This is a genomic window from Bacteroidales bacterium (assembly GCA_012519055.1).
Lineage (GTDB): Bacteria > Bacteroidota > Bacteroidia > Bacteroidales > Salinivirgaceae > JAAYQU01.
Map to the genome: position 1 here is coordinate 1 of JAAYQU010000013.1, position 57671 is coordinate 57671.

Sequence of the window (57671 nt, forward strand, 5' to 3'; positions counted from 1 at the left end):
AAAGGTTCGTCAAAAATTATTGCATATTTGGGAATTTCACTAATAGTGATTTTCGGGACTCTCTCGTTTTTAGGTTATTTAATTACACCCGACTCATCTCCAAATGCTAATAGCCAACTCTCCACTATCTCATTACAAAATCCAGGTACAACCGTTAATGCATTGAAAGTCAGAAACAATAACATTACACAAAAAAAGGGTGTTTTTTACAAATGGTTGAGAGGTGAGGATAATGATTATAGATTAATCCCTTACGATTCGTTAAAATGGGACAATATTTCAGTCACTATATATGAGAAAAGCGATGGTAACTCTAGCCATGTTTTTGAACTAACACTATTTTACCATGATATTTTATTTCAAGTTTTAGAACCTGAAAGTTACACTATAAATGGCGACACGATTGTTTTTACAGATATCGTAGGAAACAAAATTGAGGAAAACATTATCGATATGCGTAAAACAATTAATGAACAAAACTTGATTAAAAAACGCTATATCCTGGGTACAGACCGTTTTGGTAGAGATATGTTAAGTCGTTTGATAATTGGCGGAAGAGTATCGTTATCGGTTGGTCTTGTAGCAGTGCTTGTTTCGTTAGTAATAGGGATTTTATTAGGCTTAATATCAGGATACTATGGTGGAATTATTGACAAACTAATTGTTTGGATAATTAATGTTTTCTGGTCTGTTCCTACCCTTTTATTAGTTATTGCTGTTTGTATGGCTCTTGGAAAAGGATTTTGGCAAATTTTTCTTGCAATCGGGCTTACCATGTGGGTTGAAGTAGCACGTGTTGTAAGAGGAAAGGTTTTACAACTTAAAAATATGGAGTACATCGAAGCTGCAAGAGTTTTAGGATTCTCAGATTTTAGAATTATGTTAAAACATTTACTACCAAACATTATAGGTCCTATTATGGTAATTTCAGCATCGAATTTTGCATCGGCAATATTAATCGAAAGTGGTTTAAGTTTTTTGGGAATTGGAATTGAACCACCTGCACCAACCTGGGGCGCTATGATTCGCGATCATTATGGTTACATAATAGTCGGTAAAGCCTGGCTTGCTATGACTCCTGGAATTGCAGTAATGGCAATGGTGTGGGCTTTTACAGTATCGGGGGATTACTTGAGAAAGGTTTTTAAAGTTGATTAGTCAAAAAAAAATAATAACATATACTTAATTTATTAATTTTGTCGTTATATAATCAATATTTATTAATAGTTAAACAAAAAACTTAAGGTTATGAACAAATTAGCAAACATTTTAGTTTTACTGACCATATTCGCAATTTCTGCTACCGCACAAGAAAACAGATTAAGCAAAATGGATGATAAACCAGAACAAAAACCTACTTCAGAACAACAAGAGGGCACAATATTGGGTGCTAAATTAAATATATTGTTAAAAGCTGATAATACGTGGGTAGTTAACAATGAGAAATATATTACTTTGACTGCTGATGACGGAGAAAAATACGTACTGTTCGCAAATGGCAACTGGAGTGATATAATAACAATAAAAGATATTGACGGAAATTCATACGATGCAGCTAAAATTGGCAAATACTATTGGACTTTACAGAACTTACGAACAACCAAGTATAACGATGGTAAAACAATCACTTTTGCCCCAACAAATCATGATGCTTGGAGAAATAGTGCAGGTGCATATACTAACGTTGAGGACAAACCCGAAAACAAAAACAAACAGGGATTGCTATATAGTTGGCATGCTGCAGATAAGCCTAATTTGTGTCCGGAAGGATGGAGGGTTCCAACTGAAGCAGAATGGCTTGATCTGATAGATAATGTAGGTGGTTCTGCTACTGCTGGTAAGGAACTAAAATCAGAAAATGGATGGAAAGCTTTTGAAGGAAGTGATAAAAAAACAGCTGGTGAAGACAACTACATGTTTAACGCAATGCCAACAGGTTACAGACAACTACATGCCGATAAGAGAAATTTCTACCAGGTTGGTGGCGAGGCTACATTTTGGAGTAAGACTTCAAAAACAAAATCACAAGCAGTCTCTATAACATTTACCCTTAACGAAAATGTACTAAGAGGTCATTGGCCCAAAGAGTTTGGCAGATCTATCAGATGTATTAAAAATGATTAACCCCGTAAATAAAATTACAATAAAAAAGTCAGTGTTCCACTGACTTTTTTATTAACTTTTCCCTTGCTCCTTGCACCTTGTCCCTTTTAATGACATCCACCACTACTACAATCTCCACCTCCACAGCCACTACAACCACCTGTGTTAAACATCATTAAGTCCTCTTCCGATGGTTCTGTAACTGATATAACCTTTCCTGTGAAATGCAACTGTTTTCCCGCCATCACATGGTTAAAATCCATTGTTACGAAATCTTTTTCGATCTTTAAAACCACGCCTGTTAAACGGTTTCCTGCAGAATCCATCATTGGTATAGAATTCCCAACTTTTACAAGGCTTTTGTTTTCTGGTTTATCTAATTCAAAAACAGATGAAGGTATTTCAATTATGTTATCTTCGGAGTATTCACCATACGCATCTGTTGAATCTAATATAAACTCAAAGCTTTCCCCTACTTTTCTACCCAGTATATTCTCTTCAAATTTTGGCAACATCATTCCTTGTCCATAAATAAAAGTTAATGGATTATCTTCTGTAACTGTCTCGATTACCTCTCCATTAGCATTGTCTGATTTCAGTTGATATGTCAGCGAAACCAATTTGTCATTTTCAATAATCATAAAATAAAGTTTGTTATTTGTTAGAAATAAAAAAATCTGTCTTCAAAGTAATTCGTTAGTATGATTTTAGCTAATTTCTTTACTGAAAGTTAACATGATTTTTGTTTAATCATACTGCTGAAATTAATCTTTTCTGACAGATTTTAAATTGTTTTTTGTTATCCTAGATAAGCTTTAAGAAGTTTACTGCGTGATGTATGACGCAATCTCCTAATAGCTTTCTCTTTAATTTGACGAACTCGTTCGCGTGTTAATCCAAAACGTTCTCCAACTTCTTCTAAGGTCATCTCTTGACATGAAATTCCGAAATGCAATTTAATAATATCACGCTCTCTTTCGGTAAGAGTTGACAAAGCACGCTCTATCTCCTTGCTCAACGATTCTTTCATTAGAATTCCGTCAGCATCCGGGCTGTGGCTATTTTCAAGCACGTCAAGCAGACTGTTATCTTCGCCTTCTACGAACGGTGCATCAACCGAGATATGACGACCTGAAACACGAAGTGTATCGGCGACCTTCTCTTTTGGTATCTCGAGAATTTCAGCTAACTCTTCTGTAGTCGGGGTACGCTCGTTCTCTTGTTCAAACTTTGCATAAGCTTTGTTTATCTTATTTAACGAACCCACTTGGTTTAATGGCAAACGAACAATACGAGACTGCTCGGCTAAAGCTTGTAAAATTGATTGACGAATCCACCAAACGGCATAAGAGATAAATTTAAAACCTCGTGTTTCGTCAAACTTTTCTGCCGCTTTTATTAAACCTAAATTTCCCTCGTTAATAAGGTCCGGCAAGCTAAGACCCTGGTTTTGATACTGCTTGGCAACCGATACCACAAATCTTAAATTTGCTCTTGTAAGTTTCTCAAGAGCTTCACGGTCTCCTTTGTGAATACGCTGTGCTAATTCAACTTCTTCTTCAACTGTAATTAGATCTTCTTTACCAATTTCCTGCAAATACTTATCAAGCGAAGCACTCTCACGATTGGTAATGGATTTTGTAATTTTTAATTGTCTCATACTAATATTTAAGATATTATCCGAAAAAACTATGCAAATCTACAACATTAGATCTTTAAAGTCAATAGCAACAAAAAAAAGAACGCATCAATTTAAACTTTACTCGAAAGATTTATTAAAAATCTGCGTAATTTCCATACGATTTTAAACTTAAAAAACTTTCAACATACGGAACTGTTAACACTCTCGTTTTATTATGTTACTATTGATTATTTCTCCTTACATAACAAGACAAACCTAATAATTGTTTATAAAAACAGTACACTTTGATTATTGACACTAAAAAATCAGGCTGTCGAATAGATTATGTTTGCGTTTTACAACTTGTAATCGCCATTCATATAATGTATTATTCGTAAGGCATTTTACAATTTGATATTTTTTATATCAAATTATATATATAAATGTCGTTATTATTTAATTTTACGTCAATTATTGCAACAAAAACTATACCACGTTATTACGTTTAAACTCTCATTAATACATATTTTGAGAGCAATATCACAATTATGATAAAAGTACTTAAAATAGGTAATAATCTTAAAATATTGCTGTTATTGACTTTTTATTTATCTCTACTTCAAAACGTGTATCAATAACATAAGGACTTCCATCAATATGCGAAGCTACAGGTGTTTTGGTGATTATAGAAACCTTTTTAGTCCGAATAATTTCTAAATGCTTACTTTTATGCATCCTTTTGGTAAACAATCTTGCAGCAACCACAATAACACTTTTAAAAAAAGAAAATGGTTTTAATATGCAAACCTCCATAGCACCATCGCTAACATCGGATATTGGAGAAATTGTAGCATTATAGCCAAATTGCGATGAATTAGCAAATGTAACAAGCAAGGCTTTTCTTTCAAAAGTCTGATTTTCAATGGTAATAGTGACTTCTATCGGCTTAAAACCAAAATAAACACGAATTGTATTTTTGAAATATGACCATATTCCTCGTCTTGCACTTTCTGCAAATTTATGCGCCACCAGGGCGTCAAAGCCTATTCCCGATACATTTATAAATGGCTTTCCGTTAAACATAATAGTATTAATACTATGCTCTTGCCCGTTTTTAATGGCTTTTAAAGCTCTAGCACTATTTAAGGAGATTTTTAGATGCCTTGCTAAACCGTTTCCACTTCCACACGGGACAATTCCAAGCTTTGTATCAGTATTTAAAATACCTCTGACAACTTCATTTAAAGTCCCATCGCCACCAACAGCTACAACGATGTCATGATTTTTTGACATTTCTGAAGCTAAATCGATTGCATGTCCCTCATATTCAGTTTCAACAATCGTATATTTAAAATTGCCGTCACCAAAGATCTTCGGGATTTGTCTTCTGATTTTTTTCTTCTGACTTATTCCTGAAATTGGATTAATAATAAAAGCAATATTTACCTCTGATGATTCGATCGCCATGAAAAGGTTTTTGATATTTTTTCTTATTTACACTCTAGGGTTGCAAAAATAGCACATAATTCTAAACTTCGTAACATAAAAGTCAACACAAAAATCTAATTTATTAATTTTCGGATTTTGATAAAGAAATATAAAACATAGTTTCATCAATACTTCCGTCCTCTCCTATTACTGTAAGCTCATGTTGTCCTTGTGGTAGCAAGACCTGCAATTTATGTTCATATTGCGTTGTTGCGACTAATTCACTGTCAATATACCAAAAAACTGATACTGCATTGTCGGTGTGTGCTACCTCAAACAGCACTTTCCCCTGTTTTCCGTCTATCTCGGTAGGAATGTGTATTTTAGAGTTCCTGTCGGGATATATAATCTTCAAGTTCTGCTTATTTAAGGTAACTGTTATTTTGGGGTCAAATTTAGGCAACGGTTGGTACAGTAAATTTCGTCTTTTATAGTAGCGCGAAATAATTGGCGGAAGCGAAAACCACACTGTATCAACTCTTTGATTGCTATATTCGGGTGTTGTTCTGTATTTTCTATCGGCAGTGAGGTAAACCGGTTTGTGATAAGGACACTTTCCTGTAACAAACTCAACGTCTGATGTGTAAATTGTATCTATCTCGGGGCAATATTCAGAGGGTAAAAAACCTGATTTACTGCATACTGCAACCTCAGTTAAATGGTCATGCGGTTGCGGAAACCACGACTCTGCTTTTGGCAATATTGCAAAAACCTCGAACAAAACAGGTGCAGCTTTTGAAATTCCTAATAATCCCGAGGCTGAAACTCCGCTTGAGTTTCCAACCCAAACTCCTACTGTGTATTCGGGATCGGTGCCTATTGCCCACGCATCGCGAAATCCAAAACTTGTTCCTGTCTTCCAAGCTACGCGCCTTGATGATGGAAAATACTCCCAACCTCTCTCAATATCAGGACGTTCAGGTTTTTGCAAAGCCTCAAACGCTGCCCATATTCCAGATGGTGAAATTGGATAATCTTCTGTTTCTGAATAGATTGGATAAGTCTCTGTACTATATAATAGTGGTGCATGTATATCTAACTTGTCGTAACGACCAGAGTTTTCGCTATAGTTTAGCAAAATCCGCCCGAGTGACGCGTAAACACCTGTCGTTTCCCAAAGTGTCGTCTCTGCTCCGCCCAAAATTATTGACAATCCGTAATGACCAGGACTTTTGGTCAAAGTAGTTATCCCCATCTTTTTTAGGGTTGTATTGAACTGTGCTATACCGTGTTGCTGTAGCAGTCTTACGAACGGAACATTAACGGAACGACATAAAGCGTCATCTGCTGGGAGTGCGCCATTCCAGAGCCCGTCGAAATTGCGTGGCAGGTATCCGTCAATATTTGTGGGATAGTCGGGCACTAACATTTTGGGCAAAAGCTCGCCACGACCAACCATAGAGGCATACAAAATTGGTTTCAAGGTACTTCCTGGACTTCGCAGTGCAGAAATATTATCAACCCACTGATTTTCTGCACCTTTCAGTGTCGAGTTGCCTATATATGCCAAAACATTACCACTTTTTGTTTCCATTACCAAAACAGCAATATTATGGATATTAGTTTGCTTATACTGAGCTGAATAGCTTCTAACAATTGTCGATACTCGCTCCTGCAAATAGGAGTCAATGGTTGTATTCACTTTTTTGTAAGGATTTTGTCCTGTAAGTTTTGAATGAGACTGCAAAAGCCATCTGCCTGTTTCAGGAAATGTATATATTGATTGCGGAACGGGCTCATCGAACGACAATTCGGCGGTTGTTTCGTCAATTATTCCAAGCTTTGCGAGTTTGACAAGTAGTCTGTCGCGTTTTTCTTTAAGTTTTTCACTGTTTTTACCCGGTATAATCAAAGCAGGAGCATTTGGTAAAACAGCCAAAGTTGCAGCTTCAGCCCAGCTTAAATTGTCGGCAGACCGCCCAAAATAACGCCATGCAGCTGCCTCATATCCAACCACATTGCCTCCGAAAGGGGCATGAGTCGCCCAAAGGGTCAAGATACTGTCTTTACTTAAATGCAAATCCAAACGGACAGCTTCATACAACTCCTTAAACTTAACCCAAACCGTTCTTTTACCCACTCCTTTAGATATTCTCACAACCTGCATGGTAATAGTGCTTGCGCCACTTACAACTTTGCGATTGCTGATATTTTGATACAATGCCCGACCTAAAGCCCTTATATCTACACCAATATGACTACGAAACCGTTTATCCTCAAACACTTCAATACATGTTTTAAGTTTCTCGGGAACTGAGTCTGAAGGGAAAAATCGAAACTGATTATCTTCCGCAAGTGCGGCTGATATTAGGTTCCCCTTTGAATCATATAAGACTGGAGACCAAGGCGACGAGAAACGTATAGAGTTGAAAAACAGCGATATAACAAACAATAAAAGCAAAACTATTCCCAAAAGGAGTAGTTTTTTTCTTACACTCAACTCCTTATAGTTTGCCAAGCCACGCTTTAACGTATCAAGAAATCGTTTCATTCAGCCAGTAAAAAGTTAAATATTGTGTTAATATTCTGAATTAATCTAAGTTTGACTATTTTTGTGTTTCAATATAATGCAAATGTAGTTTATAACGTAAAAACAACCAACAAATAAATGATACACACAAAATTAAATTCACTTTTTTACAACTCTGCGACCATCGCGATATTTTTATTTTTTGCAATTATTTTAAACGCTTGCAATTCCCAACCCACAAGCAGAACCGATGAGGTAAAAACAACGCAACCAAAATATAGCGTATCTATTACCAAGCCATCGAGAAATGATGTTTTTCGCATTGAAGACGAAATAAGTTTTAATTTTCGAGTATCGGATTCTATAAAATTCGACAGTATTAAAATAATAATCAACAACTTAGATATAATTTCATTTAATGATATTAATGCTGTAAAATGGAACTCTACAAATGCTAAAACCGGCTCAAACCACGTAAGATTTGTTTTCCATGTCGATACTTTACAGATAAGCTCATCGACATCGTTACGTTTTTTGGCTGCGAATAAGCCTATAGAATACGGATACAAAATAGTTAACACCTACCCTCACGATACAAAAGCATACACCCAAGGGTTGATGTTCGAAGATGGTTACTTGTACGAAAGCACTGGGCAATACAACGAATCATCATTAAGGAAGATTGATTTAAAAACTGGCAAAGTGTTGAAACAATACGACTTACCTGATGAGGATTTTGGCGAGGGAATAGCCCGCTATGAAGACAAAATTTATCTTCTGACTTGGGAGTCGAAAAAGGGATATGTATTTAATTTACAAACCTTTGACCTTGTTCTTGAGTTTCCAATTTCAACCGAAGGTTGGGGACTTACATACGATGACAAGCATCTAATTCGCAGTGATGGAACTCACATTCTGCACTTTATTAGCCCTGAGCAATTTTCGGAAGTCGGGACAATTGAAGTTTACGACCATGAACGCAAAATAACAAGGCTTAACGAACTTGAATATTACGACAATAAAATTTGGGCTAACGTTTACGGCGAAGATTATATAGTTACAATCGATCCAAAAAGTGGACAAGTATTAGAAAAAATCGACCTGCAAGGACTTCTTAGCGAGCAAGATAGAAGAAATTACCGCGTAGATGTTCTAAACGGAATTGCATGGGACAGGAAAAACAGACGACTGTTTGTAACGGGAAAATTATGGCCCAAATTGTTTGAAATTGAACTTGTAAAAAAATAGAATTATGATACAAATAAAGAGCTTTGCAAAATTATTAGTTGCCTTAGTATTAGTATTCACAACTGTTTCATGCCAGAGTCAAGGCATTCAAGATAGAACTGTTACCGTTTACTTACGTGGGGTTTCAATGGCTCGTGTGTCATTCTCTCCTCTTACAGGATCAAATGCATATAAGCCAATAAAAGTTTTTGAGCAGGTGCAAAACGGACAAAACGTTACCTTTACAATAAAAAAAGAGCTGATACCCAGCGACTTTCAATTGCGTTTTGATTATTTTGATGTTAACTCTGGCAAACCCTCAGCTTCCGAGCAACGTATTTTTGTGAACAAGCAAAACGTTAATCTAAACATTAATCCAATTTATGCCACAATTGCCGATAGCGTTATTTTTTCTGATAACGACAAAGAAAACAAAATATATCAGCAGTTTAGTATTCAAAATCAATCAATTAAGGAAAATATTGGTTTAATTCAAATGGTTTTATCCAAATATGATGACAAAAACAGCAGTTTCTATAAAGAGGGGTTAAAAGAGTACAAACAGAGAATCAAACAACACGCTGATTGGCTAAAACAACAGGCAAAAGAACATAAAGACCTTTTTGTAAGCCATACTTTTGTACTTCAGGAGGTTCCGGAAATTGATTTTTCACTTGATGAAAAGGCTCGAAAGAACGCAATGCTCGAAAACTATATCAACATAATTGATTTTAAAGATACTCTACTTACACACTCTTTCGATTATCGAAAATGGTTAGATAATTTTGTTAGCATGCACTTTGACAGGAGTTACACGGCTGTTCAAACCGACTCAGCTTTAGTATCGGCAGGCAGAAAACTGATTGAAAGGGCAAAAACAGGCGACCCTGTTGTTTGTGGAAAAATGTTGGACTATTTTTTCGAGGGATACGAAAGTATGGGAATGGAATCGGGCATTCAAATGCTTGCAGAACATCTTAATAATCCTAAGTGTCCGGCAACAAAAAAAGAAGCTATCATCAAGCGCATTGAGGGAATAAGTAATCTTAAAATTGGTACAACTGCACCCGATTTTGATATTACCGACACAGAAAACAGTTCCATAAATTTCCACAATTTTGGAAAATCAAAACCATATAAACTGCTTATGATATGGAGTGCCGATTGTGAACATTGTCAAGAGGTTACGCAGCAGCTATATATGTTTTACACAAATTCACATGTTAGTTCAAAATTCGATGTCTTGGCTGTAAGCATTGATGAAACTGAGACAGAAATTCCTAAATGGGAAAGCAATATAAAAGACCTTCCGAAATGGACACATGCACTAAGCAAAGGTGGGCTTTTAAGTCAGGTTGCGAAAATGTATTATGTTGTATCAACGCCGGTTTTGGTAATTGTTGATACAGAAAGCAATAAGATTGTTGGACTGCCTAAGACGGCAAGGGATGTTGCTATGTTTTTTAGCGAAAATTAGATTAGAAGGTAAAAGGAGCAAGATAAAAGTGTATTGTCCGTTGGACAATATGTGATTTACTCCTAACTCCGCTCAGTTGAGGAAATTTTTTCTAATATCTTTAAAATAAACAATTTACAGCTGATTACCAATACGTTACAACATGGTTTTTACACTTGAATTAATTTTAATAGTTGGATTTACAACAGTAATATTCCTTTATTTTCTATCTGTCTGTGTTCTATCTATTAAGCTAAACAAAACAGAAAGCAACACCAACTTAAAACCAGAAACTTGTGTTGACATCGTAATAGCTTTTCGCAACGAAGAACAGACAATAGTCGCCCTAATTGATTCATTAATTAGACAATCGTACCATAATTGCAAATTTATTTTGGTTGACGACCACTCCACCGACAACAGCCTCTCTATAGCTATTGCGAAAACGAAAAACGAACAACGTTTTCAAATTCTTCAACTACCCGACAATTTGGTAGGAAAAAAAGATGCTTTAAAGTACGGCATAAAACAGTGCAAAGGAGAGTTTATTCTATTTACCGATGCCGATTGCGAGATAAGTCCAAACTGGGTTGAAACAATAACAAAAGAAATGACACACAACAACTTAGAGTTTTGCTCTGGAGCGTTGCTAATACACGATTGCAAAAACATTTTGCAAAAACTCCAAGCAGTTGAAACTCTGTTTTTAACAGCAGTTGGGCACTCTTTAATTTCATGTAAAAAACCTGTTTTGTGCAATGGAGCAAACATAGCCATAAAACGAGAAACTAACGATACTACGCTACTAAACCACGTTTCCTCCGGAGACGATATCTTTAGACTTCAACAGGCTGTTAAAGCAAAAAGAAGAATTGGATACACAACTACAAAAGAGGCACAAATATTCTCAAAAGCCGAACCTACTTTATTGAAAATGATACAGCAAAAGGTGCGTTGGATAGGAAAATCAAAACATTACATAGAGACATTTTCATTAATATTCACGGCTTTTATTGGTCTTTCCCAAGTTGTTGCAGCTGTTTCGATATTTATCTTGCCTGTAAAAATATGGATAACGCTTTTGGCTACAAAAATTCTTTCGGAAACAATCTTAACCGTTAAGGCTATGAGCGTTTACGATCATAAGGTCTCGCCGTTTAATATTTTTGCTGTTGGAATTTTATACCCGTTTTATAGTGTTGCTATTGCTATTATTTCGCTTTTTTATAAACCACAATGGAAAGGGCGAAAGGTAAAGGGTTAATTATCTTGGTAGTAATTTGAACACAGAACACACGGATTAAACAAATTTTCACAAATTAAGGTCAAAAAATCTGTGAAAATCCATTAAATCTGTGTCATCTGTGTTCCTGAAACAAACTCAATATTTATACCGCTTCGCCCACCAACGCTTTAACCGTTCAAGTATATTTTTCTCCATAGGGTTGTCACAGGGCTCGTAAAAGACTGTGCCATCAAGCTGGTCAGGTAAAAATTGCTGTTCTATGAAATGTCCTGCTCCTTCGTGTGAGTATTTGTAGTTTTTGCCGTAATCTAAGTTTTTCATAAGCTTTGTTGGGGCATTTCTAAGATGCAGAGGTACAGGTGCATTGCTTGTTTTTAAGGCGCTCTCTATAGCATTGTCAATTGCCAAGTATGCCGAGTTGCTTTTTGGCGATGTTGCCAAATAGATAGTCGTTTCTGACAAAATAATTCGCGCTTCGGGCATTCCAATTTTATGCACAGTGTCGAAACAGGTATTTGCCAAAAGCAGTGCGTTGGGATTTGCCAGCCCAATATCTTCGGCAGCCAAAATTATTAATCTTCGTGCAATAAATTTTACATCTTCTCCCCCATTTATCATGCGAGCCAGCCAATACAAAGCCCCATTTGGGTCTGACCCACGCACAGATTTTATAAATGCTGAGATAATATCGTAGTGCAACTCGCCATCTTTATCGTAAACAGCGATATTGTCTTGCAAAACGTTTACAACTATCTCGTCATTTATTACAACCGTTTTATCTTCGGGGGTTTGATTTACAACTATTTCCAAGATATTCAGCAACTTACGGGCATCACCACCTGAATATTGAAAAATGGCATCGGTTGATTGTACGTCGAATGTTCGTTTTTTAAGCTCCGTATCAGTGCTTAACGCTCTATCTAACAGGGTTTGCAGATGATGTTTCTCTAAATGCTTAAGCGTATAAACCTGACAACGTGAGAGTAGTGGTCCAATTACCTCGAAAGAGGGATTTTCGGTTGTTGCGCCAATAAGAACTATTACACCTTGCTCGACTGCTGCTAATAGCGAATCCTGCTGCGATTTGCTAAATCGATGTATCTCATCAATAAACAATATCGGTGCCTGTGGGTTAAAAAAACGTGCTTTTTCGGCTTTAGCAATTGTTTCGCGAACATCTTTAACGCCAGACGACACTGCACTCAGCACATAAAATGGTCGTTCAATTTTATTGGCAATAATTTTTGCCAACGTTGTTTTCCCTACTCCTGGCGGACCCCACAGTATCATATTGGGAATGAAGCCTTTATCAAACGCTTTACGCAGCGGAGCGTTGGGTGAAACGAGATGCTCCTGACCGATATAATCGTCAATAGATGTAGGTCTTAAACGTTCTGCTAAAGGTCTGAAAGACATATTGATAAATATTTGATATTGAACCCAAAAATAGGGTTATTTATTTGAAACTACTCTTTTATTTCGAGTAAGTAACACTATTTCGGCTAAAAAACAACAGAGTGCCAAAAGAGCAAATAGTTGCCACGGTTGAAACCACGAATCTGTTTGATTTGAGTCAAAAGGCATATCGATTTTTGAAAAGTTTTGCATACTTTTGAGGTTCTCATCTTGCACCAAATAGTTTGGAACCGATTCCGTTCTACTGTAGTTCAAGGCTACTTTCGCTTTTATTTCTCCATCAGTTTTTAAATCCCAAATACCAGAGCTATGTGCCTGATTATTAAGACATAGCTTTAAATTAAGATTACTGATTTGAAAACGCGGAATAAATTCAAACTGCTGCTTAGTGCTCACAAAAAGAGGAACTTTATTGTTATCCCACTCATCTACAGGGATATCGAAACAGAGATTACTTTCAATGGTATAAACCGGCTCTAATGAACCTGCAATAAATTGTGCCATATTAATAAATAGCGGTACAAATATTGGATGTTGCGAAAACTGTTGATTTCCAATAATATCCACATTAATTACATAAACCACTCCTTTCCCGATATTCTTTGAAATTACGACAGGATCTTCCAAATCAGTTGACATAATTGTGTTTGATAACGCAAACGGAGGTCTGAATTTTCTAATACGCTCTATATTAGGCATTTTGGTATCTTTATCGATACTCAATATCGCTTTGTTAAAAATATAGTGGTTTAGATTGATATTGTTTACAATTGCTTTTATGTTTGACACTGTTGCTGGTTGCTGAATATCAAAGCGTTGCAAGAATTGTTTTTCAGCTTCAACATTGTTAACGGTATCGACCAAAAGCACCAAGCTTTTTCCCTCTGTAACACTATTGTAGAGGTGTTCGGCAAATCCTGCTGACAATTTTTCGGAATTTCTAACAAATATGCACGATACGGAATCGACCATTGCAGGAGTAACAAACTGGTGTTGAGAAACTTCAGAATGAATATATTGTGACACGACGTAAAGTTTTTCAAGAGGTTTGAAATAATCCTCATCGCCAATCAGAAGCACTTTTCGTTCATTCTGCAAGAAGTATGTAAAATAGTAACTGTTGTCGAAAACAATCGGATAATCGTGGATTCCGACACACCCCTCAATCCAGCTCGAACGGCTTGTGGTATATGAGAATTTCAGAGTTATCGACTCACCTTTCTGTATATCAAACGATTGCACGGATGTCAGTGTGTCGTTCAGAAGCAGTCGCAACGGGATATTTGTACGTGTCTCGGAACCCCTGTTTGTCACTCTGACATTAAGATTTTGTTCTAGGTTTACGTTTCTAAAAGGTGTATCGAACCAAACCGTGTCGATTGATATATTCTGCGGCTCGTAGGGGTCAATCTGCACGGGGATTATGTTGAGGGTTGTATCGGCGAGTTCAAAAAAGGTACGCCAGTAGTTTTCCTGCATATCGGATATAATCCAAAATTGAGAATTGTCGCGGTTTTCGACAGCCGAAAAGAGCTGCAAAAGCGACTGTGGCGAGATTGTCGTAGCCGAATAATCAATATTTTTAACCGTTTCGTTTACTAACTTTGGACTGATTTTGTCGGCAACCAATCCGGCGTGCGACAAAACCATAACTCGCGTGGTTTCGGACATGGTCACTATCCGCTTAATCGCATACTGTCGAGCCTGCTCTAACAGATTCCCATTTCTGTTCTCTGCCTGCATGCTTAGCGAGTTGTCAATAAATATCACAACAGACGATGTCGCTTTATTGATATGTTCCGTATCGCTATCGAAACTTGGTTTTGCAAAAGCAAACACTAACAGTCCGATGGCTAACATTCTGAATATCAACAACAAGATATTATTAACTTTTCTTGTCCTTCGGCTCTCTTTTTCAACTTTTTTCAGAAACGAGGTTTGACTGAAATATATTACCTTATGTCGATGAAGGTTAATTAGGTGGATAATCAACGGTATCGCCATTGCCCATAATGTCCACAAAATAGACGGATTTGAAAAACTAATCATGGATATCTGTTTCTTAAGGTGCAAAGAAACAAAATTTTAACTGAAATATTTGTGTTATTGCAAATTCAATTTGCTTCACAGTATGATACAAAAAATAAAACTTATGGTTATTTTTGTATCTATATTATTAGTAATTCGACATGACTAAAGCTCTCCGAATAGGTTTATTATCAGACACCCACGGTTGGTTGAATCCCAAAATCATAAAACATTTTGCCAATGTTGACCAAATTTGGCATGCAGGAGATATTGGTAGTTTAGAGGTTATCGAGGAGTTAGAGGAGATTGCCCCTGTTAAAGCGGTTTATGGCAATGTTGATGATTTTGATGTTCGCAGAACTTTTCCGGAAATATTAGAGTTTAAAGAACATAACGTAAAAGTGCTGATGACACATATTGGTGGATATCCCGGACACTATTCCCCGAATATCAAACAAAGATTGTATGAAGTGAAGCCAAAACTGTTTATATGTGGTCATTCTCATATATGCAAAGTGATGAACGACAAAACGTTAGGACTATTACACATCAATCCTGGTGCAGCTGGCAGACAAGGCTTCCACGAAATTTCAACTGTGGTAAAATTTTCAATATCAAATGAACAAATAAGCGATTTAGAGGTTATAGAGTTTAGTAAACACGGTTGATGTTTAGAAAAATGGCTATTTACTCTATAAAAGATCTCGAGCAGCTAACTGGCATAAAAGCCCACACCATAAGGATGTGGGAAAAGCGATATAACGTTGTTACTCCTGAACGCACCGACACAAATATTCGCCACTACAACGAGGAGCAACTGAAACGTCTGTTAAACATATCGTTGCTCAACAAAAATGGACAAAAGATTTCAAAATTAGCAACGCTTTCTGATTCGGAACTGTGCAAAGAAGTGAATAAACTTAATGCAGAATGTGGCGATAAGTCACTGCAAATAAACCAGTTAGTAAAAGCAATGATAAACTTGGACGAAGCTGAGTTTAACCATACTTTAAATAAACTTATCGTAAAAAATGGTTTCGAGGAGACTATTATAGAAGTTGTTTGTCCGTTTTTACAGCAGTTAGGGGTGTTGTGGCAAACAGGCACCATAAGTCCTTTGTGTAAATATTTTGTTTCCACAATTTTAAAACAGAAAATCTATGCTGCTTACGATAAAATTTTGGTATCGCCCAACGAAAATGCACAAACAATAGTTTTTGCTTTAAACGAAAAAGAGTACCACGAACTGTCGTTATTAATTGGCAACTATATCGCTAAACGCTTAGGATACAATACTGTATATGTTGGACAGGCTGTCCCATACTCTAATCTGTGCGAAATTATTGAACGGACAAAATGTGATTTTTTTGTCACTAACTTTATATCTCAACAGGATAAAAAACATACTGGGAACTACCTAAAAAGGCTCTCCTCCGATTTTCCAAACCTAAAGATATTGGCAAGTGGCTGTGACATACAAACAACAGACAACAATTTACCAAAAAATGTTATACAAATTCACGACTCAATTATGCTAAAAAAGAGATTGAAAGAATTTAAAATTACGCCTTATTAGAATATTTCTCAACCACTACATTCTATAATAAAAAAATGCCGTTAGTTTTCACTAACGGCATTTTTTGAAGTATAACTAAATATTAAACAACACCTTGTTCAACCATTGCGCGAGCAACTTTCATAAAGCCAGCAATGTTAGCACCTTTTACGTAGTTTACATAACCACCTTTTTCTGTTCCGTGAGTAACACATGCTTCGTGAATGCTTTGCATAATTTCGTGAAGTCTGTCATCAACCTCTTTCTCGCTCCATGACAGGTGCATAGCATTTTGAGTCATCTCTAGACCTGAAGTTGCAACTCCACCTGCGTTAACAGCTTTACCCGGTGCAAATAAAATTTTTGCTTTTTGGAATTCGTGAATTGCCTCTGGTGTACAACCCATGTTCGATACCTCTGCAACTAAAGTAACTCCGTTTTTGAGCAACTCTTTTGCATCATTACCATCTAACTCATTTTGGAATGCGCAAGGAAGAGCGATATCGCATTTCAAGCTCCATGCTTTTTTACCTGGAGTGAAAGTAACACCTTTAAATTTAGTTGCCATTGGTGCAACAACGTTGTTGTTCGATGCTCTTAGCTCCAACATATAGGCGTTCATTTCGTCTGTCATACCATCAGGAATGTGGCAAACGCCGTCTGGTCCAGATATACCGATAACTTTTGCGCCAAGTTCTTTTGCTTTTTGTGTAGCACCCCAAGCAACGTTTCCAAAGCCTGAGCAAACAACAGTTTTACCTTTTAAGCTTTTACCAGCTTTGCTCAACATATGCTCAACAAAATATAGAGCACCGTAACCTGTTGCTTCTGGACGAATTTTTGAACCTCCCCAGTTGATACCTTTACCTGTGAAAACTCCTACGTTATATTCGCGAGCAAGTTTTGTGTACATACCATACATGTAACCAACTTCGCGTGCTCCAACGCCAACGTCTCCTGCAGGAACGTCAGTGTCTTTGCCTAAGCAACGCCACAATTCCCACATGAAAGCTTGGCAAAAACGCATGATTTCGCCGTTTGATTTTCCAACAGGGTCAAAATCGGAACCACCTTTACCACCGCCCATAGGAAGCGTAGTCAAAGCATTTTTAAATGTTTGTTCGAAGCCCAAGAACTTCAACATTGAAAGGTTTACAGCCTTGTGAAATCTGATTCCACCTTTGTATGGTCCAATTGCACCGTTAAATTGAACTCTGTAACCCAAGTTTGTTTGAACTTTACCTTTATCGTCAACCCATGCAACGCGGAAAGTAAAGACTCTGTCGGGTTCAACAATACGTTCCAAAATGCCATTTGCAGCAAACTCAGGATGTTTTTCATAAACCTCTTGAACTGATTCTACTACTTCATGCACAGCTTGCAAATACTCCTTCTCACCTGGGTGTCTGGCTTCTAAGTCAGCCATAAATTTCTTTAGATCCATAATATGTTTGTTTATAAGTTAATGGTTATTAAAAAAATATTAATTCTAATTGTTTTTCAATACAAAATAAAGTGATTATTCTCGATTTTACAACTAAATCGCTTGCAAAAAAGTAAATTACTGTGGCTTTATAAAACAGACTATAAGAAATATTTATTTTAATTTATTGCAACACATTGTTTCTATGATGATTTGTCAATATTTCCAATAAACATAATTTATAAAACTGCGTCCCAATTGCTTAAATAACCAACTTTTTTAAAAACAGTCACGAATATACGAATTAAAGGTAAGAAAAGCAAACTATAATAAATATGAAGTTTTTTAGGACAACATCAACTAAAACACGTCGCGCTAACAACAGGAGAAATAACACATTACAAAAAAAACGAGAGCTGTCACAAAAGAGTAAATCTTTTTTTGAACAGCCCCCGAAAAGCTTACCCAATTTTTGATGTCAGAACAGTAAAGGGTCTCTTTTTTAAAGTTTGTTTTAAAGCTTATTAGTCGCGAAATAAAACATAAGTTGGTCCTATTCCTGCAGGAATTGTATCTAAAGCCGTGCCTGTATTAGCATCAAAAACACACACTTTACCATCAGATGACCAGTCACCTGCATCAGTGGCGTATAGTTTACCTGATTTGTAGAAAAGTTTGTAAAAATATCCACTTACAAAATGCTCTGCTGGAGCTTGTGTGTCGTTAATGCTAGCTTTGTTAATGCCACCATTAAACAAATAATATAGGTTGTCTCCGTTTGAACAGAGAGAACTAGCCATGCCTGATTCAAAATCAATTTTAGACATAACCTCGTTTGTAGAGGGGTTAATTTTTGCCAAACCTGCACCTGAAACTGACCAATCTGCATTATATTTTCCTTGCAAAAGCACCCATAAGTTATCGTTATTATCAACGGCAAAGCTACCTGGATTGTATCCAACATTTATTGTTTCTACTTGACTGTTAGCAATATTAACAACTGATACTGTCGAGTCTACTTCATAACCTCCTGAATTTGCAACATACAGTTTGGTACCTATAAGTTGCATTCCTTCTGCTCCTCTACCAACAGAAATCCTTTCCAAAACTGCTCCATTTGATGGCGATAATACCAGGACCCCTTCATTACCCCAACTTGTTACATAGCATTTTCCTGCATTAAATTTTAAAAAACGTGGTTTAGCAACACCTTCAAAAACTGCAACGCTTTTAAAATTCATATCAACAACCTCTATTTTATCGCTATTATTTACAACGATATAGTATTTGTTATCGTAAAATTCAATACTTTGCCCGACGTCTCCTAACGCACGACTGTTTACAGCACTAAAAATATCTTGCTGTGCCTGCTTAGTGCTTGGGTTATAATATGTAACCTCAGACGTACCGTGTTGAAACAGTCCTTCATTTAAGATAAAAATACCTTTTTCATAGTTGCCAATTTCCTCTTTTTTTTCTGGTTTACAAGAAACTGCAACAACTGCTAACAAAAATATTGTAGCAATTCTCGATAATGATGTTAATTTTTTTGTTGTTTTCATTTTGTTTTAGTTTTAATGTTTATATCTGATTGTTAATGAAATTTCGAAAGTGCGAGGTGGCGTAGGATAATGTCTTATCACTTGATATTCTGAGTTATATAAGTTTCTAACCACACCAGATATTTTAAATTGATACCTTTTGTAATCAAATGATTTGCCGCAACTTAAATTAGCTACATTGAAACCATCAAGCCATTTTGTATTTTGTTTGTTGGTGTATCTGAATGATGTTAAGCTGTGATTATAGTTTAAATAATAACCCCGATAATCAACGTGTAACCCTATTGCCCCCTTGTGATTTGGGACATATATCATTTCGTATCCATCGCTAAAGCTTTTAACCCAAGTGTAATGCAACTGTACTCCACAATTAAATTTTTCACTTTTCCAAAACAGATAATCTGTCTCTGCCTCTATTCCGAAGCTTACAACACTGTCCTGGTTTTCCGGCTTCCAAATAGAGCCGTATGGTAGCCATACAATCATATCACTAATGTCATTATGAAATGCCGTTAATTGAGCAAAGTAACGCGACTTTCCAACGTTGTTTGAATATTTTACTGAAACTTCTTTGTTTATGGCATCTTCGGGAACTAGATCTCGATTCCCCCAGCCTGTCCAGTACAAATCATTAAAAGCTGGCAACCTATAACTCCTTGAAACAAAAGACGAAATAGTTATTTTTTCACTTGCCGAGAAATCAACACCAATTGCAGGAGTAAAAGGAATAAATTTATTATTAACAACCTCTTGTCTAACAATCAAAGCTGCCTCAAGCCGTTTCCATAGATATTTAGCAATACCGTACATGGAATATCTGTTTCTTTTAGGATTTTTTTGCAAATCGGTACTTGTCATCCATTCTAATGACTGATTTATAGTGGCTTTCCATTCAATTAATGTGTTATCTTGCCCAATAGAAATTTCGTTTAATTGATTGTTTGTGAAGTGGTTAGAAACTATATCGCCTGCATATTTCATATATCCATAAAGATATGCCGAACGAAAATCGATGGAAAGATTATTGTTACACCACTCCCAGTGTAGCACTGAACGTATGTTGTCATCATTTGTATAATGTCCCTTTGGTGGGATAAGCATTGTACCCGCGTCTTCGGTGTGCTGCTTTGTAAACCATAAATGCAAGTTGATTGCACTTTTTTTGCCTAATAAAAGCTTTGAACTACTAAGCGCTGATAACTTTGAAAAGGCACCGTTCGTGTTTGTATCAACCGGACTACCAAATCTCGAAGTATTTATATAGGTAAAGTCATTTTCAGCGGTTGAGTTTGATAATAGTAATCTTGTAGCAAACCTTTTACTCGACTTTTCTATCGATAAATATTGCCCATACTGTTTTAACATCCCTGCCGTTAACGTCAGCTCGGCTTTTATTTCATCATCAAGGGACAAATGATTGTCTATAAACACTGTTCCACCAATACTTCCACTGCCAACCTGTGCACCTGTTCCGCCTTTTACAAGCATTATTTTGTCGGCAGATGCGATTGGTAACGAGGCAAAATTAAATTGTCCGGTCTGAATATTCTGTATATTAATACCATTCCACACTACCCCCGTATGTGATGCTCCTGCTCCTCTCACTGAAACCGTCGAAATTCCCGACAATCCATAAGACCTTATGTTTACAGAGGTATTTTGCTCCAATGCTTCGCCCAAATTCAAAACATAGCTACTTTTGCCTTTTATTGCAGTGAGATTTTGTGACGATTGTCCCGGTACTTTTGCATAATTGACTTTTTCAACAACAACTATCTCATTTAACAATAGTGTGTCGATAAAATCTTGCGCCTGTACAACTATTTGCGAAAAAGTTGCTACAAAAAATAAACAGTATTTAAAAAATCTCACTATTACAAATGGTTTAAAATTAAACTCTTAAAACATTTGTAACCAACGAAATGCGTTTTGGGAAATTGTTTTTCTGTATTATGCAGAGACCTCTGACCCATTTTACGCTTTTATCCCGAAAGCTACAACTATGTTTTCAACAGGCAGGTCTTCTGACTTACTCTAATTTCGGATGCCTTCCCATTTCGTTAAAAAACAGTGGCGGAGAGTTTCCGAAATCTAAAAAAGAGCTTACAGCAGCGGGAACTGTCCGGGATTTGCACCCGATTCCCTTTTAAGAGTGTTTTCCGAATAAGGAAAACGTCTCACCTGTAGTCCGACAAAGTTAATATTTTTTTACAATAAGAACATTGTTTACGTAAAAATATTTGTATTTGTCAGTTGAATCTCCTATTTGCAGAAATAAAACAAAATATATAAATTTGCAGTCCTTAAAAACATGTCTAAGCCCAGATGGTGGAATTGGTAGACACGCTACTTTGAGGGGGTAGTGTCCGTAAGGATGTGCAAGTTCGAGTCTTGTTCTGGGCACAAATATTGAAAACCTCTTGTGAAATCGTTGTTTCACAAGAGGTTTATTTATTTAACACCACAGATAAAACAGTCCTATAAAATAAAGTTTACATTGTGCAAATATCTAAAAAGTAAGTAAATTGCAACCGAAACTCAAAAGTAAAGAAACGTGCGATTTTTTGAAAATCTGAAATTGCAAAAATGGACGTTGGTCATAATAGTTGTATTGCTCAATTTCAATACGCTAAGAAACCAGTATGCACTTGATGATGCCATTGTAATTACAAAAAATCAACATGTAGAAAAGGGATTGAGTGGCATTCCCGACATACTTAAAAACGATACTTTTCAAGGTTTTTTCGGTTCACAACAAGATTTGGTTGCAGGTGGAAGATACAGGCCACTATCACTTATTACATTTGCCATTGAATATCAGTTTTTTGGACTTAACCCAGTGGTTGGTCATTTTATCAATATTGTTATATATGCAATAATTGTCGTATTACTTCTGTTGGTGCTTCGTGAATTGATTCCAAACGCAAACAATCAATGGCTTAAGATTGCATGGCTTACAGCATTTCTGTTTGCAATACATCCAATCCACACGGAGGCGGTAGCAAATATCAAAGGGCGAGATGAGCTTATGACACTGCTGTTTGCGCTGTTAGCGTGGCTATCAGTTTTCAAATGGATTAAAACCGATAAAACTAAACATCTGATTTTAGCCTCTTTATATATCTTCTTAGGGAGCATGAGCAAAGAACATGCTGTAGCATTTGTATTCGTAATACCTTTCTCGCTTTGGTTTTTCAATCACGCCAAACTACGTAAATCAATAATCGCTGTAGTTCCTTTATTTATAGGTGCACTTGCTTTTGTTATCATAAGACAAAATGTTTTAGGCTCGTTCTCATTCGACCCAGGCGATGAGTTGATGAACAATCCTTTTGCTGACGCTTCTGTGGGTCAAAAATATGCAACAATACTATTTACATTTGTTTGGTATCTGAAACTGCTATTTATGCCGCATCCGCTGACATTCGACTATTATCCGTACCACGTCCGGTTGGTTGAACCAACATCACTAATTGCGATTTTATCGCTATTGATTTTTATAGTTATGATTTTCATAGCTTTATATGGATTGAAGAGACGTTATTACGCTTCGTTTTGGATAATTTTCTTTCTTGCAACTTTCGTGTTAATGTCAAACCTACTATTTACAGTAGGAACCTTTATGAACGAACGTTTTATGTTTATACCTTCCATTAGTTTTGCATTTGGATTGGCTTGGTTTTTGAGTTGGTTACTACAGAAAAACAAAAAAATTGCAATATCAGGTTTGATATTAATTACTGCGCTCACATCATTTAAAGTATATTCTCGTAACAAAGTTTGGTACGACGATGCCACTCTATTCTCAACCGATGTGAAGACATCATCTAACTCAGCAAAAAGCAATACAACTATGGGGGGAATGCTTTTTGAAAAGGCTCAAAAAGAGAAAGATAAAGAAAAACAGCACGATATTTTAGTTGAAGCCGATAAATATCTGAGCAAAGCATTAGAAATTCATCCTAACTACAACGATGCCAGACTTTTAAAAGGGAATGTGGTATTCCAACTGCAATCGCCCGATTCGGCTATGCGTTGGTATTTTGATATTTTTAAAAAGTCGCCAAGCCACGCGCACGCATGGAAAAATGCACTTATTGTAGTTGAAAGTATTTCTGATATTGACAGTAGAATTGACACGTACACTAAACTATATAGTATTGATTCTAGCCGATTTGAAATTACTTATAATTTGGGACTTCTATACTCTAAAAATAAGAGTGATTATACACAAGGAACCCTATTTTTAGAAAAGGCAGTAAAATCAAACCCCAATAATAAAAATGCTATACGCGATCTTGGGATAACGTATGGAATGCAAGGCGATTATACAAAATCGGAAGCATTGCTTTCCGATGCGGTCAAACGTTTTCCTAATGATGGTCAACTATTTTATAATTTGGCTATTACGCTCTATAATTTGAAAAAATACGAAGAGGCTCAAAAAGCTTTTAACAAAGCATCAGAATTGGATTCTTCAATAAAACCTGTTAAATTAGTGCAATAAAAGTATTACAGATAATGTATAAAGTATTTTATAATCTTTGCAAAGAACACCTCAGTGAGGAGTTAGAAAAAGTTGAAAAAATGCCACAAGGTGGCTCCGAAAGGCAATATTTTAGGTTGTTTTTAAAAAACGACAAAACAATATTAGGTGTATTTAACCCTAATGTTCCAGAAAACGAGGCTTTTATTAAACTACAAGGTGTATTTCAAAAACAAAGTTTACCTGTACCGGTCATATTTGGAATTGATAAAAGTAAACAATACTATTTGTGTTCCGACAATGGAAAAAACACTTTGTTTGACTTAATAAAAAAAGATGAAGCCGGTAATTTAGAAAAGTCTGTTTACGAATATTTTGAACAATCTATCAAATACTTAGCACATTTTCAAACATCATTTATTAAAGAACCCAATATCTTTGAATATTGTAATGTTCCTAAAGAGTTCGACAGACGTTCCATAATGTGGGATTTGAATTATTTTAAGTATAACTTTCTTAAAGTAAGGTCTGTTCCATTTAACGAAATCGCTTTGGAAGATGATTTTGAAAAGCTATCATCAAAAATTGCTTCTATACCAATGCGAGGATTTATGTACCGCGATTTTCAGTCAAGAAATATTATGATTGACAATGGAAAACCTGTATTTATTGATTTTCAGGGAGGTCGTCACGGTCCTTTGCAATATGACGTGGTAAGTATTCTTTGGCAAGCGTTAGCCGAATTGTCAGAACAAGATAAAGAGAGTTTAATTAAATCGTACATCATTGAACTGCAAAAGACACTGCCAAAAAGTCAAGAGTACTTTTATCGCGATGTAGACGAAGTCATCCTATTAAGACTTCTACAAGTTCTTGGTGCCTACGGCTTCAGAGGTTTAATCGAACGCAGGTCTCATTTTATAAAAAGTCTCCCTTCGGGCATAAAACAGTTAGTTAAACATTGGGAAAATACCGATTTAGGCAAAAAATATCCTGAATTAAATAGTTGTATATACTTCATAAACAAGCAACAAGAGCATCAACAACATAAAATTAAAACTACAGGTCTTACGGTAAATATTTGCAGCTTTTCATATGCTAACGGTAGCTATCCAATTGATTTATCAGGACATGGTGGCGGATACGTTTTTGATTGCCGTGGGTTGCAAAATCCCGGAAGGATTGATGGCTACAAACATCTGACAGGGAAAGACAAAAAAGTGATTGACTATATGAGACTTTATGACGAAGTTGAGAATTTTATAAAAGCTGCTTATCAAATTATTGAAAGGCATGCTACGCTTTACGAAAGTCAAGGCTACCTATACCTTTTTGCTGCTTTTGGCTGTACAGGGGGACAACATCGCTCTGTATATTGTGCAGAAGAAGTTGCTAAACGCCTCGAATTTAATGGGTTTGACGTTCACTTATGGCACAGAGATATTCCGAAAATCTAACGCTTTTCATTCTCGCTGCAGGCATTGGTAGCCGCTTGGGCCAATTGACTAAAAACAGACCAAAAGCCTTGGTGGAAGTGAACAAGACCCCCATGATTTATCTTTTGATAAACAAAATGTTGAGTTATGGTTTTTCAAATTTTGTGGTAAACCTGCACCATCACGGAAAAATGCTGGAACGCCACTTATCAAATAACTTTCCAAATCTTAAAATAAGTTTTAGCGACGAAGAAAAAATGTTGCTTGACACGGGTGGAGCATTAATAAAAGCGAAAGAGTTTTTGCGGAACGATGATCCTTTTTTAGTCCATAATGTTGACATTATTTTGCCATTTAATCCATGTGAAATGCTTGTACAGCACACTAATCGAAAAGCATTGATGACACTTGCGGTTAGTCAACGCAAATCGAAACGCAAATTAATTTTTAACTCTGAAAATGAGCTTTGTGGCTGGACAAATACTGAAACAGGAGAATTACGAAAGGCGGAAAACTACACTAAAAACAATAAGCTTCTTGCATATAGCGGTGTTCAATGGGTTTCAACAGATTATTTCGAAATTGAGCAAAGAACAGGAAAATTTAGCATAATAGACTCCTGGTTAGATATTTGCCACAAAAAACCTGTTATCGCATATGAACATTCACAAATTGGATGGTTTGACCTTGGTACTGAAAGCAAGATACAGGAAGCAGAAAGGTTTAGTAATCTGTAATCTAAAACACCTTGCATTTAGTAGAGACGGAGCATGCTCCGTCTCTACTACACACCAAAGGATATTCCAACTCCTTTTGCAGCGTTGACAAGATAATGATATTTTTGTACAGTATTATATGTTGAAATCGCTTCAGTCAACGGAACTGAAATAATATCGGGATGTCTGTATGCAACCATATGTCCATACTTTTCTTCCAAAACCATTTCAAAAGCTTTAACACCATACTGAGTAGCCAAAACTCTATCGTAGGCAATGGGTATGCCCCCACGTTGCAAGTGACCCAAAACAGTCTCTCTTATATCGTGATTACATCCTGCACTAATCAATTGATGCCGTAAAGCTACCGCTACTCCTCCATATCTTGCATTTTTAAATCCTGTTACACCATCTTCCTGAATGGTAGCATGCCCTTCTTTGGCCATAGCACCTTCTGCAATTACGACTATTGCAAATCCTCTATCGCGCCTAAATCTGCTGTTAATTTTTTCAGTTACAATATTTATATCATAAGGTATCTCTGGAATTAAACACAAATCGGCACCACCAGCCACTGCTGCATGTAGAGCTATCCAGCCAGCATCACGTCCCATTACTTCAACTATAAAAACCCTATTGTGACTGGCAGCTGTTGTAACAAGCTTATCTACAGCTTCGGTTGCAATTTGTACTGCAGTTTGGAAACCGAAAGTAGCATCAGTAGCCGAAAGGTCGTTGTCAATAGTTTTGGGTACCCCGATAATATTAAGACCCTTTTCATATAGAGCTTGAGATATACGCTGTGAACCGTCTCCTCCGATATTGATAACTGCATCAACACCAAGAAACTGAAGCTTCCTAATTAACTCATCACTACGATCGACTGTTGAGGTTGTGCCATCTTTATTTTTAATAGGCCACGCAAAAGGACCTCCTTTATTAGTAGTTTCGATGATTGTCCCTCCTTGAATATGAATACCTGCAACATTCTCTTCAGTAAGAATTTTTATTTCGGTGGGTTCCCACAAAACTCCATTAAAGGCTTGTATTGAACCTATTATTTCCCAATCACGCTCTTGTGCAGCACGTTTTACTATAGCACGAATAACTGCGTTCAAACCAGGACAATCTCCACCTCCTGTTAACACCAATGCTCTTTTCATATGTTTGTAATTTATCGATTTGTGACTTAATAGACAACTTGCACTTTCGAACTACTCATACAAGTGATTAACAATATGTTACATAGATTTATAGTGCAACTTACAACTAACAATATTATAAGCAAATATATGAAATTGTAAACACAAAACAATATACAAGTCATAAATTATAAAGCACTCTAAAATATAATGAACTTTAGCTTTGTTAAAGCTATTTTTTAAATTAAATTGCCTTATTTTAAAATTATTACATTAAATTTGTATATTAGCGTTGTGTTTTATAGTTAATATAAAATAGTGTGAATACGACTAATTATGTTTGACATACAAAACATTATTATTTAATAACATTTTAACCTTAAACCAATAAAATTACAGACATATGAAATACAAATCACTACCTATTTTTCTTTTCATTATTGTCGTTATTTTTTCAAGTTGCGACACATCTAGTTCAAGGCTCCGTAAATACTTTATTGGGAACGAATGGTACATTGCAGGTGAATTATTCCTTCGAAACGACTCTTCAATTTCGGCCAAGTACTATGATTTTGAAAAGCAGGCTTTAGTCGGTGATACTACTTTCCCGATTATATTAAGCGACTCAATGATTATTTATAGTTTGGTGCGTGAAAAGGGTGTGTATAATGACGGACGCTCTTTTGAAGTCACAGGTGATACAATTATTACAGATACTGCTTTTTACGATTTCATTTACATTAACGACAAACCTAAGCTAATTCTTTATCTACAAAGCTTCCCCAAAATTTGCGTTTCAAAAAATAAAATCAAACCAAAACCAACCAACAATTTTCAACGTGAGAAATTTGAAATAGATGGTTTTTCTATCGGCGATTTAGTTGACCGCGACTTGTTGAAAACGCGCGGAATATACGATTTCGACACATATACTATCGAAGATTGTGAACTCAAAGAAGACAAAGACATAAAAATTAAAATAATAGGTTACAACCAAATATATTCCATTGAACGGCACAATATTCCTGATTATCGAATCCACAGTGCCATTAAAGTTGTGAGCAATAAGTTGGGAGTTGAACCTGAATATGTGCCTATGCGCCGCTGGGATGAAAGTTCAGACTACGAACATGAGTTTTACAGATGGAGTGCCAAAGGAGTTAGAATTAAACTTGAGAGAACCAGATACATAGGTCGTGAACTGTACCGCAATTTATTAGAAACAGACAAGTGGACGTTACATTACGACGATGATGTACAACGTACAATACTTATAGAACAACATAAAGATAGCAACCCTCAGAGCACAATAATAAATTAACTCAACCCATACGTTAGCTTACAAAAGTCAAGTTAATCTACTTTTACACAACGCACAGAGAAACCCATATTATGTTTTGTGTGATTTTTGTATATTTTTGCTGAATAGTAGTATAAACAATGGTACCAGGCACTGCTGTCACCCTGATTTGATGCTGACCACCAAAAACCATAATCTTTAAGGTTTTTATATTTCGATGCAATATTTCTGTATCCTCCGGGTAATGCTCGAAATCCAGATGAATTTGTCGCACCAGTATTTGTTGCTGTCCAGTAAAGATTTCCACTATGTTTCATTTTACCTCCAGCTACATTTTCTCCCTTGAGTGAATCGACAAGCCATTGCCAATTTTCCTCATCGGGGACTTTCCAGCCTTTTGGACATAATTTTTCGCTTTTTACAGCATGCCAGTTGTATAAAGCCCCATAGACATCTTTGTATTGCCTGGGATTATTTGAATACCAACAGTATAACGCCGAATCAGTACTTGACCACACAACACTATCGGCTCCATCGTTAATGGGAGTGCCATCGTTAAAAGTAGTGGTTTTTAAATTTTCTGCAAACCAAGTTTGATTGTAGATCTTAATTATCCTGTATTGATTTCCTTCAATATCCGTAACAGTTTCAAGTAAGTTAAATGCTTCTAGCTCCCTATCCTCTTTCGAACACGCTGACATAAAAACTATTAAAAAGGCAAATAAATAGCCGATAAAGAATTCCCTTCGTTTTATTTGATGTATTATATTATTTAATATTCTAAACATAATATCAGATATATTTAGCCTTAATTAAATAGTTTTTCACGTAGTCATGGACTCCATCTTCGAGTGAATAAAATTCTTTATCATAACCTATTCCTCGAAGTTTACTCATGTTCGCTTCAGTAAAGTACTGATATTTTTCTCTTATATCTTCAGGTATTGGTATAAACTCGATGTTTTCCGGTTTGCCCATTGCTGAGAATGTATTACGTATTAAATCTAAAAACGTTCTTCCTTTGCCCGTTCCTACATTATATATTCCGCTATCTTTTCTGTTATTCATTAAGAAACACATTACTTCCGACAGGTCTTTAACATACACAAAATCACGTATTTGACCACCATCAACATATTCAGATTTATGAGACTTGAAAAGTTTCATTTTCCCTGTTTCATTGATTTGGTTGAAAGCGTGAAATATAACGGAAGCCATACGACCTTTATGGTATTCGTTTGGTCCATATACGTTAAAATACTTCAATCCCGCCCAGAAATACGGTTTCTTTACTTGTTGTAATGCCCATATATCGAAGTCGTTTTTTGAGTGTCCATAGTCGTTTAAAGGTCTGAGCTTTGGAATTATTTCGTGGCTATCGTCATAGCCAAGTTCTCCTGCTCCGTACGTAGCAGCACTTGAGGCGTAAACAAGCGGTAATCCGTACTCTACACATTTAGTCCAAACTGTTTTGCTATAGTTGAAGTTTAGTTCATCATAAACAGATTTAGGGAATCCTACTGTTGCCGATTTTGCTCCAATATGAAAAACAAATTGGACCCAACGATGATTAGCATCAATCCAGTCGAAAAATCTATTTCTGTCAACTCGCGCACTTATCTGTTTTGATTCGATATTTTTATTCTTATCAGGATTTGAAAAATCGTCTACGACAACTATATCCTTAAACCCGTTTGAATTTAACTTGCTAACTAAATTACTACCGATAAAACCTGCCGCTCCAGTTACTACTATCATATATTTAATTTTTACAGCTATATTTTAAAAAAAAGCATGAACGAGATTTACAACCATTCATGCTCAAGCTATTTAAAGCAATTAGTTTTTAACTCGTACCGTTTATTTTATGTCTATATCCCATCACAACAACGTCATCAATTCTATCAATTCCTTCGTGCCAATCTAGTAAAGTTTGATCGAGAATTCTATGTTGTTCTTCCATAGGTTCTTTATGAATCTCGACTAATAGCTCTCTAAATCGTTTGCTCATAAATTTCCTTTTATCGGGACCTCCAAATTGATCAACGTATCCGTCTGAGAATGTATAAATAACATCTCCATCCTCAAGAATTATTTCTTGATTTTCAAATGGATCATTTTCTTTTACGTGAATACCTACCGGCATCTTATCTGGTTTATATACAATTGCTTCATTGTCTCTTATAAGAACTAGTGGGTTATTGGCTCCTGCAAATTGGCAAACATTTGTTTTGGGGTCAATAATGTAAAGCGCGATGTCCATACCATCTTTGTTTTCTCCTACTTTGCCTGTTTGGTGAAGAGAACGAATAATATTATCTCTTAAATGATCCAAAATTTCTCCTGCGTTAAGGGTTATATCCTGACCGATAATCTGGTTTAAAAATGATATTCCCATCATGCTCATAAATCCTCCTGGTACACCGTGACCTGTACAGTCTGCAACTGCACAATATTTTAGTCCTCTAATTTCCGCAACCCAATAAAAATCACCGCTAACTATATCTCGTGGCAAATATAGTATGAAGTAATCACCAAAAACGCGTGTAATAACTTCAGATGGTGGTAAAACAGCATTCTGAATTTTACTTGCGTAATTAATACTACTTTTTATATGTTCGTTTTGTTGGAAAATTTTCTCGCTTTGAGCCTCTATTTCTTCTTTTTGTGCTACAACTTCGGCAGTTCTTTCTGCAACGATTCTTTCCAATCGTTCTTTTTCAGCTATAAGCCTTCGAGTGTATATTTTAACAATTGCAATAACAACTAAAAGCAGTATTAAAACATAACCCAAATACGCGTATATTGTTCTATACCAAGGTGGTAGTATATTAAAAGAAAATTGAGCTACGTTACTTTCAACACCATAAACATTTCTTGCCTTTACGTAAAAAGTATAATATCCCTCGTTAAGGTTAGTAAAATCTTTTTTGTGCTCTGAACTCCAATTTGACCATTGATCTCTATACCCCTCAAGCTTATAGCTGTATTGTGTTTTTTCCGGCTGTAAGAACCACAATGCCGACCACTCAATATTCAAACTATTGTTGACATACTCAATCTGTGGAATGTTATGCTCCAACTGTTTATCAACGATTCTCAACTTACCATCTTCAGTTTGTTTGTAAAATGCTCCACCATATAACAGGCTGTCACCTGCAAAAACTTTTCTAAGTATTACATCGTATGATTTCTTTGACTTGCTTAAACGCGTGTAATCAAGGGTGTCATTGAGATTGTATACGTATAATGTTGTTGATGCTCCAATATACAACAACGAATCTTGAACATACAAAGCGTCAGCAGTTACGTTTGGAATAATCTTGAATGGATAGCCATTAGTAATCCACTCTCCATCTTTTTTGCTAATTATTTCAACAACCTTTTGTTCTTCAGATGCTTCTGCTATTGCATAACCATAAGGAGTTTTAACAATCCTGTGGATATGACGATCTTTTAACAATCCTCCAAAATCATTGGTTTGTACCATCAGGTCTTTCTCTTTATCATATTCGTACATTCCGTCATCGGCACCGAAGTAAACCTTATCGTCAAAATCAACTATCAACTGACCACAATATGAGGGTAATCCTCGTTCTGTTGAATAAAGATTCAGAGTATCACTTATATTGAACTCTTCAAACTTATACACTCCTTTTAAATAGCTTCCAATCCAAACATTTCCGTCATTATCTTCGCCTATACTTCTAAAGTCACCTCGTAAAACTTGATGATTAAAAGCTATATTGGTTGTAATCCAACTTCCATTAACATAATCCATCCATGTAAACCCGCCTTCAAGGGCAATATATACTCTGTTTGGTTGTTTTTTAGATTGAATTAATTTCTTTGTTATCAACGCTGGCATGTGTCTTTGTGTATCTTTGAAAATGCGTTTAGCTCTATATCCTTTCACTTCATACACTCCATCACGTCCTCCCGTTCCAGCCAAAAGAATGTTCTTTCCAGTTTTTGGGTCTTTAAAATCTAACAATGTCCACGTTAAAGCTGTAATATCATCTATCTGCCTGAATGTCAGCACTCCAAGTTCGTCAACTGTGCTTGCAAATAAACCAGACATTGTTGCCACATAAATCCGTCCCTCAAAATCAATGATATCTAGTATCATTCCGTTAAGTCCGTTTATTTCGTCAAACTTTTTTATCTGAGAACTAACATCAAGGTTTGCAATGCCATTGTTTAATGTGAGCCATAGTATTGGTTTGTCACTAAACTCCGACGATTCTTGAAAAAGAGATGTAACACTTTCGTCATTAAGCCCAAGCTCGGTGTTTAAGAGGCTTAGCACTTCGCCTTTTTTATTCACTTCGATATAACTACATTTGCCTCCAACAACGTAGCCGAATGCAAAATTACCGTTAGCCATTTTTATACCGCTATAAAACATGGCTTCTTTTTCGTTTATATAATTAACCAAATTACCTTTTAGTGTCCAGGGTTTAAAAACATTATTTTGGGGGTCAAATAAATAAAACTCGCTCCAGGCTGTTGCTATAAGCAAAGTGTCCTTATCATATTCTACTATTGCAAAAATGTTTTTTTCTCTAAGTATCTCGGAATTTGGTACAACTTCTATTGTATCGCCAACTAATTTATGTAATCCTTTTGTAAAGCTTCCAATATATATGTCGTCATCAGCAACAAAAGTCATAAAATTTCCGGTACTACGTGATCCTCCCATCTCAATTGCCGATACAGAATCGCCATCAAAGAACGCTAATTGCTGTCGTGTAGAAAATAGTATCTGGTTTTTGTAATTATATACTTTCCAGACATCTGCAATAAAGTTGTTTCTAACAATCGTATCTCTGAAATATGGTAACAATGATTCATAATAGAGTGTACCGTTTTTATCTGGTTTTAATCTTCCTATTTCTCCTATTGCTCCAACATAAACCATTCCGTCGTTTCCGACTGCAAGTGCTCTTATCATTGACGTGTTAGGTACGGGTATCTTTGTCCAGTTAGTTCCATCAAACTCCATGATACCCTCAGATGTTTTCCCTATGTAATAAACTCCTCTTTTATCCTGAACTACTGACCAGTTTTGCTCTTCACCTTCATACTCTTTAATAGTGTAGTTTTGAAGCTCAGACAGACCATACTTGTTAATTTGTCCATTAACAACGCTAGATAAAGCTACTGCAAGAACATATAAAAGTAGTAATATTTTCATATTATCAAGATTTGAAGATTCACAAAAATACAAAATTGTTTTTATATCTTAACTAAACAATGTTGCATTTAATACTTGATTTTACGCTTATTTTTTTAATAAATAGATTAAATCATAAAACACAAAGGCGGATAAAAGTCAATGCCTTTACCCGCCTTTAAGTTAATCATTAATATTTATAAACCTTTTGGTATAACAGGGAATTTGTCTTGTTTATAATGTCCTTTTACAAGTTTTTCACGACATGCATCAAACGCATCAAGTGTCTCTTTAACATCGTCTAAAGTATGCACTGCGGTTGGAATTAATCTCAATAAAATATCACCTTTAGGTATTACAGGATATATTACAACCGAACAAAATATTCCGTAATTTTCTCGTAAGTCCATTACCAAACTAGTCGCCTCGATAACGCCTCCATGCATATAAACTGGTGTTACCGGCGACTCTGTCACGCCAATATCAAATCCTCTCTCTTTTAAACCTGATTGTAGGGCATCTACTATTTTCCAAAGATTAGCTTTTAGCTCTGGTTTTGTTTGTAAGAGTTCTAATCGTTTTAAAGCTCCAATAACCATAGGCATTGGCAATGATTTTGCAAATGTCTGCGAGCGCATATTGTAGCGCAAATAATCAACTATGTCTTTTTCAGCAGCAATAAAAGCTCCTATGCCTGCCATTGATTTAGCGAATGTGGCAAAGTAGAGGTCAATTTCATCTTGCACTCCATAATGTTCACCAGCTCCTGCTCCTGTTTTACCCATTGTGCCGAAGCCATGCGCGTCATCAACGAGTAACCTGAATTTGAAATCTTTTTTCAAGGCGACAATTTCTTTCAAATTTCCCAAATCGCCAGCCATACCAAATACACCTTCGGTAATAACTAAAATTCCGCCATTGGTATTTTCAACTAATTTTGTTGCTCGTTCTAACTGTTTGCGAAGGCTACTCATGTCATTATGAGGAAAAACAAAACGTTTTCCGATATGAAGTCTCATACCATCGAGAATACAAGCGTGTGATTCGCTGTCATAAACTATCACGTCATTACGATCAACCATTGAGTCAATTATAGAAACCATGCCTTGATAGCCATAGTTCAAAAGAAAAGCATCCTCTTTTCCTACAAATTTTGCCAATTTGCGTTCAAGTTCTTCATGATATTTAGTTTGACCAGACATCATCCTCGCTCCCATGGGATAAGCCATGCCAAATTTTTCTGCTGCATCGGCATCGGCTTTGCGAACTTCGGGGTGATTTGCCAATCCTAAATAATTATTTAAACTCCAGGTTAATACCTCTTTTCCGTTAAAAATCATTCTTGGTTGAATGGGACCTTCTAACTTTGGAAATGCAAAATAGCCATGTCCTTGCTTTTGATATTGACCTATAGGTCCTCTGTCTGCTTTTACTTTTTCGAAAATATCCATCATAATTGTACCATTTTTATTTTTTGCGAAGATACCTCTTTTATTGCTGTATATAATACGCTTTTATACTTACTGATTGAGCTATAAATTGAAAGTTTTAAAGTTAAATTGGTAGTTAGCAACCTCGTTCCTCTTTTATCTTTTTATAGTTTCAGTTCAAACTTATCATTATCGATAGATAAAAATCCGACTTCACGTAAGTATTGCTCACGTTGTCTATTTTTCCCTGCAATAATAATCTTAGAAAAACCTTTATCTTTAAAATATTGCTTATTTAACACAAAAAGATGTTGTCCTACTTTAGTATCACGATACTGTGGAACAACAAAATCCAGCTTTATGTTTAGCCATTGGTTTTCGTCTCTCTTTCCAAGTATTATGGCTGCAATATTCATATTCCTAAGTATGGCAATACACGTGTCTAATGCATTTGTTTCGAACTCAAAATCAGGATAATAGTGTTTTATCTCCTTCTTGTAATGCTTAACAAAGCTTTTTACATACTCACTATCGACAGGTAGTTGTATAATTTTGAGTTCTTTGTTTTGGTTTTTAAGTCTGTAAACTTGATAAATATTAATAATGACTATCAATCCATTTAAAAATCCAACCGGGTAGGAACCAATAATAAATCCATACACTGAGAATAAAAATGCTCCTACCAAATTTACAATTCTCAGCTTTACAAATGAACTCATCATCATACTGATAACCAGTATTACAGAAGCAGTGTATCCTATTAGTTCTATTAAGGTATTCGATTCCATATTATTTGTGTTTTTATGTTAATAAAAAAGGCAATTTTCTTTGGTACATTCTATATTTTCAGGAAAAAATGTACACTTTACACTATCGGGTAGTGGAAGCTTGATATCAAAATCGTCTGCTAAAAAATTCCTGATTTGCAGTATTCCAAAATATGTACTTCGTTTACAACACCTCGGACCTCCATACTTTGCTACATTAATTAACGTACTGGCTGTAGCACTATTTATGTATGAATAGTTTTGTATATCTAACTCATTAACTTCTAGTATAATACTAAAAAACAAACCTACCCCTATTGCTCCTCCACATACTCCATGTGTTGCGCAAATGCCATCATGTATTTTCAATGCACGGTTTTTTGCATCATCGAGCATCTCATTTTTTAATTCAGACTGTTTTTTATAGTTCAAATATACGCTTAGCATAACGGCTGGTACTATTAAATGATGTTCGGGTCCGTGTGTTTTTACAATATTTGAACTCATTATTTTGTTTGCTAACTCTATTGGGTTAATTCCATCATAATTCAAACACTCGCTAATAATCATGTCATAAACATCACGTCTTGAGCATTCATCACAAACAAAGTGTCCATTTGTGCAGACTGTGTTTGTTCTCACTTCTATACCGCAATGATAACATCTCTTTGTAACCAGCACTTTTTTATATATCAAAGGCTCGCTACAGATAACACAGTTACTATAAAGCATTAAATATTTCTTCGGAATTTGTGCCACTAACTATCAACAAAAACGAACTCAAATGGTAATTTTACTAAATTTTGATACAACATGCCGTCTGAGTAAAGATCTTCATCATAATATTGCCATACTACTTTTATCGACTTGCCTGCAGCATAAAATTCGGCTAGTTTCCTAAAAACAATTAGTATGTAACGACTTGAAGCTGAATTAAAATATTCTGTATTTATTATTAATCTCACAGGATGATCAATTGCTGGAAATACTTTTTCTATATATTCAAGAATGGGTTCAAAAAACGAATAGGGGTCTTCAGGAAACGAACGTCCTATAATCTCGTAGGTTTGTTTCCCCGGATCAAACACTACTCTAGGTGACGTATCAGTTTGTTCAATAATTAAACTTTCCATGACATTATTCTGATTTAGATTGCTTTTTTGATTTTGCAGCTATATATTCTATTACAACTATTGTTATTATGCCGAGTATCATTAATAGTACAGCCTGCCAAAGATGTGGATCTGTATTATTATATGTTCCATAAGTTTCAGGCATAACGTTTATAGTTTTTAGTGGTCGTGTTGCGCCATATTTGTCAATATATGTACTTACTACATTTTTCCAGGGCCATATTACGGCTAACGAACCTAATATAAAACCTGTCATCAAAGATATTGTTTGGTCTTTATATTTTTTAAATATCCAGCTAAGGAAATAACTGAAAGCTATAATTCCCAAAACAGCTCCAATAACTACTGGAATTAACACTGAAAAATCGAAGTTGCTGACAGAGTCTATCATAATAAGCTGATAGTTACCCATTAACAAAAGAACAAATGAACCACTCAATCCTGGTAAAATCATGGCACAAGCAGCAATTGCTCCAGCAAAGAAATTATAGGGTACTGTATTTGTCTCTTGTGCAGGGGTTAACATCGTAAATGCAAATGCAATAACAAAACCTATAATAAACACGGTTATAACGCTCCATGTCCATTTAGAGATAGTTTTGCCAACGTAATAAACTGACGCTAGTATAAGTCCGAAGAAATATGCCCATACCATTACTTCATAATTCTCAAACAGATATTGTAGTAGCTTGGCAAAAGTAATAATACTAATACCTATTCCTAAAAAAACTGATAGTAAGAAGTATAAGTCAATATGTTTTGCAAATTCTTTAAATTTCCCTGTAAAAAACAATTTTATAGCCGTAAAATTAAAGGACTTTAATGCATTTACCAGGCGTTCAAATATTCCTGTTATAAATGCTATAGTACCCCCACTAACTCCTGGGATTACGTTTGCAGCTCCCATTCCTATGCCTTTAATAAAGGCCAAAAAATATTCACGCATATAGGTTGTTTTTAGATGTTTTTAATTGCTATTTTGTCATATTCATAAAATGGTTTCCAGAGCTGTGTTCTGTACGAATCACGACTAAAGCGTTCACATTCGTCAATAGAGCTGATGTGTTTTGTTGTGTAAATCAACTCTTCCATAAGCTCAGGGGCACGTCTAACTCCCTCTCCTATATTTATTAAGACCACATCACCATTCTTGATATTATTGTGATATAGTGCTTCAAAAAATCCGCCTACTCCGATACACGAAGCCGGTCCTATACGCACGTGAGTTTCATAAGCTATTAATCGTGCAACATCAATGATATTTTTTTCTGAAAACTCTAAAATATCGCCATTAGACTTGTGTACTAAGTTTGCAATAATAGGATATGTACCCGGATTTCCTGTTGCAAGGGTTGGTACAGCAGTTACGGGATTCTCAATAATTGGATATTGTTGCAACCAACCTTGTGGAAACCCTTTTGATTTAGCTTCACGGTATCCAGCTGTCATTGGAGCGCATCGGTCTGGTTGAACCATAATAAAACGTGGCAAATCTCCTAATACACCCGTCTCTTTTAAATCGTGATATGCTTTATCAATTGCAATTGGTCCTGTGCCACCACTTAATGCCTGAACATATACTGTTGGCATCTTTTTCATCAGTCTTAACCATTCGAAAACCATTGTTTTCTTGGCTTCGACGCGCATTGGGTCAATATTCCCTCCTGAAATCAGAATTTTGTATTTTTCGTTAAATTGGGCTGCAACATTTTTAGCCATCGCATAATCGCCATTGACTCTATAAATACGTTGTGCATAGCTACTTACCTCTGCTTCATTAGCCACCAACGCATCTTGAGGAATAAATACAGATAATGATATGCCAGCTTTTGCAAAATAATGAGCATAGGCGTTTGCAATATTTCCAGTACTTGCAATACAGTACTCCTTAATTCCGTTTTCTTTTAACACGCTCGCTGCAACTGATGCTGCAACATCTTTAAATGTTCCTGTTCCGTTATTCAGGTCGTTTCTATAAGCAAAAACCTCGATATCGATCCCATACTGTTTTTTTGCATAATCTGCTAAAAACTTCCACTCTTCAACGGGAATGGCTCCCTCTTCTGATGTTACTATGTTCTCTTTGTTATTAAGTGGTAAGAAGTCAAAATAACGCCAAAAGTCATTCTGTTTATATGTTTTATCTTCTATAAGAGCCTTTACATTGCTAATATTCTGTTTGTATTCAGTGAATACAAATTTATGTTTACACTTAGGACACATTTGGTTGTGGCTAAACCACTCTTTAAAATCTTTAATAATGTAGTTACATTTAAGGCATCTGAAGTGAAACTTGTTTGTTGGTGTCATTTTATCTGTTTTTATTTAATGTTTTATGATCTGCATAAAATTTTCAAGGTTCTTTATTTTGGGGTAAAATATAAAAAAATCTTCAAACGGTGCTTTTTTTGTTATTGCTATACGTAGCTCTTGTTCTGCTTCGTTAATTCGGTTTAGCTCTATCAAACAGGCAGTTTTAAACAAAATATATTCAGGTTTACCAGGATTCTTTTCTATTATTTTACAAATAACCTTGTAGGCTTTATCTATTCCCAGGAAATTGTAAGTGGTTTTAAAATAACAGTCCCATGCTTCATCATTTTTCGGATTACATAATGCTGCTTTCTCAAATGAACGAGCGGCACCAGAATAACGCCTAAGTTCTAACTGAACGTATCCTAAATAGAGCCATGCGTATTCTAAATCTTGATTCTTGTCAAGAGTTTTTTTAAGATATTTATAACTCTCCTTGTAATCCTTAAGTTTATAATAGGTTTTCCCTAATCCAAGCCAAGTCAAATATGGGTCAGAATTTGGGTCATAAGTCATTGATTTTTTGAAATTCTCAATTGCTCTGTCATATTCGCCCATTTCATAATAGCAACAGCCGTTATTATAATAGATATATTCGTCTTCAAAAAAATCGTCAGTGTACAGCTTATTTACCTCAAGCGATTTTTTATACTCTTTTTGTAAAAAATATAAGTTCGACAATCCGTAAAATGCAAAATAGTTACCTGGTTCTATTGCAAGCGCATTTTCGTAGGCATCAATAGCTTCGGGAATTTGGTTTAAAGATTGGGAAACATCCCCTTTAAGTTGCCAAAACAGAAAATCTAACGGGTCAATATCCAGTCCCAAATCAATCATCCATAGTGCTGACTCATATTCATCTACTTCATAATAAAGACTAGCCAGCTCAAAAATCACATCTAAGTTTTCTGTATCTATATCATACAGACGATTTAAATACTCTATTGATTGTTGTAACTCTTTCTCTTCACCATAAAAGCGCGCTATAAATAGCAAAGTATCTTTTAAATCATCGCCGGTGGATTTGGATATTGCTCTCTCGAAAAACATTTTAGCCCTTTGATCTTGTCGGCATTTATGATAATAGAAGCCCCAAGTCAAAATCAAGTCAATAGAGTCTTCATTGAGCGTTTGAGCAAACTTTAGGATTTTGAATGCTTTATTTAATTCATTTTTCTTTATGTGTACTTCTGCCTTCAATGTTATTATATCGACAGATAGTGGATGGAATTTTATTGCAATATCAACAGCTTTCTCTGCCGCATCAACCTTGTTTAAGCTTAAATAAGTGTCGATTATATCAATAAAGTCGTCAATATCAAAATACTCCTCCTTGTTTGATTTTAACATTTTTTCAAACCTAAACACGAGATTGATAGCTTTATCTTCCCAAAACCCAGGATCAAAATCCATAGCGTGATAAATTAATTTACAAATATAATGCTTTTAACTAATTGTTAACATATAAATAACATACAAACAAAAATAGTCTCACATTTATAGCATAACTAAAAAGTTGTATAAAACACCTGTGCTGTAATATGATGTCGTTAAATGTTAAATAACTCCTTTGTCACAAAAATGTTAAATAATTTTTATATATGATTGATGAGATTGTTCTTTAAAAATGCGTTTACAGCTTCGAAAAAATCATCAGGCTTTTCGGCATGTAGCCAATGTCCTGCACCCTCAATTGTGACAATTTTTGCTAACGGAAAATACCTACGGATAGCATCTTCTCCTTCGAATGTCACAAAACCACTGTTTGAGCCTTTCAGTATTAAAACTGGGAATAACGTCGCAGGCTCAAGGTTTTTTGAATCAAATCCGGATACGATATTTATCAAGGAACTTTGCAGAGTTTTAAGATTTAAACGCCATTTGTAGCCTTCTTCAGTTTTGATCAGATTTTTAAGCAAAAAACGTGTTGTGCGAATATCTCCAACACTCCTATTTAATAAAACTTCCGCTTCTGTTCGATTTTTAATTTTGTCAACCTCTAATTTTAACATCGCTTTTATAATATCCGAATGATTATATATCCGTTTATCATACATTTTACTCTGATAATTTACAGGAGCAATATCAACGATAATAAGAGACAATATTTTTCCAGGATTTTGCAAGGCAAATAACATTGCTGCCTTCCCTCCCATTGAATGACCCATTAATATTGCCTTTTCAATGTTGTGGTTTTTTAGAAAGAGTGATATGTCTGAACATATATCTTCGTATGTATGTGTTTCGGAATGAGACGATAAACCGTGGTTTCTTACATCAACCAAATATACTTTGTATCGGTTTTGCATTCTTTTAGCAAAGGGCAACCAATTATCAGACATTCCATACAAGCCATGTATAACGACGATAGGTTTCCCTTGACCAAAAACTTTATAAGCCATCTCAATCATAAAATCTTATATAGATAGTTGTTTCAAGTACATTTGAATGGTATTTTCCAAACCATAGTAGAGCGCGTCTGATATAAGCGCATGCCCGATTGAAACCTCTGAAACACCTTCTACGTTTTGTACAAAATATTTTAGGTTTTCAAGATTCAAATCATGACCGGCATTTACTTCCAGCCCTTCATTTAGAGCAATTTGGGCGGCCTCAGCAAATAGCAACACCGCTTTTTCTCTATTAGTTGGATATAACGCAGCATACGGTTCTGTATATAGTTCAATACGATCGGTTCCTGTTTTTTTTGCACCGACAATGTTTTTCTTATTGGTATCAACGAAAATACTCGTACGTATTCCGCTCGATTTTAACTCTTTAATCACTTCTTGCAAAAAAATTAAATTTTTCACAGTGTCCCACCCTGCATTGGAAGTTATAGCGTCGGGTGGATCTGGCACCAGCGTTACCTGATTTGGTTTAACCTCTTTTACTAACGACAAAAACTCCGCAGATGGATATCCCTCGATATTAAATTCTGTTGTAATAATGGGTTTTATATCACGTACATCGCTGTACCTAATATGTCGCCCATCAGGTCGAGGATGCACAGTAATCCCCTGTGCCCCAAACTTTTGACAATTAATAGCAGCTTCTAATACATTAGGAATATCACCTCCTCGAGCATTACGAATTGTAGCAATTTTATTGATATTTACACTTAATCTTGTCATATTACGTTTAAGTTTATTATGGATTTGTTATTTTTGTAGAGTACATTTGCATTTATAATAAATTTTCAGATTGCAAATTTAATCTTTTATCGATTTAATCGAAACTATGTTAGCACATGAAATGATGTCTGATGTTGTTCCATCACTAAAACCAAGTGATAGCGCAAATCGTTCACTCAACTGGATGAACGTTTTTAAGCTTTCTCATTTGCCTGTTGTAAATGAAGGAGTGTTTCTTGGACTACTTTCCGATGAAATTATATACGACACAGGAATTTATGAAGAACCCATCGAAAAAATCAGCGATCGTTTTACAAACATTTCAGTATCAAAATACACTCATGTTTTTGAAATAATAGATATTTGTAGCAAATACTCACTAACTGCCATTCCAGTTGTTGGTGATGACAATGAATATTTAGGTATTATTGTTTTATCTAAGCTTATTGAAAATATTTCTAAAATAATAAACGCACATGTTAGTGGTGGAATAATTGTTGTTGAAGTTCATGTTAACGACTATTCTCTAAGTCAAATAGCTCAGATAGTTGAGGGGAATGATGCTAAAATACTTTCAATGTATGTTGTTTCGCAACCTGATTCTATGCGACTTTCAATTACAATAAAACTAAACACTTCAGAACTTACCTCAATTATCAGAACTTTTGAAAGATACGAGTATGACATTAAGGCAACGTTTGAAGAAAAAGACACAATGAAAGAGATAATAAAAGAACGTTATAACTCCTTGATGAGTTACTTGAACATTTAATCTTGGCTTGGCCTAAATAGCTTTGAACCAATGTGCTATAAGACAATCTCCCGAGTAATTACTCTATTATTATTGTTTTTATCGTTTTTTAGTAAAGCACAAATTATTGAAGATGTTGTAATCGACAATAATGAAGTTACAGAAAATTGGATAATAACACGCGAGCTACTTGTAAACAAAGGCGACACCATAAACAGTAACCTTTTTGAAAAGCTCAAGCGTAGCGAAGAAAATCTTTACAACACAAGTTTATTTAACGAAATAAGGGTGGTTGATACCGTTATCAATAATCAAAACGTAATTTATGTTTATGTTGCCGAAAGGTGGTACTTTTGGCCCTATCCTATATTAGAACACGCCGACCGCAATTTAGCTACCTTCATACACTCCAAAGAGTGGGATCGTATTAATTACGGTATTATGATTATGAAGCACAATTTCAGAGGACGAAAAGAGGATTTGGGCTTCAAATGTCGATTGGGATTTCGACAACAATTCGGTCTAAACTATTATATCCCGATGATTAACAAAAACAATCAGAAACTTGGATTGTATTTTGACTTATCGATGTTTCGTCAAAAATCATTTTTATACGATATAGATAGCTTACGATATAAATTCCACGATTTTGAAAACTACGGATACAGGGAGAGTCGTTTTATTGGAGGATTGATATATAGACCTGAACACAATATTACACACTCGGTTCTCGGTACATTTAATCGTTTTAGCATTAATGACACTATCACTCAAGTAAGCCTACCTCTTTACGGCAATAAAACAAAGACAAACAACTGGTTTTATGTTGATTATAATTTCGTATACTCAACTCTGAATTACATATATTACCCAACCTCTGGACAAAAACTACAAATATCATTGGCAGCCGGAACTGATTTTGATGTAAACAGTTGGAAAAATATATTAACAAACTATCAATTGCATATCCCGTTTGATTACAATTTAACCTATTCATCATCTTATTTTGGAGAGACGTTTTTCGACAAATTACCTCCTGTAGGGCTAAGAAAAAACATTGGAGACAACTACTATTTCAGAGGCTATGAAGACAATATTTGGAAAGCACACAGTGTTATAGGCAGTCGTCAACAGTTATCGTGGAACTTTTTTAAAAAACGCGGTTATCAAATCCAATACATAGCATCCAACAAATTTAATAAACCTTTTTTATCTGTTTATGCCACAATGTTTTCCGACTTTGGATATATATACAAAATAAAACCTGATAACAATAATATGATCTTATGGTCGTTAGGTTCAGGTATCGATTTTGTGTCATATTATGACGTTATTGTCCGATTTGAATTTGCATTAAATATGAATATAAACTGTTCGTTTAATATCCATTTAGGCACTACGTTTTAAAATTTTATATATTTTTGGCACAATAAAGAATATTGTAAATGCTAGCCATATTTGGGAAATCATTACCTGACAGTTTCTTACCGCAAGTTGATACAATTTCAGCATTGTTAAAAAAAAGCGGAACCCCTTTCTGTTGTTTTAAAACTTTACATGACAAGCTGTTAACAAAAGGCATAGAGATGCACTGTCAGACCTATAGCTCATCAGAAGATCTTCCTTCTGATACCATCCTAATACTATGTCTTGGCGGTGACGGAACTATGTTAGAAACTCTGACAATAGTTAAAGAACGTCAAATTCCAATTGTGGGAGTTAATACAGGTAAACTTGGATTTTTATCGGAAATTTTTCCACATGAAATTAGCAAATCAATTGACAATTTACTAAAGGGAAATTACATAATTCAACCACGGACACTAATTGAGGTCCTGTCAGACGATATATATATACCTACGTATAATTTCGCACTAAACGACTTTACGTTAAGAAAAAATGACCAATCAACACTCGTTCAGATATCTGTGTCTGTTGACGGCTATTTTTTGAATACATACTGGGCTGACGGTCTTATAATTAGCACTGCTACAGGCTCTACAGCATACTCTATGAGTGTTGGAGGTCCAATATTGGTACCAGAAAGCAAAAGCTTGATATTAAGCCCGATAGCCTCACACAACTTAACAGTTCGCCCACTAGTAATAGAAAAAAACTCTTTGATAGAAATATTCATCGAAGGTAGAAATAATCTTCATGTTGCAACACTTGACAATCGTAACATACAAGTACCAACACGTACAAAATTCAAGGTTCGTGCGGCAGACTTTACACTTGACATAGCTCAATTACCAGATCATCATTTTTTTCATACATTAAGGAACAAATTAATGTGGGGCATTGATAAAAGAAATTAAGCATTTACTCAAAAAACATATAACTTAAATCAATAATAATTGTGAATATTTATATTTGAATTTGATTGTGTATAAAAATATGTCTATTTTTACACCTTATTTATTATTTCGAAATGTTTTGGTATTTTTCGTGAACAATACATATTGAAGTATCGTGCTCATTTTATTTAGTGCAAAAGATGTTAACATTACTACAAAGGAAAAAGATGAATAAAATAATTCTCTTGATAGGAATAACTCTAATATCCTCCACAATAACTTTTGGACAACGCAATGCATGGCAACGTCAAAGATATGATGTTTTTGCCGGTATTGGAGGAACAAACTTCATGGGAGACTTAGGAGGTGGAAAAGCCACTCACTGGCTAACTGACTTGGACATATCAGCCACACGACCGTTGATAGTTGTTGGCGGTAGATATAAAATATTAGAACCTTTAGCAGCAGGAGCCTCACTCTCATTTGGCTACTTAAGAGGAGACGACAAGTGGTCAAAGAATGAATTCAGAAATCGAAGGAATTTAAATTTTCGCTCCCCAATTATTGAATTCTCAACTTATGCGGAATACCATTTCTTAAAAGAAAAGTTTGGGCGCAGAGCACCCAGACGTAGAGCCAAGTTTTTCAGTTGGCAAACTATCAAATCACTACCTATAAATGCATATGTTTTTGCTGGTGTAGGGCTTTTTTGGTTTAATCCACAGGGGAAAGCCTACGATGGGAAATGGTACAACCTTAGATCAATTGGAACAGAAGGACAATACGTAATTCCTACAAGAAAACCATACAAAAGAGTACAATTTGCGATACCATTTGGCGTAGGAGCACGTTATGCAATAAACAGAAAATTCTCTATCGGTTTAGAGTACGGAGGGCGCTTCACTTTTACAGACTATATAGATGATGTTAGTCGTAACTACGTTAGCACAGAGTTTTTTACTGATCCAATTGCCCAATATCTAGTAAACCCGGGATTACCTGATGCAAATGGCAATCCCTACTCAGTCGGTCCCAATGATAAGCGTGGAAATTCTCTTGATGATGATTACTATATGTTTACCGTTATCACTCTATCATATAAAATGAGAACCGGTCGTAGAGGATTACCCAAGTTCTAAAATATTTTGGCTTTATTTTTGAAAAATTGACTAAAAACGTACAATAGTATGCAATTAATTAAAATAAGAAGAATTCTATTTCTAACTACATTGATTGTAGTATTACTGTGCAGTTATTCATCAGCCCAAGTATATAACTGGAAAAGACTTAAATATGAGGGGTATATAGGTCTAGGTGCAACCAATTTCATTGGAGATGCAGGCGCAAAAGAAGACTTGGTTTTCAGAAATGTTTGGGTTAACCCTCAAGCTATTAGGTATGTTATGCAGGTAGGAGGCAGAATGGCACTAGATCCCAGACAAAAAATTAGGGTAAACCTGGCAGTTGGAATGTTATATAATGATGATAGGTACGGTGATTGGCCAGAAAGGTTTCTACAATTTAGAAGCCCCATAATAGAGTTGTCTGGAATGTACGAATATTTTATTATACGTGAGCACAAAAAAAGAACTCGCTATAAATGGCTTAATTTGCCAAAAAAAATTCGTAATAAAATTCCAGGCACATATTTATTTGGTGGTGTAGCTGCTATTTTCTTTAACCCACAAGCATACACAAATGGCAAGTGGCACAATTTACATCCATTGCATACGGAAGGACAAGGATTACCTGGATACAATAAACATTATAGTCGAATATCGGTAGCTTTTCCTGTAGGTATTGGAATGAAATTTAAATTAACTCCATACAGATCTATTGGTATTGAGGCAGGATGGAGATTTGCCATGACTGACTATATTGATGATATTGGAGCCGGTCGTTATCCCTCAACGCAAACCATGTTAGATAATTTTGGAGAAACTGCTGCCATATTATCATACAGAGGGCACGGACGTACAAACAGCTACGATATTAATTACAAAGGAGGAGAACGACGCGGTGGTCCTTGGTTTGACCAATATCAATTTATATTAATTAATTACAGTGCTGTTTTAAAAACAAACCGAAAAGGTCGTCCAAGACTAGATTTTTATTAACCTCCACACTAATTGAGAGATGGTTTCGTTTAAATCAAAAAGATTTTTTTGATGATTAGAAAAGTATTAGCCTTGTGCTTTTTTATGAGCATAACAAGTTGGTCAGTAGCGATAAAAGGTATCGAAATTGGTGGAATGTTAGGTGGTTCAACATACTTTGGTGAATTAAATACTGTTAATCCCATACATAGAATCAGGCCCGGATTGCAAGTTTTTGGGCGATATAACTTCCATAGACAGTTGGCTTTACGTAGTAATATTAGTTTTGCTATGCTGTCAGGTAAAGATGCTTTATCAAAATATCAGTATCAACTACAGCGCGATATGGTCTTTTCTTCATCTGTAATTTCATTAACATCAAACTTAGAGTTAAACTTTTTACCATACAAGTTTGACAGCAATTATTCAGTGTTCTCACCTTATTTATCTATAGGAATTGGAGCAACTTTAGTTAATATGCAGTTTGATGATCGTTTCTTTAATAATTTCATGACACCATTTGGTATAGGCGTTAAATTAAATCTGTCCTACAGATGGAATGCGGGAGTTGAATATATTTTCAACTACACATTTAGAGACGATTTAGACAGAATAACATCGCACCAGTTTGGTGTTGCAGATTACTTTCCTTTTAAACAACGCTCAAACTCCAGAAATAATGACTCATATTCTTTTTTCGGTTTTTATTTGGCATATAAACTCAAAAGTTCAGTAGATTGCCCAGCCTTTTCAATGTCACACAATATAATGAACTAAAAATGTCGGTAAAAGAACAGATACTTAATGATGAAATCCCTAACCATATTGCCGTAATAATGGACGGAAATGGTAGATGGGCAAAGAAAAAAGGGAACTCGCGAATTTTTGGTCATAAAAACGCCATTAACGCGGTTCGTGAGGTTGTTGAAGGTTCAGGTGAAATACAGGTTAAATATCTGACTCTGTACACGTTTTCAACAGAGAATTGGAATAGACCAAAAGAGGAAGTAGCAGCGTTGATGTCACTTCTTGTACAAGCAATACATAATGAAGTTGACAATTTGCACAAAAACAACGTAAGATTAAAAGTAATTGGCGATATGAAAAGTCTGCCATCTGATGTTATAAATAATTTAAAACACGCAATAACAAAAACTGAGAATAATAGCGGACTAACTCTTATTTTAGCTTTAAGCTACTCATCACATTGGGAAATTAATAAAGCCATTAAAAATATAGTGGATGATATTGTTAACAAAAAAATCGCACCGGAATCAATAAATGAGACTCTTTTCCGTTCATACTTAGAAACAAAAGATATTCCTGACCCCGAGCTACTAATAAGAACATCGGGAGAGTTAAGAATTTCAAATTTTTTATTATATCAACTAGCATACACAGAGTTATATTTTACAGATAAACTTTGGCCCGACTTTAAAAAAGAAGATCTTTTCCGTGCCATTTTAGATTATCAAAAACGTGAAAGAAGGTTTGGAAAAACTAGCGAACAATTGACGTAAAACTGAATTAAAAATGCAAAAAATATTTTTTACTATAGCCTTTGTGGCACTTTTTTGTTTTAACAACTACTCTCAAGTCATAATTGGCAATGAATTAGACAATATAGACTATTCCAAACCTGTTGAATATGAAATAGGGGGAATTATAGTAAATGGGGTGAAATATTTAGACCACTCTGTTTTAATTGCCCTTTCTGGACTTCAAGTTGGCAACACAATAAAGGTTCCAGGAGACAAAATCTCAAAAGCTATTGAAAGATTGTGGAAACAAGGACTTTTTTCAGATGTAAAAATAGTTGCCACTAAAATTATTGGGAATAAAATATTTTTAGAAATACAGCTAGTTGAGAGACCAAGACTTGCATCATTTTCATTTAAAGGAGTAAAAAAAGGCGAAGCTGATGAAATTCGCGAAAAAATAAGACTTTTAAGAGGAACACAAGTTACCGACAACACTCTAAGCCGTTCAAAAGGCGTAATAAAGAATTACTACATTAACAAAGGATACTATAATGTTGATATTAATATTACACAAACACCTGATACAGTATTAATTAATCATATTAATCTACTATTTGATATAAAAAAGCACGACAAAGTAAAAATAGAATCTATTACATTCGAGGGAAATACTGTATTTAAAGAAGGTAAGCTTCGTCGAGCAATGAAAGAAACCAAAAAAAAGCGTTGGTATGGAATGTTTAAACCCTCTAAGTATATAAAAAATCTCTACAATGAAGATAAAAAGAAAATAATTGACAAATACAACGAAAAGGGTTATAGAGATGCCAGAATTGTTTCGGACACAGTATATGCTTCAGGAGAAAATCTTTTAAAGATTAACATTAAGATTGAAGAGGGAAGACAGTTTTTCATAAGAGATATTTCGTGGGTTGGAAACTCTAAATACACATCAGATTATTTATCTCAAGTATTTGGTATCAAAAAAGGCGACATTTTTGATCAAAAGGTAATGGACGAACGCATGTACCAGGCTCAGGATGCAATAAGCTCACTCTACTACGATGACGGATATCTTTTCTTTAACGTAACACCAGTTGAAACAATGGTTCAGAATGACTCCATTGATTTTGAAATGAGGATCTACGAGGGTAAACAAGCCCATATCAACCGAATACTAATATCTGGAAATACTAAAACAAACGATCACGTTATTCGAAGAGAGATAAAAACAAGACCAGGTGATCTGTTCAGTAGAACCAATATAATTCGTTCTCAACGAGAACTTGCTCAACTCGGCTACTTTGACGTTGAAAAGCTTGATATTAAAACAGTTCCACATCCATACGACGGAACCGTTGATCTTGAATATGTACTTGAAGAGAGGCCTTCTGATCAAATTGAGCTTTCCGGAGGTTGGGGAGCAAAAATGTTTGTCGGTTCTCTTCGCCTTACACTGACAAACTTAGCAGTTAAGGACTTTTTCAAAAAGGAAGCATGGCGACCATTTCCCACAGGTGATGGACAACGTCTTTCGATAGCTGCATTTACCAACGGGAGATATTACCAGGCTTACAGTATTACGTTTATTGAACCCTGGTTAGGGGGAATAAGAAACAATAGCCTTTCAGTATCTTTATATCACTCAATATTTTCTAGCGGAGAGCATCTTTTAGATATATCTAAGTATATGAAAGTTACTGGAGCAAGTGTTGGTCTTTCACGACAATTAGAGTGGCCAGACGACTATTTTAATATTTCTAATTCATTAAATTATGAAAGGTACAATTTAAAAGATTATGGGGGTGGTCATTTTTTCTTTAGCACAGGAAAGTCAAACAACTTTAGTTTTACCACTATATTCTCAAGGAATTCAATAGATGCCCCGATTTACCCCCGTAGAGGCGCACTACTATCAGTTTCATTACAAATAACTCCACCATATTCCCTTTTTAAGCCAAACAAATGGTGGGTACAACCTGCTGTTGACACTGCAGGTCACACTATGGCAGAGATAGCAAATTTAGAAGCAGATAGAGAGCTAAAAGAGAATAGTCTTAGATATAATTGGATTGAATATCATAAATGGAAGTTTAAAGCGTCAAGCTTCAATACTATTGTTGGAGATTTAGTTCTAAATTCAAAGTTAGAGTTTGGTTATATCGGACACTATAACAAAGACTTAGGTCCATCTCCTTTTGAGCAGTTCCAGTTAGGTGGAGATGGATTAAGTGGTTACGATTTTTATGGTTCAGAACTTATTGGCTTAAGAGGATACGATAATGGACCTAGAAACACAGGTTCACTTACTCCTCTTAAAGGAGGAAATTTATATGAAAAAATAACGTTCGAGTTGCGCTATCCTTTATCATTAAATCCTAATGCAACGTTCTACGTTCTTGGTTTTGCCGAAGCAGGTAACGCTTGGTATGATATAAAAGACTTTACCCCATTTGAACTTAAACGTTCAGCAGGAGTTGGATTACGTGTTTTTATGGCAATGTTCGGTATGATAGGAATCGACTGGGGATATGGATTTGATGAAATTCCAAATAGACCTGGCGCAAACAAATCTCACTTCGCATTCTCGATTGGACAACAATTCTAAAAATATATGAACATGTCGCTAAAAAAGATTTTTATAACAGTACTTGTTGCATTAACAGCACAAACTTTGATAGGACAAAGATTTGCGTATGTAGACACAAGATATATACTCAATAATATCCCCGCATATGAATCAGCGCAAGAACAGTTGAAAATAATTATGGATGAATGGCAGGAAGAAATAAGTGCAGTTAATGATGAAGCGAACAGACTAATAAAGCTTTATGAAGTAGAAAAAATACTATTAAGTGAAGATCTCAAAAAAAAGCGTGAAGAAGAAATTGATGATAAACAGAAAGAGGCAAAAAGACTTCAAGATAAGTATTTTGGTAAAAACGGAAGCTTTTTCCAAAAAAGACAGGAATTAATTAAACCGATACAGGATCAGGTGTTTAATGCAATAAAAGATGTTGGTACTGAGGGCAATTTTGCTATTGTTATTGATATTGCAAGTGGGTTAGGTGTTGTTTACAATGACCCCAAATATGACAAAAGTGAAGAGGTTCTTCAAAAATTAGGATATCGTTAACAACACTTTTCTAGGAATTAGAATTATTACTTATTCTTTATTCTTATATTTGTATGGTAATATTTAAAAATTGAAAATAATAAAACGAACAATAATGAAAAAAGCAATCTTTACATTTGGGCTTCTTCTATTTTTAGGAGCCGGCGTTAACGCACAGTCGATAAAAATTGGTCATGTTGATTCACATGCAGTAATTCAAGCCATGCCAGAGCTAGCACAAGCTCAAGAAACTCTTCAGGCACACGCTAAAGAACTCGAAGATGCAATGGCAGAAATGCAACGTGAGTTTCAAACTAAATATCAAGATTATCAGGCAAAATATGAAACTTTAAGTGCAGTTTTAAAACAATCACGTGAAGAAGAATTACAAGACATTCAAAAGCGCGTTGAACAATTCCGTATAACAGCACAACAAGAGCTTCAAAACAAAGAACTTGAACTTCAAGAACCAATAATAACGAAAGTGCAAAAAGCTATAGAAGACGTTGGTAAAGAAAACAACTTTACATATATACTTGATGGAACCCCAGGACAGGGTATTTTGTACAAATCACCGTCATCGGTTGATGTAACAGCATTGGTTAAGAAAAAACTAGGTATTCAGTAAACAATACTAAACTAAAGCCTCCTGTCAAATAGTTAAACTTTGGTAGGAGGTTTTTTTATATTATTAATTGGCAAACATGACCAATAACCCTATTGGAGTTATAGATAGTGGCGTTGGTGGATTAAGCGTTCTTAAACACCTTCTTGCGGACATGCAACGAGAGTCATTTGTCTATTTTGCCGATAACTCTTTCTGCCCGTATGGACAAAAGGAGTTTGAAGAAATTCGTCAACGATTAAAAAAAATTGTTGACTTCCTTATTAATACATACAATGTAAAAACAGTAGTTGTCGCTTGCAACACAGCTACAGCTGCGTCAATTGACTTTTTAAGAGAGAGCTACTCCATACCTTTTGTAGGAATGGAGCCCGCAATAAAACCGGCAGCTTTATCTACAAAAAGCAAAGTTATTGGAGTTTTAGCAACAGAAGGAACTTTCAATGGAAGGCTATTTAAACAAACCTATGAAAAATTTACTTCTGGCGTTAAAGTCAATATTCAAGCAGGAAATGGATTAGTTGAATTGATAGAAAAAGGAGAAATAGAAGGTAATGAAATAGAAAAACTTCTGGTTAAATATATCTCTCCTATGATAAGTGAAAATGCCGATTTGATAGTTCTTGGCTGTACACATTTCCCGTTTTTACAGAAAACAATAAACAAGCTTTTCCCACAAATAGAACTTATTGACCCCGCTCCCGCTGTATCAAAACAGACTCTCAATATATTATCGAAATACGATATCTTAGGAAACACAAATCAAAAAGAGACCATATTTTTGACTACAGGAAGCGTATCTCAGTTTGATTCATTTCTAAGCAAACAGATGAATATTAATGTGAAAAGCAAACACATCACAATATAAGTTTGCTGCATTCCAAAAAGAATAAAAACTCATCAAAAAAAACCTCTCAAACGTTTGTTTGAGAGGTTTTTAGTTGTTATCTAATAATATATTCTAACGTATTGCTGCTTGAGCCGCTGTCAACCGAGCAATAGGCACTCTAAATGGGCTGCATGAAACGTAATTCATGCCTACTCGATGGAAGAATTCTATCGAGCTTGGATCGCCACCATGTTCTCCACATATACCAACTTTTAAATCGGGTCGAGCACTACGACCTCTTTTAATACCCAAGTCAACTAATTGTCCAACTCCTTCTTGATCAAGCTGTTGGAACGGGTCGTTTTTCAACATTCCTTTTTCTATATAAATAGGTAAGAATTTGCTTGCATCGTCACGTGAATAACCAAATGTCATTTGTGTTAAATCATTAGTTCCGAACGAGAAGAACTCTGCTTCTTTTGCAATCAAATCAGCGGTTAATGTAGCACGAGGTATTTCTATCATGGTGCCAACCAAATAATCGACCTTCACCTTTTTCTCAGCAAAGACCTCCTCAGCAACTTTGCGAATTATTTGTTCCTGATGTTTAAACTCTTTAACAGAACCAATCAACGGAATCATTATCTCAGGCATTGGGTTTTTTCCTTTTTGTTTTAAGTTACAAGCAGCCTCTATTACAGCACGTGCCTGCATCTCGGTAATCTCAGGATAAGTAATACCCAAACGACAACCACGATGACCTAACATTGGATTAAACTCGTGTAAAGATTCAACTTTTTCTTTAACTTCTTTTACCGATATTCCAAGTTCTTTTGCCATTGCAGCTTGCGAAGTTTCATCGTTTGGAGTAAACTCGTGCAATGGTGGATCAAGCAAGCGAATTGTTACGCCATATCCATCCATAGCTTCCAAAATACCTTCAAAGTCTTTGCGTTGCATAGGAAGCAGTTTAGCTAAAGCTTTACGACGCCCCTTCTCATCAGAAGCCAAAATCATTTCGCGCATTAGCATGATTCTGTCACCTTCGAAGAACATATGTTCTGTACGGCACAAACCAATACCTTTAGCACCAAATTCGCGTGCAACTTTTGCATCACCCGGAGTATCAGCATTGGTTCTTACGCTCATTCTTGCGTAACGATTTGACATATCCATTATACGACCAAAATCGCCATCAAGTGAAGGAGTTATTGTAGCGACTTTACCTTCGTAAACCTCTCCAGTTGAGCCGTTTAATGAAATCCAATCGCCCTCTTTATATACTTTCGAGCCTATTTTAAACTCTCTTGCTTGGTAATCAATATGTACGTCACCTGCACCAGAAACGCAACATTTACCCATTCCACGTGCAACAACTGCTGCGTGTGATGTCATTCCTCCACGAGCAGTTAAAAAGCCTTCTGAAACGTGCATTCCGCTAAGGTCTTCGGGTGATGTCTCTGTACGTACAAGTATTACTTTTTCGCCTCTTTTTTTCCACTCTTCTGCTTCGTCAGCAAAGAATACAACGCGACCTGAGGCTGCGCCTGGAGATGCAGGTAACCCCTTAGTCAATACTTTTGCTTTTGCTATGGCTGCTGTATCAAATACTGGGTGTAGGAGTTCATCAAGTTTTACCGGTTCCAAACGTAATAGAGCCTCTTTTTCAGTTATATAGCCCTGATCGAGCATATCGCAAGCAATTTTAACCATAGCTGCGCCAGTACGTTTACCGCTTCTTGTTTGTAACATCCAAAGTTTACCGTCTTGAATTGTAAACTCAAGGTCTTGCATATCTTTGTAATGGTCTTCTAACTTTTGCTGCACTGTGTCGAGTGTGGCATAAACTTCGGGCATAACTTCTTCTAATGAAGGAAATTCAGCTTTACGTTTCTCTTCTGAAACACCCATTCCCTCGGCCCAACGGCGTGATCCTTCTAAAGTAATTTGCTGTGGTGTTCGAATTCCTGCGACAACATCTTCGCCTTGTGCGTCAAGTAGATATTCACCGTTAAAAATGTCTTCGCCAGTAGATGAACTACGAGTAAATGCAACTCCAGTACCCGAAGTTTTTCCCATATTTCCGTAAACCATTGCTTGAACATTAACAGCTGTTCCCCATTCCTCTGGGATTTGGTGCATCATACGATAGTATTTTGCGCGTTCAGTGTTCCACGAATCAAATACAGCACAAATTCCTCCCCAAAGTTGCTCCCATGGATCTGTTGGAAAATCACGACCTGCATGTTTTTTAACAACTGCTTTAAATTTATCTACTAAAACTTTTAGGTCGTTGCCAGTAAATTCGGTATCTAACTTATATCCTTTTTCTTTTTTTAATTTGTCTATTTCCACTTCAAACGGGTCATGATGACCTTTTTCAGCTTGAACACCCATAACAACATCACCGTACATTTGTATAAAACGACGATATGAATCGTAGGCAAAACGTTCGTTGTTTGATTTTTCGGCTAATATTTTTACTGTTTTATCATTTAAACCGAGGTTTAATACGGTGTTCATCATACCGGGCATAGAAACACGGGCACCCGAACGAACAGAAAGCAACAACGGGAAACCATCTCCGGCTGCATTAAATTTTGCTTTCATTATTTTTTCTACTTGGGTAATTGCAGCCTCAACCTCATCTTTAATAAGATTTACAGCAGCATCTTTACCTTTTTGATTGTATATTGTGCAAACTTCTGTTGTAACAATAAATCCTGCTGGAACTGGAACCCCTATAAGATTCATTTCACATAAATTGGCACCTTTACCTCCTAAAAGGTTTTTCATGTCGGCACGACCTTCGGCTTTTCCGTCTCCAAAGGTGTAAACATACTTCACTTTTGACATAGTTGATTGATTTTATAATTACATTAATATTTTAACATAGTCCATTAAAGAAGCACAAATTTAACAAAAATTATAACATTATAAAAGCCTATTTAAACCTATAAGTTATCCCGATAATTATTCTTTTTTTTAATATAACGTAGAGTTTGTACAGCTTATAATTTTTGTTTTTTATGGTTTACTTTTAGATAATAAACAAAAAACTCCCGGAAAATAAATTTCCGAGAGTTTTACTATAAAACCTATTTATCGATGTTTAATTTTCAGAGATTGCTTCTACTGATACGTATGATTTGTTGTCATGTTTTTTACGAAAAACAACAATACCATCAGTTAAAGCAAATAGCGTATGATCTTTGCCTATACCCACGTTTTGACCTGGGTTGTGTCTTGTGCCTCGTTGACGGACGATAATGTTTCCGGCTTTTGCAAATTGACCACCGTAAATTTTAACGCCCAAACGTTTGCTTTCCGATTCGCGTCCGTTCTTGGAACTACCTACTCCTTTCTTATGTGCCATAATCTAAAATTTTTAAGCGTTAATTTCATTAATTTGAATTTGGCTAAAATGTTGGCGATGACCGTTGCATTTCTGATATCCTTTACGACGTTTCTTCTTGAAAACCAACACTTTTTTACCTTTTATGTGTGTTAACACGGTTGCGGACACTTTTGCTCCTTCTACTACAGGTGTTCCGACTTTTACCTGGCCGTTATTGTCAACTAAAAGAACTCGTTCAAATTCAACTTTGTCACCTTCGTTGCTATCTAAGCGGTGTACAAATATTTTTTGATCCTTCTGTACTTTAAACTGTTGACCGGCAATTTCTACTATTGCGTACATGTTTGAAAAATTAATTTTTTTCTTTTTATAAAATTTCGAACTGCAAAGGTAACTCTTTTATTTTGCCTGACAAATAGTTATTCAATTATTTTTTATCTAATTCCTCAAAAATTATTTTTTTCATGCTGTCGAACTCATCCTTATTGAAA

At 35.5% G+C, this 57671-nt stretch carries 48 protein-coding genes, 1 tRNA gene and 1 riboswitch (1 of these 50 running past the window's edge); of the genes, 23 read left to right on the forward strand and 26 right to left on the reverse strand.

Going from position 1 to position 57671, the window contains the following annotated elements; all coding sequences use genetic code 11:
- Nucleotides 1-453: 453 nt before the first annotated feature.
- Together GX311_02450 and GX311_02455 are read left to right on the forward strand one after the other, a co-directional pair.
- Complete coding sequence (locus GX311_02450; protein NLK15235.1) at nucleotides 454-1158, forward strand: ABC transporter permease; 705 nt, start codon at nucleotides 454-456, stop codon at nucleotides 1156-1158.
- Between the two features lie 90 nt (nucleotides 1159-1248).
- Nucleotides 1249-2124 carry a hypothetical protein gene (locus GX311_02455; protein ID NLK15236.1) on the forward strand — a complete coding sequence of 292 codons (876 nt, stop codon included), beginning with the start codon at nucleotides 1249-1251 and terminating at the stop codon, nucleotides 2122-2124.
- Nucleotides 2125-2210: 86 nt separating this feature from the next.
- Here the strand turns inward: GX311_02455 and GX311_02460 are convergent, their stop codons facing one another.
- The 4 genes from GX311_02460 to pbpC form a co-directional block, all read right to left on the reverse strand.
- Complete coding sequence (locus tag GX311_02460) at nucleotides 2211-2744, reverse strand: peptidylprolyl isomerase (GenBank protein NLK15237.1); 534 nt, start codon at nucleotides 2742-2744, stop codon at nucleotides 2211-2213.
- 158 nt (nucleotides 2745-2902) lie between these two features.
- A complete protein-coding gene (locus GX311_02465) occupies nucleotides 2903-3763 on the reverse strand; it encodes a sigma-70 family RNA polymerase sigma factor (GenBank protein NLK15238.1) in 861 nt (286 codons plus the stop codon).
- 540 nt (nucleotides 3764-4303) lie between these two features.
- Complete coding sequence (locus GX311_02470) at nucleotides 4304-5191, reverse strand: diacylglycerol kinase family lipid kinase (protein NLK15239.1); 888 nt, start codon at nucleotides 5189-5191, stop codon at nucleotides 4304-4306.
- 103 nt (nucleotides 5192-5294) lie between these two features.
- Nucleotides 5295-7703: a penicillin-binding protein 1C gene (pbpC, locus tag GX311_02475; protein ID NLK15240.1), complete on the reverse strand. Its 2409-nt coding sequence runs from the start codon at nucleotides 7701-7703 to the stop codon at nucleotides 5295-5297.
- A gap of 117 nt (nucleotides 7704-7820) precedes the next feature.
- Here pbpC and GX311_02480 point away from each other — a divergent pair, with 117 nt between their 5' ends.
- From GX311_02480 to GX311_02490, 3 genes are all read left to right on the forward strand, one after another.
- Nucleotides 7821-8930: a glutaminyl-peptide cyclotransferase gene (locus tag GX311_02480; GenBank protein ID NLK15241.1), complete on the forward strand. Its 1110-nt coding sequence runs from the start codon at nucleotides 7821-7823 to the stop codon at nucleotides 8928-8930.
- Between the two features lie 4 nt (nucleotides 8931-8934).
- A complete protein-coding gene (locus GX311_02485) occupies nucleotides 8935-10386 on the forward strand; it encodes a redoxin domain-containing protein (protein NLK15242.1) in 1452 nt (483 codons plus the stop codon).
- Between the two features lie 142 nt (nucleotides 10387-10528).
- Nucleotides 10529-11629 carry a glycosyltransferase gene (locus GX311_02490; GenBank protein ID NLK15243.1) on the forward strand — a complete coding sequence of 367 codons (1101 nt, stop codon included), beginning with the start codon at nucleotides 10529-10531 and terminating at the stop codon, nucleotides 11627-11629.
- Between the two features lie 117 nt (nucleotides 11630-11746).
- Here the strand turns inward: GX311_02490 and GX311_02495 are convergent, their stop codons facing one another.
- Nucleotides 11747-13027 carry a replication-associated recombination protein A gene (locus GX311_02495; GenBank protein ID NLK15244.1) on the reverse strand — a complete coding sequence of 427 codons (1281 nt, stop codon included), beginning with the start codon at nucleotides 13025-13027 and terminating at the stop codon, nucleotides 11747-11749.
- Between the two features lie 36 nt (nucleotides 13028-13063).
- Entirely contained in the window at nucleotides 13064-15076 is a 2013-nt protein-coding gene (locus GX311_02500; protein NLK15245.1) for a hypothetical protein, read from the reverse strand.
- Between the two features lie 140 nt (nucleotides 15077-15216).
- Between GX311_02500 and GX311_02505 the strand changes: the two genes are divergently transcribed.
- Together GX311_02505 and GX311_02510 are read left to right on the forward strand one after the other, a co-directional pair.
- Nucleotides 15217-15723, forward strand: a complete 507-nt coding sequence (locus GX311_02505) for a metallophosphoesterase family protein (GenBank protein ID NLK15246.1) — start codon at nucleotides 15217-15219, stop codon at nucleotides 15721-15723.
- Nucleotides 15723-16631 carry a MerR family transcriptional regulator gene (locus GX311_02510; GenBank protein ID NLK15247.1) on the forward strand — a complete coding sequence of 303 codons (909 nt, stop codon included), beginning with the start codon at nucleotides 15723-15725 and terminating at the stop codon, nucleotides 16629-16631. Before GX311_02505 ends, GX311_02510 begins: the two co-directional genes overlap by 1 nt.
- 82 nt (nucleotides 16632-16713) lie before the next feature.
- Here GX311_02510 and gdhA read toward each other — a convergent pair whose 3' ends face one another.
- From gdhA to GX311_02525, 3 genes are all read right to left on the reverse strand, one after another.
- Entirely contained in the window at nucleotides 16714-18054 is a 1341-nt protein-coding gene (gene gdhA, locus GX311_02515; protein ID NLK15248.1) for an NADP-specific glutamate dehydrogenase, read from the reverse strand.
- A gap of 503 nt (nucleotides 18055-18557) precedes the next feature.
- Nucleotides 18558-19595, reverse strand: coding sequence for a hypothetical protein (locus GX311_02520; protein ID NLK15249.1), 1038 nt, complete (start codon nucleotides 19593-19595; stop codon nucleotides 18558-18560).
- Between the two features lie 12 nt (nucleotides 19596-19607).
- Nucleotides 19608-21467, reverse strand: coding sequence for a TonB-dependent receptor (locus tag GX311_02525; protein NLK15250.1), 1860 nt, complete (start codon nucleotides 21465-21467; stop codon nucleotides 19608-19610).
- A gap of 124 nt (nucleotides 21468-21591) precedes the next feature.
- Nucleotides 21592-21795, reverse strand: a riboswitch (cobalamin riboswitch).
- 119 nt (nucleotides 21796-21914) lie between these two features.
- Between GX311_02525 and GX311_02530 the strand changes: the two genes are divergently transcribed.
- The 4 genes from GX311_02530 to GX311_02545 all read left to right on the forward strand — a co-directional run bounded on the left by GX311_02530 (nucleotide 21915) and on the right by GX311_02545 (nucleotide 26254).
- Nucleotides 21915-21998: transfer RNA gene (locus tag GX311_02530), tRNA-Leu, on the forward strand.
- A gap of 151 nt (nucleotides 21999-22149) precedes the next feature.
- Nucleotides 22150-24102, forward strand: a complete 1953-nt coding sequence (locus GX311_02535) for a tetratricopeptide repeat protein (GenBank protein ID NLK15251.1) — start codon at nucleotides 22150-22152, stop codon at nucleotides 24100-24102.
- A gap of 14 nt (nucleotides 24103-24116) precedes the next feature.
- Complete coding sequence (locus tag GX311_02540; protein NLK15252.1) at nucleotides 24117-25538, forward strand: phosphotransferase; 1422 nt, start codon at nucleotides 24117-24119, stop codon at nucleotides 25536-25538.
- Entirely contained in the window at nucleotides 25511-26254 is a 744-nt protein-coding gene (locus tag GX311_02545; protein ID NLK15253.1) for an NTP transferase domain-containing protein, read from the forward strand. Before GX311_02540 ends, GX311_02545 begins: the two co-directional genes overlap by 28 nt.
- Nucleotides 26255-26301: 47 nt before the next feature.
- On the opposite strand, the gene GX311_02550 is transcribed toward GX311_02545, so the two are convergent.
- Nucleotides 26302-27384 (reverse strand): ATP-dependent 6-phosphofructokinase, encoded by a 1083-nt coding sequence (locus GX311_02550; GenBank protein ID NLK15254.1) that lies wholly within the window; start codon nucleotides 27382-27384, stop codon nucleotides 26302-26304.
- Nucleotides 27385-27778: 394 nt separating this feature from the next.
- On the opposite strand from GX311_02550, the gene GX311_02555 reads away from it, so the two are divergent.
- A complete protein-coding gene (locus GX311_02555; GenBank protein ID NLK15255.1) occupies nucleotides 27779-28696 on the forward strand; it encodes a hypothetical protein in 918 nt (305 codons plus the stop codon).
- 32 nt (nucleotides 28697-28728) lie between these two features.
- Here GX311_02555 and GX311_02560 read toward each other — a convergent pair whose 3' ends face one another.
- The 12 genes from GX311_02560 to GX311_02615 form a co-directional block, all read right to left on the reverse strand.
- Complete coding sequence (locus GX311_02560) at nucleotides 28729-29376, reverse strand: hypothetical protein (protein NLK15256.1); 648 nt, start codon at nucleotides 29374-29376, stop codon at nucleotides 28729-28731.
- 91 nt (nucleotides 29377-29467) lie between these two features.
- Nucleotides 29468-30433 carry an ADP-glyceromanno-heptose 6-epimerase gene (gene rfaD / locus GX311_02565; GenBank protein NLK15257.1) on the reverse strand — a complete coding sequence of 322 codons (966 nt, stop codon included), beginning with the start codon at nucleotides 30431-30433 and terminating at the stop codon, nucleotides 29468-29470.
- A gap of 88 nt (nucleotides 30434-30521) precedes the next feature.
- Nucleotides 30522-33872 (reverse strand): SpoIIE family protein phosphatase, encoded by a 3351-nt coding sequence (locus GX311_02570; protein ID NLK15258.1) that lies wholly within the window; start codon nucleotides 33870-33872, stop codon nucleotides 30522-30524.
- A 176-nt stretch (nucleotides 33873-34048) separates the two neighbouring features.
- A complete protein-coding gene (locus GX311_02575; GenBank protein NLK15259.1) occupies nucleotides 34049-35302 on the reverse strand; it encodes an aminotransferase class I/II-fold pyridoxal phosphate-dependent enzyme in 1254 nt (417 codons plus the stop codon).
- 143 nt (nucleotides 35303-35445) lie between these two features.
- On the reverse strand, nucleotides 35446-36069 hold the full coding sequence (locus GX311_02580) for a YgjV family protein (GenBank protein ID NLK15260.1): 624 nt from the start codon (nucleotides 36067-36069) through the stop codon (nucleotides 35446-35448).
- A gap of 18 nt (nucleotides 36070-36087) precedes the next feature.
- Nucleotides 36088-36690 carry an SAM-dependent methyltransferase gene (locus GX311_02585; protein ID NLK15261.1) on the reverse strand — a complete coding sequence of 201 codons (603 nt, stop codon included), beginning with the start codon at nucleotides 36688-36690 and terminating at the stop codon, nucleotides 36088-36090.
- 116 nt (nucleotides 36691-36806) lie between these two features.
- Complete coding sequence (locus tag GX311_02590) at nucleotides 36807-37181, reverse strand: DUF1987 domain-containing protein (GenBank protein ID NLK15262.1); 375 nt, start codon at nucleotides 37179-37181, stop codon at nucleotides 36807-36809.
- Nucleotides 37182-37185: 4 nt separating this feature from the next.
- Nucleotides 37186-38127: a DUF368 domain-containing protein gene (locus GX311_02595; protein ID NLK15263.1), complete on the reverse strand. Its 942-nt coding sequence runs from the start codon at nucleotides 38125-38127 to the stop codon at nucleotides 37186-37188.
- Between the two features lie 11 nt (nucleotides 38128-38138).
- On the reverse strand, nucleotides 38139-39491 hold the full coding sequence (locus GX311_02600) for a pyridoxal-phosphate dependent enzyme (GenBank protein ID NLK15264.1): 1353 nt from the start codon (nucleotides 39489-39491) through the stop codon (nucleotides 38139-38141).
- A gap of 15 nt (nucleotides 39492-39506) precedes the next feature.
- Nucleotides 39507-40907 (reverse strand): tetratricopeptide repeat protein, encoded by a 1401-nt coding sequence (locus GX311_02605; protein ID NLK15265.1) that lies wholly within the window; start codon nucleotides 40905-40907, stop codon nucleotides 39507-39509.
- A 182-nt stretch (nucleotides 40908-41089) separates the two neighbouring features.
- Nucleotides 41090-41896, reverse strand: coding sequence for an alpha/beta fold hydrolase (locus GX311_02610; protein NLK15266.1), 807 nt, complete (start codon nucleotides 41894-41896; stop codon nucleotides 41090-41092).
- Between the two features lie 15 nt (nucleotides 41897-41911).
- Nucleotides 41912-42628 carry a pyridoxine 5'-phosphate synthase gene (locus GX311_02615; protein NLK15267.1) on the reverse strand — a complete coding sequence of 239 codons (717 nt, stop codon included), beginning with the start codon at nucleotides 42626-42628 and terminating at the stop codon, nucleotides 41912-41914.
- A gap of 106 nt (nucleotides 42629-42734) precedes the next feature.
- Here GX311_02615 and GX311_02620 point away from each other — a divergent pair, with 106 nt between their 5' ends.
- The 11 genes from GX311_02620 (at nucleotide 42735) to murI (ending at nucleotide 53861) form a co-directional block, all read left to right on the forward strand.
- Complete coding sequence (locus GX311_02620; protein ID NLK15268.1) at nucleotides 42735-43400, forward strand: CBS domain-containing protein; 666 nt, start codon at nucleotides 42735-42737, stop codon at nucleotides 43398-43400.
- Nucleotides 43401-43430: 30 nt separating this feature from the next.
- Nucleotides 43431-44786 carry a hypothetical protein gene (locus tag GX311_02625; GenBank protein ID NLK15269.1) on the forward strand — a complete coding sequence of 452 codons (1356 nt, stop codon included), beginning with the start codon at nucleotides 43431-43433 and terminating at the stop codon, nucleotides 44784-44786.
- Between the two features lie 38 nt (nucleotides 44787-44824).
- Nucleotides 44825-45697: an NAD kinase gene (locus GX311_02630; protein NLK15270.1), complete on the forward strand. Its 873-nt coding sequence runs from the start codon at nucleotides 44825-44827 to the stop codon at nucleotides 45695-45697.
- 206 nt (nucleotides 45698-45903) lie between these two features.
- Complete coding sequence (locus tag GX311_02635; protein NLK15271.1) at nucleotides 45904-46815, forward strand: hypothetical protein; 912 nt, start codon at nucleotides 45904-45906, stop codon at nucleotides 46813-46815.
- A 48-nt stretch (nucleotides 46816-46863) separates the two neighbouring features.
- The gene (locus tag GX311_02640) at nucleotides 46864-47793 is read left to right on the forward strand and encodes a hypothetical protein (protein NLK15272.1); all 930 of its coding nucleotides are present in this window, start codon (nucleotides 46864-46866) and stop codon (nucleotides 47791-47793) included.
- Between the two features lie 51 nt (nucleotides 47794-47844).
- Nucleotides 47845-48549 carry an outer membrane beta-barrel protein gene (locus GX311_02645; GenBank protein NLK15273.1) on the forward strand — a complete coding sequence of 235 codons (705 nt, stop codon included), beginning with the start codon at nucleotides 47845-47847 and terminating at the stop codon, nucleotides 48547-48549.
- A 2-nt stretch (nucleotides 48550-48551) separates the two neighbouring features.
- Nucleotides 48552-49292, forward strand: a complete 741-nt coding sequence (locus GX311_02650; protein ID NLK15274.1) for an isoprenyl transferase — start codon at nucleotides 48552-48554, stop codon at nucleotides 49290-49292.
- Between the two features lie 13 nt (nucleotides 49293-49305).
- A complete protein-coding gene (gene bamA / locus GX311_02655; protein ID NLK15275.1) occupies nucleotides 49306-51861 on the forward strand; it encodes an outer membrane protein assembly factor BamA in 2556 nt (851 codons plus the stop codon).
- A gap of 12 nt (nucleotides 51862-51873) precedes the next feature.
- Nucleotides 51874-52389, forward strand: coding sequence for an OmpH family outer membrane protein (locus tag GX311_02660; GenBank protein NLK15276.1), 516 nt, complete (start codon nucleotides 51874-51876; stop codon nucleotides 52387-52389).
- A gap of 94 nt (nucleotides 52390-52483) precedes the next feature.
- Nucleotides 52484-52996 carry an OmpH family outer membrane protein gene (locus tag GX311_02665; GenBank protein ID NLK15277.1) on the forward strand — a complete coding sequence of 171 codons (513 nt, stop codon included), beginning with the start codon at nucleotides 52484-52486 and terminating at the stop codon, nucleotides 52994-52996.
- A gap of 76 nt (nucleotides 52997-53072) precedes the next feature.
- Complete coding sequence (gene murI, locus GX311_02670; protein ID NLK15278.1) at nucleotides 53073-53861, forward strand: glutamate racemase; 789 nt, start codon at nucleotides 53073-53075, stop codon at nucleotides 53859-53861.
- A 93-nt stretch (nucleotides 53862-53954) separates the two neighbouring features.
- Here the strand turns inward: murI and GX311_02675 are convergent, their stop codons facing one another.
- The 4 genes from GX311_02675 to GX311_02690 form a co-directional block, all read right to left on the reverse strand.
- Nucleotides 53955-56678 carry a pyruvate, phosphate dikinase gene (locus GX311_02675; GenBank protein NLK15279.1) on the reverse strand — a complete coding sequence of 908 codons (2724 nt, stop codon included), beginning with the start codon at nucleotides 56676-56678 and terminating at the stop codon, nucleotides 53955-53957.
- A 256-nt stretch (nucleotides 56679-56934) separates the two neighbouring features.
- Nucleotides 56935-57198, reverse strand: coding sequence for a 50S ribosomal protein L27 (rpmA, locus tag GX311_02680; GenBank protein NLK15280.1), 264 nt, complete (start codon nucleotides 57196-57198; stop codon nucleotides 56935-56937).
- A 12-nt stretch (nucleotides 57199-57210) separates the two neighbouring features.
- The gene (gene rplU / locus GX311_02685) at nucleotides 57211-57522 is read right to left on the reverse strand and encodes a 50S ribosomal protein L21 (protein NLK15281.1); all 312 of its coding nucleotides are present in this window, start codon (nucleotides 57520-57522) and stop codon (nucleotides 57211-57213) included.
- Nucleotides 57523-57607: 85 nt separating this feature from the next.
- Nucleotides 57608-57671, reverse strand: partial view of a redoxin domain-containing protein gene (locus tag GX311_02690; GenBank protein ID NLK15282.1) — the end only. The gene runs 458 nt beyond the window's last position; 64 of the gene's 522 nt are visible here — the last part of the coding sequence; its start codon lies beyond the right edge, outside the window; its stop codon occupies nucleotides 57608-57610.

Excerpts from the sequence above, each read along its gene's own strand:
- GX311_02450 (NLK15235.1), top strand. The coding sequence starts at position 454 with ATGCGTAAAACAATTAATGAACAAAACTTGATTAAAAAACGCTATATC.
- GX311_02455 (NLK15236.1), top strand. The coding sequence starts at position 1,249 with ATGAACAAATTAGCAAACATTTTAGTTTTACTGACCATATTCGCAATT.
- GX311_02460 (NLK15237.1), bottom strand. The coding sequence starts at position 2,744 with ATGATTATTGAAAATGACAAATTGGTTTCGCTGACATATCAACTGAAA.
- GX311_02465 (NLK15238.1), bottom strand. The coding sequence starts at position 3,763 with ATGAGACAATTAAAAATTACAAAATCCATTACCAATCGTGAGAGTGCT.
- GX311_02470 (NLK15239.1), bottom strand. The coding sequence starts at position 5,191 with ATGGCGATCGAATCATCAGAGGTAAATATTGCTTTTATTATTAATCCA.
- pbpC (NLK15240.1), bottom strand. The coding sequence starts at position 7,703 with ATGAAACGATTTCTTGATACGTTAAAGCGTGGCTTGGCAAACTATAAG.
- GX311_02480 (NLK15241.1), top strand. The coding sequence starts at position 7,821 with ATGATACACACAAAATTAAATTCACTTTTTTACAACTCTGCGACCATC.
- GX311_02485 (NLK15242.1), top strand. The coding sequence starts at position 8,935 with ATGATACAAATAAAGAGCTTTGCAAAATTATTAGTTGCCTTAGTATTA.
- GX311_02490 (NLK15243.1), top strand. The coding sequence starts at position 10,529 with ATGGTTTTTACACTTGAATTAATTTTAATAGTTGGATTTACAACAGTA.
- GX311_02495 (NLK15244.1), bottom strand. The coding sequence starts at position 13,027 with ATGTCTTTCAGACCTTTAGCAGAACGTTTAAGACCTACATCTATTGAC.
- GX311_02500 (NLK15245.1), bottom strand. The coding sequence starts at position 15,076 with ATGATTAGTTTTTCAAATCCGTCTATTTTGTGGACATTATGGGCAATG.
- GX311_02505 (NLK15246.1), top strand. The coding sequence starts at position 15,217 with ATGACTAAAGCTCTCCGAATAGGTTTATTATCAGACACCCACGGTTGG.
- GX311_02510 (NLK15247.1), top strand. The coding sequence starts at position 15,723 with ATGTTTAGAAAAATGGCTATTTACTCTATAAAAGATCTCGAGCAGCTA.
- gdhA (NLK15248.1), bottom strand. The coding sequence starts at position 18,054 with ATGGATCTAAAGAAATTTATGGCTGACTTAGAAGCCAGACACCCAGGT.
- GX311_02520 (NLK15249.1), bottom strand. The coding sequence starts at position 19,595 with ATGAAAACAACAAAAAAATTAACATCATTATCGAGAATTGCTACAATA.
- GX311_02540 (NLK15252.1), top strand. The coding sequence starts at position 24,117 with ATGTATAAAGTATTTTATAATCTTTGCAAAGAACACCTCAGTGAGGAG.
- GX311_02545 (NLK15253.1), top strand. The coding sequence starts at position 25,511 with ATGGCACAGAGATATTCCGAAAATCTAACGCTTTTCATTCTCGCTGCA.
- GX311_02555 (NLK15255.1), top strand. The coding sequence starts at position 27,779 with ATGAAATACAAATCACTACCTATTTTTCTTTTCATTATTGTCGTTATT.
- GX311_02560 (NLK15256.1), bottom strand. The coding sequence starts at position 29,376 with ATGTCAGCGTGTTCGAAAGAGGATAGGGAGCTAGAAGCATTTAACTTA.
- rfaD (NLK15257.1), bottom strand. The coding sequence starts at position 30,433 with ATGATAGTAGTAACTGGAGCGGCAGGTTTTATCGGTAGTAATTTAGTT.
- GX311_02570 (NLK15258.1), bottom strand. The coding sequence starts at position 33,872 with ATGAAAATATTACTACTTTTATATGTTCTTGCAGTAGCTTTATCTAGC.
- GX311_02575 (NLK15259.1), bottom strand. The coding sequence starts at position 35,302 with ATGGATATTTTCGAAAAAGTAAAAGCAGACAGAGGACCTATAGGTCAA.
- GX311_02580 (NLK15260.1), bottom strand. The coding sequence starts at position 36,069 with ATGGAATCGAATACCTTAATAGAACTAATAGGATACACTGCTTCTGTA.
- GX311_02590 (NLK15262.1), bottom strand. The coding sequence starts at position 37,181 with ATGGAAAGTTTAATTATTGAACAAACTGATACGTCACCTAGAGTAGTG.
- GX311_02595 (NLK15263.1), bottom strand. The coding sequence starts at position 38,127 with ATGCGTGAATATTTTTTGGCCTTTATTAAAGGCATAGGAATGGGAGCT.
- GX311_02600 (NLK15264.1), bottom strand. The coding sequence starts at position 39,491 with ATGACACCAACAAACAAGTTTCACTTCAGATGCCTTAAATGTAACTAC.
- GX311_02605 (NLK15265.1), bottom strand. The coding sequence starts at position 40,907 with ATGGATTTTGATCCTGGGTTTTGGGAAGATAAAGCTATCAATCTCGTG.
- GX311_02610 (NLK15266.1), bottom strand. The coding sequence starts at position 41,896 with ATGGCTTATAAAGTTTTTGGTCAAGGGAAACCTATCGTCGTTATACAT.
- GX311_02615 (NLK15267.1), bottom strand. The coding sequence starts at position 42,628 with ATGACAAGATTAAGTGTAAATATCAATAAAATTGCTACAATTCGTAAT.
- GX311_02620 (NLK15268.1), top strand. The coding sequence starts at position 42,735 with ATGTTAGCACATGAAATGATGTCTGATGTTGTTCCATCACTAAAACCA.
- GX311_02625 (NLK15269.1), top strand. The coding sequence starts at position 43,431 with ATGTGCTATAAGACAATCTCCCGAGTAATTACTCTATTATTATTGTTT.
- GX311_02630 (NLK15270.1), top strand. The coding sequence starts at position 44,825 with ATGCTAGCCATATTTGGGAAATCATTACCTGACAGTTTCTTACCGCAA.
- GX311_02635 (NLK15271.1), top strand. The coding sequence starts at position 45,904 with ATGAATAAAATAATTCTCTTGATAGGAATAACTCTAATATCCTCCACA.
- GX311_02640 (NLK15272.1), top strand. The coding sequence starts at position 46,864 with ATGCAATTAATTAAAATAAGAAGAATTCTATTTCTAACTACATTGATT.
- GX311_02645 (NLK15273.1), top strand. The coding sequence starts at position 47,845 with ATGATTAGAAAAGTATTAGCCTTGTGCTTTTTTATGAGCATAACAAGT.
- GX311_02650 (NLK15274.1), top strand. The coding sequence starts at position 48,552 with ATGTCGGTAAAAGAACAGATACTTAATGATGAAATCCCTAACCATATT.
- bamA (NLK15275.1), top strand. The coding sequence starts at position 49,306 with ATGCAAAAAATATTTTTTACTATAGCCTTTGTGGCACTTTTTTGTTTT.
- GX311_02660 (NLK15276.1), top strand. The coding sequence starts at position 51,874 with ATGTCGCTAAAAAAGATTTTTATAACAGTACTTGTTGCATTAACAGCA.
- GX311_02665 (NLK15277.1), top strand. The coding sequence starts at position 52,484 with ATGAAAAAAGCAATCTTTACATTTGGGCTTCTTCTATTTTTAGGAGCC.
- murI (NLK15278.1), top strand. The coding sequence starts at position 53,073 with ATGACCAATAACCCTATTGGAGTTATAGATAGTGGCGTTGGTGGATTA.
- GX311_02675 (NLK15279.1), bottom strand. The coding sequence starts at position 56,678 with ATGTCAAAAGTGAAGTATGTTTACACCTTTGGAGACGGAAAAGCCGAA.
- rpmA (NLK15280.1), bottom strand. The coding sequence starts at position 57,198 with ATGGCACATAAGAAAGGAGTAGGTAGTTCCAAGAACGGACGCGAATCG.
- rplU (NLK15281.1), bottom strand. The coding sequence starts at position 57,522 with ATGTACGCAATAGTAGAAATTGCCGGTCAACAGTTTAAAGTACAGAAG.